Here is a 56,851-nt window from a genome sequence, read left to right on the forward strand (position 1 = left end):
TCCTTTCTCTGCGGTAACGATGTGAGTCACCGAGCCCAGGCCGTCGGCGAGCCTTGTCCAGGTTTTGCCCTCGTCCTCTGACATGTGCAGCTGCCCGCCGGTGGTGCCGTAATAGAGCCGGAGCCCGCCTCCGTCGACAACCTCTCCCTCCAGCGCCCAAACCATGTCGAACAGGCCAACCTCGCCGTTGGCGCCCAGCCTGGACCAGGTCATGCCGCCGTCGTCACTGCGGAAGAACCCCACGTCGGCACCACGGCGCCGACGCAGCTTGGACGGTGAGAGGAAGTAGACGTTGCCGTTGAGCGCGCCCAACACCAACAGGCGCACTGCGGCCCACTTCGGCGGAATACCGTCGGCGGCGGCCAGGAATATCACGTCGGGGTTGGCGGGATGCACGACGATCGCGTCTTCGGTGTAGATGCGCGCTCCGAGCCCGTCGTTCGACTGCACCCAGCTGGACCCACGGTCGGTGCTGCGGTAGACCCCCTTGCCGCCCCGATAGGGCTTGGTGTCCTGGCCTGTGGTCACTATCAGCCGGTCCGGAGCCCCGGGGTGCAGGACAACACGGTGGATGTCGTGACCAAGGCCGTCGACCTGCACCCACGTCTGCCCCTGGTCCTTGGTGACCAGGAGTGACCCGACCTCGATACCGGCGTAGACGACGTCCGCCTCTAGCGGGTGCACGGCAATGGTCCGGACGTGCGCGATTCCGGGACGGATCGGGAAGCTCCACCGTTTCGCTTCCGGTAAGCCAAGCAGATTCCCGCACTCGGTCCACGCCCCGTCGGCCCACCGCAGCAGGTGCGCCGGCTCCGTCCCGGCGTACAGTGCGCCGGGCGTGTGCGGGTCGAACGCCAGCGCGCGCACGTCGCGGTATGCCAGGCCGTCGCCGAGGTCTTTCCAATGGTCCGCGCCCGCCTCCGCCAGGAACACCCCCTGCTTGTATACGGCGGCGGCGACGGCGCTGTCGTGGGTAGCGATGGACATGACCTGCCCCGGCAGCTGGGGCCAGGCCCGGATCCTTCCATCGCCGGAAACGCTGAACACTCCCCGGCTCGTCGCTACGACGGGCACGGCGCGCCTTCCTTGCCCGTTTCGGGGGCGCCGCCGCGCTCAACCTTCGGCAGGAACGGTTCGGGGATCACCAGTTCATGGCTGACGACGATCGCGTCCACGTGGCAGTCGATCGCGCACAGCCGGCAGGAATGACAGTCATTCGGGTAGATGATCTTGGCCCGCCACTTGCTGGTGGCCCACGGATCGTCGCCCTCCACCAGCCGGATGACCCCCGTCGGACAACTGTCGATGCAGACGTTGCATCCGTCGCAGGTCTCCTCGTCGATACTCTCGATCACAGGACCGGCACCTCCTGGCGGTAGGACTCGGGCACGGTGTACGGACTCGGGTGTCGGCCCGGTGGAGCCTGGACCGGCCATGTTTGAATCGGCAGTTCACGCTCGCTGAACTCGAAGTCGAACTCGCCGCCGGCGCCGCGGCGGACGAGCAGCCATTTGAGCCACTCGTCGTTGTCGGCGTACGGGTAATCGACCCTGAACAGCTCGCCGCGGCTCTCCGTTCGCCGCTTCATCGCCTCGCAGGTGATGATTGCCAGCGTCAGGTAGGCGCGGACCTCGTGTGCCTTCTTGAGCTCCTGATAATCCGGCGCGAAGACATAGCGCAACACCCGGTCGCGGATCCGGTAGAGCTCGGTGAGCGTCTCGTCGATTCGTGCCTCCGACTTGAACAGAGCAAACGCCGGGTTTGCCGTCGCCTCGCCGATGGCCTTCCACACGTCGACCGGCCGGACCTGCCGCAGCCGACGCATCGGCGCGAAATACCCCGCCAAGCTCTCCCGCGCCTGCTCCTGCCACACACTGGGCGGCGTGGTGCTGCCGCCAAGCGCGGCAGCGGCGGTGCCCGCGCGGTATCCGGCAACCGCGGAGAAGCTGGAGATGCCGCTGCCGGAGATTCCCGACATCAGATGCGGACACGCCGTGCCATAACCCACCGCGAACAAGCCCGGCACGGTGGTAGCGCCGTCCAGGTCGATCGTGGGACCGCTGGTGCTGCTCGTGCCGAGCACGATGAATGGAGTCACCTCGAGCAGATCAGTTCCGGGGTCGACGTCAAACTCGGTGAACGCCCGCCGCACCGTCGGTGACACCTCGTAGAGCACGTCGAGATCGGCCTGCGCGACATGGCGCAGGTCGAGATAGCAGGGACCGCGGCCCTCCACCATCTCGGTCATGATCGACCGCGCGATGGTGAACAAACCTCCCTTATCTCCCCAAATCGGGTCATAGCGGTCCATGAAGTACTCGCCCGCGGCGTTGCAGAATTTGCCGCCGATACCTTGGATCTTGGCCTGGCCGGGCGTGAAGAACGACCGGTTGAAGTAACTCCAGGCGGCGAACTGGCCGAACTCCATGCCGGCGAATTCGGCGCCCACCCGCCACGCGGCGACGTGCCCCTCCCCGCTGCAATGGTCGGCGAACGCATAGTGCAGCTTCGGATACCAGGGTCCGGTGTTGAGGACAACGGCGCCCGCGGTGAATATGTGGCGCTCACCGGTGACCACGTTGACCCCCACGGCACCACATACCGCGCCGGTGGTCGGCCGTCGCCCGTCGGTGGTTAGCAGATCGATCACATCCACCCGTTCGTACAGGCGCACCCCCGCGGCCTTCATCCGCTCCTTGAGGATCTCCATACAGACGCGCCCATCCACACCCAGCGTCGTACCAAGATTGTGGCCGCGGACCGTGACGTACTTCAGCGACCCGTCCTCATGAGTGGAATAGGGCACACCCCACTCGATCTGCTCGTTAATGCGGTCATACGCCTCGGTGATGTACTGCTCAACCCAGTCCTGATCGGCCAGGTAGTTGCTGCCCACCACGAACTCGCGCATCCACTCGACCATCTCCTCCCCCTCGAGCCGGTGATCGGGCGCGTACTGGCTGTGCACATAAGTCATCGGTCCCGCCCGAGATACCACCGCCTTCTCGACCAAGATCACCGACGAGCCCAACTCCGCGGCCCGCAACGCCGCTCGCGCCCCACCGATCCCGCCACCGACCACCAGGACGTCGCACTCTTGCACTGAAACTTTCGAATCACCGTTCACGCTCAGTTGACTCCTCTTCTCCCGCGTTCACACACTCACCACCGAGCACCCGAAAACCGCTACACACTTCTCCAGTCACGGCGTCACCAACACCTTGATCTGGTCCTCCCGCCCCTCCACCAGCGCAGCCAACCCATCCTCGATAGCGCTGCCCAGCGGCACCCGGGCGGTGATCTGCGGAGCGAGCGCGACTGTTCCGTCTGCCATCAGCGCGAGCACGGCGGGGAAGTCGTCGAACATGTCGTAACCGAAGACGAGCCGCAGCTGCGGCTCCTTGATCAAATGCTGGTTGACATCGAGCGAGGCTGTACCGGCCCACGACGACATCTCCATGAAGCGGCCCTGCTTGCGTAGGCAGTTCAGGCCCGTCGTGAACGCTTCGGCGCTGCCCGCCGCATGAAAGACGACATCCACACCGATGCCCCGGGTCTCCTCGAGGATCCGTGCGGTGGACTCGGGGTCACGCGAATCCAGTGCCACCGTGGCGCCCACGTCGCGGGCAAGGCGTCGGCGAATACCGCTCGGCTCCATGGCGTAGATCCGCGCGGCGCCGGCGGCGCGTGCGCACTGGATCACTGCCAGGCCGAGGGCCCCCGCCCCGAGGACCAGCACCGTCTCGCCGAGGAGCAGCTCCGCCCGGCGCACCGCGTGGAAGGCCACTGCGGTCGGCTCGGTCAGTGCGGCCTCCGCGATGTCTACCCCTTCGGGCACCCGGGTCGCGAGGCGAGACGGCACCGCGACGTAGCGTGCCAGTCCCCCGTTGCGGGTTAAGCCGATCCACTCCGGGCGCTGGCATAAGTGGTAGAGCGCACGGTGGCAGTAATGGCAGCTGTCGCAGAAATCCATCGGGATCACCACGGCGCCCTCGCCAATCCGAGACCGGTCGACACCAGAGCCGACCTCCACGATCCGGCCAGAGACCTCATGTCCGAGGACCACCGGTGGCTGCGAGAAGGTCGGCCCTGCCAGGTACTCGTGGAGATCGGTCCCGCACAGCCCGGTTGCCGCCACCTCGATGATGACTTCGCCGGCCTGCGGCGTCGGGTCCGGGACCGACTCCAGGCCGACGTCCTTGTTGCCTCGAAGGACAATCGCGTCCATCTTCAGATCACCCGGTCCTCTCGTCCGTCCCACGACGTCGGCGGTTCGGTGCCACGCTCACATGGCCTCGAAAGCCGGAAACCGAACGCCCGCGGTCATGCCGCCGTCCACCGGAAGCACGGCACCGGTGATGAACGACGCGTCGGGCGAGGCAAGGAACACGGCCGGGGCGGCGATCTCCTCGGGCTGCGCGAAACGTTGCATCACGCAGATGTCGGTCATCATCGAGGCGTGCTCGGGGTGCTCGGAGAGGAACCGTTCGATCCTCGGGGTGCGGGTGCCCCCGGGTGCGATCGCGTTCACGCGGATGTTGTCGCGCGCGAAGTCGAGGGCCATGTTCTTCGTGAGCAGAATGACCCCGCCCTTACTCGCGCTGTAGGCCGAGCACCTGTTCTCAGCGAGAATCCCTGCCGTCGACGCGACGTTGACGATCGCTCCGCCGCCGGCCGAGCGCAGCACGGGAATGACGGGTTTGGACATCTGAAAGACGCTGCCGAGGTTCGCGTCGAACTGGTCACGCCATTCCTCCTCGCTGATCTCCTCGACATTGCGGGGCAGACTGACGCCGACGACGTTGAACAGTGCGTCGAGGCGGCCGAATTCGGCTAATGCCCGCTCGACGACCCGGTTGGCGACATCACGGCGACAAACGTCGCCGGCCACGCCGCAGACCCGGGCGCCTGACGCGGCCAGTGCGGCCACGGCCGTCTCCAAGCCCGCCGTATCCGTGTCGGCCATTACGCAGCTTCCGCCGTCGCGGCACCAGCGCGTGGCAATCGCCGAACCAATCCCCGCCGCGGCCGCGGTGACGATCGCGACCCGGCCGGATCCAGTCTCCGCAACGCTCACGTGTGACCGATCGTCGAACCGACGCTCGTTGCCGCACCCATACTTGGGACGGTCACCATCAGGCGCGCCCGCGGGGCGCCGGGGGCTGGCTCATGTAGTCCAGCCATCTCGCCCAGAACCGCCGCTGGTTCTGCTCGGCGTAGCCGCTAGGGACGGCCTGACCCGGCCCCGGCCAGTCGGTAATCGGTGTCAGGTCCATGCCCATCTCGTAGTTCAGCAACCCGTCACCGGCGAAGGGACCCTGCACGGCCTCCGTGATGGCCTTCCAGGCCTCAGCGTCGTCTTGCTCGAACACGCCGGCGGGCCCGAAGTTGCGCACGTAGGACGCCTGGGACGCCTCTCGGAGCCACTCGGGTGCATCCCGCTCGACCAGGAACCAGGAAAGGACCTCCATCCGGTCATGAGAGAGCGGCCGCCACAGCCGGAAACTGACGAACGGGGTCGGCGGCGACATGTGGTCAGCCGCAATGGTCACGTTGATGAACGACAGGTTCGGGAAGACCGTCCCGTGGATGAAGGCCGACCGGCGGAAGAGTTCCTTATGCGCTGTGGTGGGATACGAGTCGGCCATCTGGTCCACAACCTCGTCGGGGTATCCCTCGTACTCGGGGAACTCCGCGAGCGTAGGGGGGAAGCCGAGCACACCGACGCCGTGGCCGTTCTGGAGCCCGATCTCGGCCGGTGCGCTCGCGAAGTTCGGATCACCGGGCGCCATGCCCAGCTCGATCATGGAGCGGTGAGCAAAGAGGGTGTGGTAGGAGTCGCCGACAAAATTGTCGGCGCCTGTCTTCCAGTTGGCCCCCATCACCCACCGGTGCGGCGCGCCAATTACCTCCATACCGCCCGCGGTCTTCTTTGCGATGAGGTCGAGGTAGAACGTCATGTCGCCGAGGTAGTCGCCCAGGCTCGGCGCCGCCGGATCGACGCTCCCGAAGATGAACCCCGCATAGGAATCGAGATGGGGGATGTGGCGTAGCCCCCACTTGGCCTTGTCAAAGCCGCCGGGATACGCCTCCTTCATAGCCGGCACGCCGACGAGGTCACCGGTATTGCTGTATACCCAGCCGTGGTAGGGGCACGTGAAGTGCGCGCTGTTGCCCGTCTCCGCTCGGCATACGAGGGTGCCGCGGTGTCGGCAAGAGTTCGACAGCGCCTGGATGCGGCCCGACTCGTCCCGACAGAGAATCACCGAGTCGGCCCCGATGTAGCGCACGACAAAGTCCCCGGAATTGGGCAACTCAGACTCGTGTCCGAGGAAAACCCATGCGCGGGCAAAGATCCGCTGCATCTCGACCGGATGTAGCGCCGGATCGCTGATGACCCGGGCGGGCAACCGCCCAACTGCGAGCGCCTCCGCTACGTCGCGCAGTGCACCCTGAAGGTAGGGATCGGTCGTGTCGGTCGTCTCGATTGTCTCGGCGCTCATGCGGTCAATCCCTTTCTGAAGACGGTGGATCCGGACGCGAGTTGAGGGCGAAGTACGCCAGCCCGGCTCAGAGGAACACCGAAAGGTTGTCGATCGGCAGCGTCGAGTGGTCGAGCAGAACCTCGCGCCGGGCTAGTCGCAGCGAACCGTCCGTCCGACGCAACACGTCGACACGTTCGGCCGACAGCAACTCCCATCGGCCGGAGTCTCCGCGGCTGCGGAAGAACAGCAGGTTCGAGCGCACAACCAATTCGTCTGCGTCCGACCCCGGGGATGTGCGGATGTTGGACACGAAGTGCCGGGTCCGTGACCGAGGAGACTCCGCCCAAGAGAAGTCGGTCTCCGAGCGCAGCACCCGCATTTCCAGGCCCGTGTAATCGTCGTCCCAGTGCGCGATCGCGCTCACCCAACCCGCGGCCTCGGTCCCTTCCCTGGTGGTGCGCACCGGCACCACGTAACGGATGTCGGGGTCGAGGAGGTCCAGCCAGTCCCGGAATTGCCCGCCATCGAGTAATTCCGCCTCTCGGAACATGAATGCCTGGACAGCATCGAGCGTGTCCCGATCGACCGTGACAGTGCCGCTCATCAGATGCCTCTCCTTGAAGGACTCCACCAGTGGACCGGAGTTATTCTGTCCAGCAGATATACCCTCCGCTGTAAGGAACAGTAAATCTCATGCCGCCGTAAGGTCAAGGGAATCGCCGATTTGAGGGCTCGTCGCGCACTTCGGGCGGCGCCTGGGCCCCCCGGTGGCCACGCCCGCGCGGAACTGACGCGCGGTAAGTCATTGCATGGCCGACCAACCCAGGCAGTGCACTTTGATCAAAGCCGCGTGCCTGAGTCCATTTCGCCAAAGATCCTGGCTAACGCCTGCAACGTTCTCGTGTGGTCGGGCCGGAGTAGCAAAAGCGTTCCTGGCCAACGCCTTAGGGCGTATCGCGGTGCGCAGGCATCACTGCGCGCACTTCACAAACCAGCCGACAAACTGTTCAGCGCGGCACGGCTGGACGGGAACCCATGAAGACAGTGCGCAACCTGTATCGCTTCGAGCTGTTGATCATCGACAAACACGCCAGCCACACGCATCGACGGTCATCACCTGCAAATATTGCCGGCAAAAGGGCCGTGTTTGATGTAGGTCGGTGGCGACAGTTGAGGAGTATCCGCCCACAACGTCCAGATGCATCGGCGCCAAGGAGTGGCGCCAGCCGCCTGACCTAGCGCAAGCGACTCAGTGATGAGCAATCACGTTGTCGTGGAGATGATTACGTTCGAACAGTGAGGTCCGCTGCACGATCAGGTGCCAGTTTCGGTCACGCGGCCCGCCTGGCCCGTGTGGTCATGATTGCTTCGAAATTCGGTCGGGGTCAACCGAGCAACCCATGGAGCCGACCATCTCGTGGTGGCCCAGGGATGCCCGAATCTCCTTGATCTGAACCGACATCCACGATCGTGTGCAGAATGCAGTCGGCCACCTCACCGCGGCGAGCCACCACATGATTCAGCGCGGAGGTCGCCAGTCGCGATTTCATCCGCGAATCCATTCAATACCGACGATGCGGTTGAAGAACACGTCCTTGATCGCGCACAGGTACAGCTTGCCCTCCCCCGCTGGGGTTCGGTGATGTCGGCCAACCACAACGTGTTTGGCGCAGCCGCGGTGAAGTCACTGTCAACTATCGTCCAGCTGCATCCCCCCGAAACCTGGCCCGCACAGGCTGGTCACGGCAGTCGATCTCGTGGCCGGGCTCAGGCCAGCGGCGGCCCGGGCGGGCCAGTGCGGCGGCTTATGGTCTGCAGTTCGGTATAGGCGTGCAGGCTGGCCGGGGAGAATTCGCGGCCCAACCCGCTCGCCTTCGCCCCACCGAACGGCGCGCGGGGGTCAAGGGAGGTGAAGGTGTGGCTGTTGATGAACACCGAGCCAGTGTCGAGCCGACGGCCGAGCAGGAAAGCGCGCTCTTCGTCCGAGGTCCAGATCGAGGCGGCCAGCCCATACTGCGACTGGTTCACAACTCTGATGACCTCGTCGAGCTCGTCATAGCGCAGCACCGGCACCACTGGGCCGAACTGCTCCTCTTCGACGATCGCCAGCCGGGGGTCGGCCTCGGTGATCACGCTGGGCATCATGAAGTGGCCATGCTCCCAGGCCGCCGTGTCCAGCCGCTGCCCGAGTGTGGTGACGGTCGCACCGCTCGCCCGTGCCTCTTCGACGATCTTCTCGACCATGCCTTTCTGCTCGGCGTTGTTGAGCGGACCCATGGTCGAGCGGGGATCGTCACCGGGTCCGACGACGATCTCGTCCACCGCCGCGTGGAACGCTTCGACGAAGCGGTCGTGGATGCGGGCCGGCACGTAGATCCGTTTGAGGCCGAAGCACACCTGGCCGGTGGTCCCGAAGGCGCCCTTCGCGATCTGCCGCATGGTTTCCGGCGAGAGGTCCACGTCGTCGAGGACGATCGCGGGGTCGTTCCCGCCAAGCTCCAGCGTCACCCGCTTGATGTCATGTGCGGCCGCGGCCATGACCTTGCGGCCAGTGGTGATGCCACCGGTGAAACCGATCTTGCGGATCAGCGGATGGCCGACCAGCGCCTCGCCGACCGCGTCGCCGCCGGTGACCATGTTGAGAACACCAGGCGGGAAGTGCTGTTGGAGGGCTCGGATGACCTCGCTGAGTACCAGGGGGGAGTTCTCCGAAGGCTTCAGGACGACAGTGTTGCCGGCGGCGAGCGCCGGAGCGATCTTCATGAACGACAAGACCACCGGGAAGTTCCAAGGCGTGACGGCGGCCACCGGCCCGATCGGGCGGCGCCGGATGAGCGTCGTGCCGCCGGTGTCCCGGATCTCTTGGTCCGCCAGCGTCTCGGCAGCGATGCCGGCGGTGTAGCCACAGATTCCCGAAGCGAACTCAAGGTCGATGTGCGACTCTTCGAGGATCTTGCCGTTCTCCCGGCTCAGGAGGGCTGCGCTTTCCTCCATCATGTTGTGGATCACGCCCGCGGCTGCAACCAGCGCGCCCTGACGTTCCTCCAGCGGCCGCGACGACCACTCCGGGAATGCCGTTGCGGCCGCCTCCACCGCCGCGTTGACTTGACTGGAGGTGGCGTCTGGGACCGACCCGAGCACCACTCGGGTGTCCGCCGGACTGACGACTTCGATCGTCCGGTCCGATGTCTCCTCGCGTCCGTCGATGATGAGTTTGGCGTTGATCACGCAGTCCTACCTTTCTCGGGGGTTTAGTAGCCGACGACCATGGGTTTCGAATCGTCCAGGAACGTCGGTATGGCTGTCGTGGGGTCGCCGAGTTGGATGGTGGCGGGAGGCTGGCCGCGTGGCGCCCGGCGACCACTCGCCCGTCAATTGTGAAATGCGATCGGATCGCTGTGTGAGGACATGTCGGCGTGGTCGTCTGCTCGGCTGATGGGATTTAGGACGACGCCGAATGTGGTTGTAGGTCAACAGCGATGGGTCGGTGTCGTCGCCGCCGCACTTTGTCGCCACCGTGCGCAGCCAGGACCACGAATCCTCGAACAAGTTCGAGGGCATTCCGTTCGACCGCGGCGGCGCGTTCGTCAAATCACACTCCTTGCATGCTCCAAAAGTGACAGTGGGCCATTCTGGCTAGCAGATGTGCCCTCCGCTATAAGGAACAGTAAATCGGTCCCCTGTCGTGGTCAAGCAATCTCGGTGAAACCACATGCGCGCATCAGCGGTGTGTCGAAGCGATGATCTTTTTCACGGCGAAAAAGGAGCATGAGATGGGGTTGTCGTGCGCATGGCCCACGGCTGTAACCGGTCGACGCCGCGAAGCGCCGGCAATTCGCAGGCGTTTCGGTGGTGATCAGATCAGGATGTTGGGTGCGCCGATCCCGAGCTGGCGATGCCATCCGCCGCGGCGGCCTCACGCGACAGGTGGTAGCGCTCTGCCAACCCTATCCAGTGCTGGCCGTACCGTTGCGCGGACTCGACGACGGTCTCCGGTATGTGGACGAAGGGCGGACGGGCCGCCCCGGCGTGCCCATAGCCCGCAGTGTCGATCGCTATTTTCCACCAGGCGGACTGCATAGCCTGGAACTCCTCCATGGTCAGGCCCAGTGTCCGAAAAGGGGCCTGCATCTGGTCGGCGATGGCTGCGGCTTCTGTCCAGTCGCCGCGCTGGCATGCGTCGCGCAGGGACAGCGCGGGCCAAGGGCCCATGCAGACGTCGATGCTCCAGGCGCCGGCAGCGCCGAACATCATCGCCGGGTACATCAACTGGTCCAAGACGAGGACCGACATCTTGTCCTCGACCGCCTTGATAGCGCCGATGACATTGAAAATATCCATCGACGTCTGCTTCAACGCGACAACGTTGCGAATCTGTGCCAACTCCCGAAAAGCGCCGGGTGGCAGCGTGATACGAAACGCGTGCGGATTCTGGTAGATCATGATCGCAAGCTCTGGTACCGCCTCGGCAAGATCCTTGTAGTACTGGACCGCGTTCTCCGGTGTCTGCGGCAGATACATGGGCGGTCCGCTCATGATCCCGTCTGCTCCGAGGTCGGCGATAAGCCGGGCGCGCCGGATCGAGTCGCGCGTGTTGAGCGTGCTGGCGCCGACGAACACGGGCACCCGTCGGTCCACTGTCTCCACCACCGTAGTGATGAGGGTCCGATACTCCTCGTCGTTGAGGGTATGCGACTCGCCGGCACTTCCTGTCGTGACGATGCCGTCCGCGCCGTCACGCACCAACCGGTCGACCAGGGACGACAGCGCGTCAGTGTCGATCGTGTTGACCGCGTTGACATCCGCTGCGTCCGGGGTCGAGCAGGCCGGTACAAACGCCCACAGCCCCCTCATATCGTTGGGAGAGAGCGCGGTAATCCGACTTGTCACGACAGTGTCCTATCTATGTTAAGGCGCCAAAAGGTGGATCCGTTGGACTTGCTTTTTCGTGGCGAAGGCTTCGCCACGGCTGACTATCTCGAGTGCTCTCGAGTTGTCGGCGCATACTCAGGACCCGTACTCGATGTCCAAACTGCTCTCGAGCTCTGAAAGCCGATCCTGGGCTTTTCCGATCGACATCATCTTCATCATGTTTCCGGTCGCCTTCATCTGGCCCGTCATGGCCGCGGTTTGGCCGTTGAGTGCACCCCGGGAAAGCTCGATGTTCGTTTCATAGGTGAGTTCGGCCTCCACGTCCGGCGTCCGCGGAGGGGCCCCGATGCCGACGGTGAGCGACCCGTCATCGAAATGCATGTAGTAGCTCTCACTCGACGGGCTCCCCGACACGGACACCCGCAGCACCACGTCATGTCCCTTCGCGGCTGTGCGGAACTTCTCGTCGGAATTGGCTGCGGCGGTCACCGCATCGGCCCACTCATCGGTCAGGAACTGAATCGCCATGCCGTCCTCATTTGTCGTTGTTGATTCGTTGGCGCATCTCGTCCGGCGCGCTCACGCTGTCGCGGCCTCGAGTGCCCCCGGCGGCGTCTGGGCCACCATCTGGTGGCCCCACACGCTCGGCGCCTCATACTGGGCGACCGTCCAGGTCTCGTCGTCGACGGTGGCCCCACCCCAGCCGTATTCGAGGTCGAACCCGCTCGGAGTGCGCACGTAAAACGAGACCATCCGGTCGTTCACGTGGCGCCCGAGGGTCATGCTCAGCGGGATGTTGCGCGACATACACAGGTCATAGGCAATGCCCACGTCATCGAATTCGGCCACCTCGACCATCACGTGGTGCAGTCCCCGGACGCCCGGCATCGGGGTCAGCGCGATGCTGTGGTGACGAGGGTTGCAGTGGTAGAACCACAGGTCGATGAAGGTGTAGATTTCGTCGCTCTTTTTGAACCCGAGTACATCTCGTAGGAACCTGTCGGCCTGCGCTAGGTCAGGTGTCGCCAGCACGACATGACCCAGACCCTGTGATCCGGTGAGGAATCTCGACATCGGCCGGCCTGGGTGAAATGACTTGGGCACGATCCGCTGTCCGTAGAACAGTTCATGTCGTAGCCCCGAAGGATCCGAAAGCGCAAGGAAGCCTAGGACTCCGCGGGCGGCGCGCTCCTCATCGCTTCCGACTTCGAAGGGGATCCCTCGCACGCGCAGGGCTTCACCGGCGGCCTCGAGCGCGTCCTCGCTGCCCACATCCCAACCCGCGTACAGCATGCGGTTGCGGTCTCCTTGATGCACGGCGATACGGTGGTCGGCGTCGTCCATTCTCAGCCGCACTGATCCGTCGTCGCGTTCGCTGGCTTGCATTCCGAGTACCTCGGGGCCGAATTCCAGCCATTCCTTCGCGTCGGGTGACGCAACGCCCAGATAGCCCAGCGATTTTACAAACATGTGCTGCTTCTCCCTGCAAATCAGACGGCCGCGATGGTCTCGGACGTTTCGGCGTAGCGCTGTTGCAATGCGGCCCATCTCTTGCCGGCCTCGCGGGCTCCGTCCAGATAGGACTCCGGCACTTCGGTGTAGGGCGGCCGGGTGGGCCCGGTGCGCATGAAGCCCGCCGCCCGGAACTGGGCGTTGTCAATCTGGATGCTGTATTTGAGGAATTCCGAGAAGTTCCCGCCCGGGTAAAGCGTCTCGAGAGCCGCCTCGAATTCGTCGGTCAGGGCCTGGCACTCGTCCCAGCGCTGGGCCCTGATCAGGTCTCGTAGGCGCGTCACGGGTGCTGGGCCGCAGGCCACGTTGCCGGACCAGCAGGCGGTGACCTCCTCTGGGAACAGCCGGGCGAAGTAGTACCAATCGGTCTCGAGCGGCAGCAGCCGCATGCGACCGCCCACCGCGCGGAGATCGGACATGAAGGCGGCGCCGCTGAGCAGCCCGAGATGCTTGGCGGCGACGAGCTGCGGTATTGCGCTGAGCGCCTTGTAGGCGGCCGATCCGATTTTCCCTTTGAAGGCACCCGGGTTGTCATAGGCCACCAGTGCCAAGTGCGGTAATGCCTCGGCCACGTCGCGGTAGAAGCGCACAATGCCTGCGTCATCGAGAGGGAGCCACATCGGACGCCCCACGAACAGGCCGTCGGCGCCGAGCTCGCCGAGTCGGTGACCCCTGGCGATCGTGTCGCGGGTGTTCAGCGTCGTTGCTCCGGCGAAGACGGGGATACGCCCTGCGACGGCCTCGACGACAGTGGCGACGAACCCTTGCAGCTCATCCCAGGTGAGCGAGGCGCATTCGCCGAATGTGCCAGTAGTCATAAGCACATCGACCCCGCCACGGACCATCGCATCGGCGAGCTTCGCCGCCTCATCGAGGTCTACCGAGTTTGCGGTGTCGACGCGGTCGGCCGTCGGAGTGGATGGCGTGGGAATGATGCCGACGACCCCCGTTACGTCATCGACGGTCAATTTTGTGGTCGTCACGTTTGCGCCCTTTCTTGCGTGGCGTTCAGCGAGCGCGGAGGTTCGCGGGGATCGAAGGAACTGGTTGCGTACCGACAGAGAGCTCGGGCTCTTCGTAGTAGAGATCCAGGGCTTTCAAAGTAGGGATGTCGTTTACCGAGAACAGGACCGCGTCGTGGGCCGACTGGTTGATGAAGTGGTGGGTGCTCCAGTTGGGCACTACGAAGCTGTCGTGCGGCCCCCAGTCGAGGTCTACCCCGTCAACGACCGTCGTCCCTTCGCCGCGTACAACGAAGTACACAGCGCTCGAGGTGTGGCGATGGGCTTCGGTCCGCTGGCCCGGCCGCAGCAGCTGGACCCAGCAGTCGAGTGTCGGCATCGTTGATCCGCCGGTGACCGGGTTCGCGTACCGCAGGACCACACCGTCGTAGGGACTGCCCGCAAGACCCGCCATGCGCTGAAGCTGCCGCTCAACGTCACGCCAGGGGTAGCGGAACGGGAAGTTGGCGGTCTTGACCTGCTCCCACGCCGGCCGCAGCAGCCCACCGCGATCGGCGAGGTGCTCCCCCGGGTTCTCGCGCTGAGGCTGCCGCTTCTCCCCAAAAGACTCGTAGAAGGGCACATTCAGCCCGAGCACCAGCCCGATATCCAGGACGTCGAGCCACACGACGTCGTCAGAGGTCGCGTTCTCGTGGTCGTGCCATGCCCAGCGGGGAGTCAGGACCAGGTCGTAGTCGTCCATCTGACACGGCTCGCCGTCCACCACCGTGACCAGACCGGGGCCGCCCTGAATGGCGAACCGCAATGCCGCCATGGTGTGACGGTGCGCGTAGGCGATCTCGCCCGGCCTGAGCATCTGCATGCCCATGTTCATTGTTTGAGTCGTTCCCCGGGCAGCCGGGTTGATGAAGGAGAGATTGCGTCGCGCAGTCAAACTCTCGGGCATCACGTCACACGACTTCACAAGCTTCGCGTGGACATCCTGCCACCGCCATAGGAATGGGACACCAGCGGGTTTGGGGCCGCCGACGACGCCTTCCAGCATCTCGTCATAGACCCATTGCCCCCGAAGATTGACCGCCTCGAGCTCGACGTCGAACTCCTGAAGTGTTGGAATCCCGGCGGTCGACATGGGCTACCCCTTTTCTGTCATCCAGAACAGCACTCTGGCAAAAAGAGATTAACGGCAACGGACGGATCTCGTCAATAGCGCTGACCGGTGCGCGAGGGCACTGTTCCTGCTGCGACTCAATTTCTGGCCTTCGTGTCTGAGAACGGCAGTGGAGACCCGCGGTAGCCGCCCCCGTCCCACAAAGCAGAGAGGTCATCTGTTCGGCGGAGATCCCGGCATCCGGGAAGCCCAGGCGCGCAGCCTCGCTTGGCGTCCAGCCCCTTTTTCAACATGAGGCTCGTCATCGTGGCGGGGTGCCCACGATATTCGTTGGGTTCGTCAAGGCCTCGAGCTTTGTCTGCAAGCTCTCGAGATTGCTTCCGGCCCGCAGTGCGCGCCTGCACTCGATCAGTGCGCGTGGCCAGTTGACGATCGCCGCGCCACTCAACTGTTGGTCGCCTTCGGTGTAGAGCGCTGCAAAGCGGTTGTCGTTCAGCGGGTCTCCGACAATGACATGGTCTCCGAGACCAGTGGTCCGGCCGGCGACCTGGATCTTCCAGTCGTACTGGTCGCTCCACACGTACTCAACCGGCTCGTAGGAGCGTAGATCTCGGGGATGCGTGATGTTGTGCGCGACGCAGGCGGCTTGGTCGACCGCGTTGGTCCAGTGTTCTATGCGCACCGCCCCGCCCCGGCCCCGGTGAAACCAACGCGACACGTCGCCGACTGCGTAGACGTTTTCAGTGGTGACGGCACGACAGTATTCGTCGCAGACTAGGCCGTCATCGATGACGAGTCCCGACGACGTCAGCCAGCCGTCATTGGGGACCGCCCCGATTCCGACCACCACCGTGGCGGCTTCCAGAACCGTGCCGTCTGTGAGGCGTACACGAAGATCTCCGGACTCGCCGTCGACGGCTTCGACGCCCGCGCCGAACCGCGTGCGCACGCCGTGGCGTCGGTGCAGATCCACGAACCGTCCACCGATCTCGGTGTTCAGCACCCGGCTCATCGGCACCGGCAGCGGGTCGACAACCGTGACTTCCAGACCGAGCGACCGCGCGGTCGACGTGACCTCCGCCCCGATGAATCCGCCCCCGATGACGACGAGATGGCCACCGGCGAGGAGATCGGCTCGTAACCGCAGACAGTCCTCTAGGGTGCGAAGCACATGGATGCCCGGTCCCTGACCCCATGGGGACGGCCGCGCGCTGGCGCCCGTAGCCACCACAAGCTGGTCGAAATGCAGCGGCTCATGGTCGGCGAGTTCCACCTGCCCGGCTGCCAAGTCCACTCGGATCGCACGGTGGCCGAGCCGAAGTTGGATGTGGTCGCGATCGGCATCTTCCTCGGTGAGTAGCGTCACGGCCGCAGCGTCGCTGGCGCCAGCGAGCAACGCCTTGGACAAGGGTGGCTTGTCGTAGGGCAGTACTGTCTCTTCGCCTACCAGAACGATGTCGCCGTCGAATCCTTCCGAGCGCAGCGATTGGGCCGTGCGGACTCCGCCAACAGAACTGCCGACGATGACAACCCGTGAGGTCATTCGTCAGCGACGTGCAGGGCGGCGACGGGACAGCTGCGTGCTGCCTCCTCGACTCGGACCCTGTCCTCCGTGGGGACCACCGTCTTTCGCGCCACGACGAGTCCTCGATCGTCGATGTCGAAGTAGTCCTCGGCGGCGATGACACAGTTCGCGTACCCCTGGCATGCTGTCCGGTCAGCCTTGATGACTCCGCCCATCTGTTCCTCTTCTCTTGTGTTCGCAGTGATTAGGCGCTGGTCGGCCGGGTGGCCCCGAGGCCGAAGCCGCCGTCGGGATGGATTGTCTCGCCGGTGATTCCGCGGGAGCGCTGCGAAGCGAGGAAGACGTAGCTCCAGGCGTGGTCGTCACCGGATAGGGCCACGCCCAGCGGTGTGCGCGCGGCGAGATCACGGGCCCGGTTCGGTGCCGCGTCCAGACGGCGGGTGCCGAGGTCAAGGCTGTCGAGTCCGCGCAGGTCGGTGTTCAACGTGCCTCCGGGCGCCACGCCGTTGACCCGGATCCTCGGCGCGAGTTCGTGAGCCAGCGCAGTGAGCAGGCCGCGCACCGCGAACTTCGAGGACACATACAGCATCCCGCCCCGTCCTGGATAAAACGACGACGTCGACTCGGTGAGCACGATCGAGGCGCCGTCCTCGGCCATGAGGGCCGGCACTGCGGCCTTGACCGAGTGAATATGGCTTAGGACGTTGATACGGAACATCTCGTCGAACGCTTCGTCGATCCGTTCGACGGGGATGTCCTGAACGCCGCGGTAGAAATCGAAGATCCCAACGCAGTTGACAAGGGTGTCGAGTCCGCCGAAAACGTCGACGGCGACCCGCACGGCTTCGTCGTTGGCATCGCGGGTGGTCGCGTCGCCCTCAATCACCGGAGTGTCGGGAAGCTGCTGGCGCAGCGCCGCGCATTTGTCGCTGTCGTGGTCGAGCGCGGCCACTTGGGCACCCTCGGCCAGAAACGCGTCGACGGTGGCCCGTCCGATACCCGAACCTGCCCCGACGATCAACGCGCGTTTGCCCGCCAGCCAGCCCGTCATGCATCGTCCCCCAGGATCAACGGCGCGTGTGCGTTTCCCACCATCGCCGCCAAGGTGGCAGGATTCTGCCAAGTCAGCGCCTCAGCCTCGAGGGCATCAAGCGACACCCACCGCCCCGATTTCGGTGACTGAATCAACAGACGTGCCCCATTGCGGGTGTCGACCCGACGCACGACGACCTCGGCGAATTCGTTGGCGATGCTGAGTGCGTGACCGGTCGCCCCGGGCATCCGGTCAGGCGGTAGTGCGTGCGCACCCTCGCCGGATCGGTTCGGGGTCATAAAAACACCGCCAGGTTCTGCATCCGCAGCACTGATTCATCGACGAAGATCGTCCGGCGGGCGAGTTTGAGGGCGTCCCCGTCGCGGCGTAGGAGATCTTCTCGCCCGCAGGAGACAAGTGTGGATTCGTTGACGTCGCCGCGACTGCGGAACAGCAGCTCAGCGCTGTCGACGATCAGGTGGTTGGCATCGTCGGCGAGAAACGTGCGCACATTGGTGATGAAGTGACGCAGCCGCGACGGGGGGTCCTCAGTCCAGGCATGCTCGGTCGCGAACCGGGCTACCCGGCGACTCAGGGAGTATTTGTTCTCGTCAAAATGCGCCATTCCCGGTGAGGTATCGAATCCGGCCCCCGCCGCGGTGGTGACCCGCACCGGCATCAGGTAATGAACGTCCTCGGTCAGCAGATCCAGCCAGGCCTCGTAATCTTGGGCGTCGAGAAGGTAAGCCTCGTTTACGAGGAACCGGTGCGCCTCAAGGTGACGAGCATCGTCGAACCATAGGGCGTCCCCGATTCGTTGATCGCGCGCAGCGTGCGCACCAAGCACCGGTGGCGGAATGTGCCGACCAGCGCCCTCGCGGCCGTCGACGCTCACAGTGTCACCGACGTCGGATCGGGCTCGGAGGCGCTACCGGCGCAGCGTTGGCCGTTGGTCTGCGTTATCGGCTCAATCCCGTGCGGGTTGTCGGTGAGCACCGTAGCGGGGTCGACGTGCAGTGGCGGCTTTTCCAGATAGTCGGCCCACAATCTCAGCAATTGCCGCTGATTATTTTCGTTGTAGCCGAGCTGGGCGTACCCCGGCCCGTGGAACTGAGCACTGGTGAGTTTGTCGACCACCGGCGTGTCATCTGCGAGCAGTCCCATCCGACTGTTCAGCCGCAGCCGGCGAGCCATCGACCCCCCAGCAGTGTTGGTCATCGAAACCCAGTTCTCAACATCGTCTTGTTCGAACATCCCCGTGGACCCAAAACACATCAGATAAGCCTTGTAGGAGTTCGCCTTGAACTCTGCCGGCGCATCAGAATCCACTGCAAACCACGACAGCACCTCGGTCTCCTTCTCACTGATCGGCTGCCACAGCCGAAGAGAAATGAAGGGCAAGACGTCATCGCCGTCCTCGACCTTGGGCCAGTTGTGCACGAAGCTGAGATTCGGAAAACACGTCGCCGCCGAGATCATGAAGCCGTCGGCACCTACCACCTGTTGCTGCCGCGCAGTCCAGGTCGCTCGTGCGCGATCGATCATCTCAGGCGGGTAACCGACGTAGTCCATCCGGTCCTCGAAGCTTCCTTCGGGCAGCTTGTAGGTGGTGCCCCCGCCTTTGTCCGCCCAGTATGTGGCGCCGTCTTTTCGCTTGTGGGCCTTGGGCTCCCGGAACAGACCGATCTCCACGACCGACGTGTGCGTCTGGGGGGTGTGATACATGTCCCCGGCAAAATTCTCCGCGGCGATCTTCCAGTTGGCCTTCACTCGCCAGCGCTGCGGGCCCCGCACCTCGAGGCCGTTGGGGCCCTGCTTGGTATAGAAATCGAGATAGAACTTGAAATCACCCAGATACTCCTCGAGCGACTCCGCATCCGGATCCATGGACAGGAAGATCAGCCCGTTATAGCTGGACACGCTCGGCGCAGGCAGCAGAGTTTGGCCCGACTTGTTGAACCCTGCGTCGCCCCCGTATGCCTCCTGGTGAAATGGCAGCCCGAGGATCCGGCCGTCGTTCCGATAAGTCCAACCGTGATACGGGCACCTGAAGTTCGACGCGTTGCCCATCTCCGCCCGACAGATCTGCATTCCCCGATGCAGGCACATATTGAACATCACGCGGACTTCGCCCGCCGAATCACGAGCAACGATGAATGAATCCTGCAGTACTCGCCGAACGACGTAATCCCCCGGCTGCGGAATCTCGGACTCGTGCGCCACGAACAACCACGCGCGGCTGAACAGCCGCTGCTTCTCGAGCTCAAAGATCTCGCTGTCGTTGTACACGTACGCAGGAATCATGCCCCGGCGCACATCCGCCAAGACTTCACTGTGATCCATCAAACGCCTACTCCCGTCGTTCGGCGAGGAGACCCGACCCGACCCACCCGAACCACGGGCCTTCACTGATAGGTGGAAGTCAACTCTGTACAGCAGAGATTATGGGGTTTTCTGCGCAGTGCAGTCAACCCTCACGGGCGCGTCGGCGCAGGCGCGGTTTCTCCACCGGCCGGACCGCCACGAGCGCGAAGGACGCCGACGACGGGTGAGGTGTGCTATGGAAAGTACTCGTGGCCCGAGAAATACGCAGCAAGTTCGACGTGGAGTTCACGAGCGCGTTTCGCATGATCGAGACCGTTAAGCCGATGACCCAACCGCCCGCGAGCCCGCTATCAAGGGGAGGCGTCCTGGGTGGCCAGGTAGCCTTCGCCGAACGCGAATGCACCCGAGGCTGAGCGGAACGATCCGGGCGGCGCTGACGATACTTGACTCCAGGTACCCGGGCTTCCGATCGCGCAAGAGTCACCAATTGCGCGGCAGGCCTCACTCGTTCCTCAGGGGAGGTACCCTTTCTGTCATGCAGAGACCGGCGCAAACGCGACAAATGGATCAACTCGGTACCGCTAAACCGCCTCAGTATCCGATCGAGTCTGTCGACAACGCTCTTCGCCTACTTCTACTCCTGGGTGAACGATCAGAGGTCCGTCTTACCGAGGCAAGCGTCTATCTAGACGTGGCATCGTCGACTGCGCATCGGCTGTTATCGATGCTTCAGTATCGCGGTTTCGTCCGCCAGGATCCGATCAGCAAGGCTTATCTGCCCGGACCGGCCTTGACCGGGGTGGCGTTCGCTGTTTTCGCCAGAATGGATATACCGCGCATCGCAGCTCCGATTCTGCGCCAGCTCAGCGATGCGCTGCAGGAAACAGTGCATATCGGGATGCTGGATGGCACGTCGGTCCGCTTCATCGCGGCGCTCGAGAGCCCGTCCGCCGTGCGGGTGGTATCGCGCCTGGGTAGGACCATGCCTGCACACTGCACGTCGACCGGTAAGGCCATGCTTGCCAACTTCTCCGATGAAGAGCTTCACAAACTGTACCCTGACCCAAATTTGGAACAACTCACCCAGAATTCAGTGAGCACCCTCACCCAGTTGTGCGCCGAGTTGGTAGAGGTCAGAAAGAGCGGTTTCGCGACCAGTAGGGAGGAAAGCGAAGAAGGTGTCGCATCCGTTGCTGTCGCCATACCTGCAAGAGGTCCCGACGTGAGGCTGGCACTAAATGCATCAGCGCCGAGCTATCGGTTACGGCCATCACATGTCCGCAAAGTAGCTGGCATCATCGGCGAAGCTGCCGCAGAGCTTGCTACTAAGCTGATCTAACTACATTGGCAAAGGAGATGTTCTGTGCCGAGTACCCCCGACCTGCCGGCGTTCGTTTCGACGATCGATGACTACCTGCGCTTAGAACAGCGCCACTCGCCGGCCGAGCAAATGTTCGCAACCGTCCTCACAGACGACTTCGAAATCGGCTTTCGCGGCGGCCACCAATGGAAGGGACTCAATGGTCTGCGGTTGTATCTCACGCAGCGGGACGGGATTTTCGACGAACGCCTCGAACTGCGTCAAGTACTTTCCTACGTTCCGGTGCAGGAGGATGTCATCGAGCTGACGACACGACTCGAGTTCTTCTTCCGTCGCTGGAGAGCTCCTTCGCCGGTCAGCGAAGAATTCACCGGTGCGGCCTTTCACACGTGGCTGATCCGCATTGTCGACCATGAGACCCGCGTGGCCCGGGTGGTTATCGATGGATTTGCAAATCTCAACGACAACGCCAGGGCGGCGTTTGCTATCCCAGATGAAGGGTTCGACGAATAACGCATGTGACCGCATCGTGATCACTTTGCGCTTTACTCGCACAACCCGTGGGCCGACAACACGGGTGCAGATCAGGCCGCCTGCTTCGCCGGGAGGCGCCGCGGCCACGAAAGTTGCAGGGCGGCTGGACATTAGCGCCGTGGATGGGTTGACCGGCCGCCGTGTGTTTGACCGCCGTCGTCAAGCGCCCTTCGAAGCGATTCCCTTGACAATTTCTCCACTGCTTACGTGTCGGCGACGCCGAAAGCCTCGGCGAAGCTAACGTTGCCCCTGCTTTCCCTCTGGGTTGCGTCCACGGCAGCCAAGAGGCGGGAGTTCTCGATGACGATCATCTCGACGTCCAGTTGGTCGTCGGCATAGTGGCGATGCCACACCCACGGCGGCGTATAAACGAAGTCGCCTGCGCTCCACGTCACGCGTTGATCGCCGATCTCCGACCAGCCCGAGCCATGTTGCACGAAGTGAATTGACTCGTGTACGTGTCGATGAAGGTCACTGCCCGCACCGGCGGGGATCTTCTGCAGAAAAAACTCAATGGAGCGGGCGGGTATCCGCAGAAGCAATCCAATTTCTGATGGGCTTCCGGTCTGGATCCAGTGTGCCTCGGTGGAGCTCACGACGAGGTGCTCTTCGGATACGTGCTGGTGGTCGCGATCTCCTGCGCGCGCCATGCTTTCGGCGAAATCGTCAAGCTCGTCACGGGATAGGGTCATCGATCCACTCCTCTGGGAATTTCGTCGCTGAGCGAGCATGGAGTCACTTTTCGGCGACCGAAGCGCCAGGGTCACACGACAGAGCTATGTGCAAGCGCTTCTCGAGCGCGGCGATACTGATGGCGAAGGTCTCGAGTACGCGCACGCGTCCGTCTCCGGCGTTGTCGATGTCGAAGATCGCGTACTCGGTATACAGCCGGCTGACGCATCGAAGCCCGGTCAGCGGGTAACTGCACTCCGGAACCAACTTCGCGGTCCCGTCCTTGCCGAACAGCGTCATCATCACGAATACGCGCTTCGCGCCGATGGCGAGATCCATCGCACCCCCGACCGCGGGAATGGCGTCCGGTGCTCCGGTGTGCCAGTTGGCGAGGTCTCCACGCTCGCTGACCTGAAACGCCCCGAGCACACACACGTCGAGATGGCCGCCGCGCATCATGGCGAAGGAGTCGGCGTGGTGGAAGTAGGACGCCCCAGGGGTTTCGGTGACCGGAACCTTGCCTGCATTGGTGAGATCCGGGTCAATGGCGTCTCCCGTCGCGGCGCCTCCCATGCCGAGCATGCCGTTCTCGGTGTGCAGCACCACCTCGGCGGCGGGGTCGAGGTAGTCGGCGACCATCGTGGGCTGGCCGATGCCGAGATTGACGTACGACCCAGGTGCGATGTCGCGGGCGATCATCGCGGCGATCTCCCGGCGGTCCAACGGGCCACGGTCGAGATGCTCGACACGACGCCGTGTCCTTGCATCGAGCGTTCCCGTCACGAGGCGACCTCGGTGCGGGCGGCGGGAATCGAGGACAGGTCGAGGATGCGGTCGACGAAGATACCCGGCGTCACGACCGTCTCGGGGTCGATGCCTCCGGTCTCGACGACGCGGGAGACCTCAACGACGGTCAGCGTGGCGGCGGTCGCCATCACCGGACCGAAGTTGCGAGCAGTCTTGCGGTACAACAGGTTTCCGGCCCGGTCGGCCAGGTGTGCTGCGATGAGTGCGACGTCGCCGCGGATCGGATACTCCAGCACGTAGTCGCGGCCGTCGATCGTGCGGATCTCCTTGCCCGAGGCGAGCGGGGTGCCGACACCGGTCGGGCAGAAGAACGCGCCAATGCCCGCGCCTGCCGCTCTGATCCGCTCGGCCAGGTTGCCCTGCGGGACCACTTCGAGGTCGACCATGCCGTCCCGGTAGAGCCTGTCGAACACGTACGAATCGGCCTGTCGGGGGAAGGAACAAATGACCTTCGCGACCCGACCGGCAGCCAGCAGCGCGGCCAGACCGGTGTCGCCGTTGCCCGCGTTGTTGCTGACGATGGTGAGCTCGGCGGCGCCCTGTTCGATGATCGCATCGATGAGTGTGGTGGGCATGCCCGCCATGCCGAATCCGCCGACGAGAATTGTTGCGCCGTCGGCGATTCCGGCGACGGCTTCATGGGCGGTGGCGCAGACGGCGGTGCGGCTCATGACGACGCCCGCTCGTCCTCGTCGAATTCCGGCAATACCTCGGCGGCGATGCGAAACGCGGAGTTGGCGTCGGGGACGCCACAGTAGATGGCAGTCTGCATCAGCAGCTCCTTGATCTCGTCGTTGCTCAAACCGTTCCGGCGGGCCGCTCGCAGGTGCATCGCCAGTTCCTCGCGGTGCCCGCGCGCGACCAGGGCCGTCAGGGTGATCATCGAGCGGCTGCGGAGGTCTAGACCTGGGCGGGTCCAGATGGTTCCCCAGGCGTACTGGGTGATCAGGTGCTGGAAATCGGCGGTCATGTCGGTGGTACCGGCGATTGCCCGGTCGACGTGCCCGTCGCCGAGCACCTGGCGCCGTATCGCCATTCCCACGCGACACACGTCCTCGACGGTCCTAGTCGCAGGCTGCGGAATACCCACCTGCTCTGCGATGAGGCCGGCGACCCGGTCCGGGGCTTCGACGGGTGCCAGGTGCCCGACACCGTCGAGCACTACGAGGTCACCGTCCTGGACACCGGAGGCGATGCGCCGCAATGACTCCGGCGGCGTGGGCACGTCGGCGCTGCCTGCCACGGCCAGGACGGGAGTGACGATCTCGCGCAATCGGTCGGAAATGTCGAATGCCGCGAGAGCCTCGCACGCCTGCGCATAGGACTCCGGATCGGTGTGACTGAGGGCGTCCAGCAGCGCCGCGCCGACACCTGGTTGCCGGTCGACGAAGCCGGGCGCGAACCACCGCTGGGCCGCGCCCGAGAGCAGGGTTTCGACGCCCTCGGCGCGGACGGTGGCGGCGCGCTCCAGCCAGCCAGCTGGGGTGCCGATCGACGCACCGGTGCCCAGCAAGGTCGCCGAGTCCACCCGTTGCGGCGCATCGAGCATCAGCTGTAGACCGACACAGCCACCGAGCGAAACACCGGCGTAGTGAAAGGTTTCGGCGCGCATGTCGTCGGCGAGTGCCAGCACGGCGGCCGCTAGTTCGGCGATCGTGAAGGGCTCGCCAGGACCGCCTCGACCGTGACCGGGTAGGTCCCACCCGACGACGCGGGCGTGCGCACTCAGCCATCCAGCCGCAGCGCTCCACAGCGTGGCTGCCGAGGTACCCAGTGAGGGCCCCAGCACGAGGACAGGCGCACCGCGGGGACCGCCGAAGTCGATTGTGGCCAAGGCCGGAATGGTCATGACGCAGACTTGATGAAGCGACGGGCCCGACTCAAGGTCGAATCGATCAGCCGATCGGCGGCACCGGTGTAGTCGGGCCGTGCTGGGCTACCGGTCAACTCGGCCATGGCCCGTTGTTCGGTGAGCAGCCCGCCCGCGTCGGCCAGGTTCGCGGCCGCCCGCGCCGCGTCCACCTGCAACCCGGAGAGCAGTTCGGAGGCCTGGACGGCCGCCACGACGGTGCGGCGGGCGAGCGTGCGCAGTGTGGCCCATTCGGCGTGCCACGCGCCGTCGGAGCGCTCGTCGACACTCGCTCCTGCGGCCAGGTGCAGGGTGGCGCCTAACGTGCCCGCGGTGAGCGCGGTGCGCCGGATCAACACAGAACGGACGGGATTGTTCTTGTGCGGCATCGTCGATGAGCCGCCACCACTGCCCTCGGCCAGCTCGCCGATCTCGGGCCGGCTACCGGTCGCGACGTCGGCGGCGATGTGCCCCCAGGCGTCGCAGCAGCTCACCAACGCATCCCCGATGCGGGTGATCGCCGAGCGGGTGGTGTGCCAGGGCGGAGCCGGCGCCAGCCGCAGAGCGCCGGCGAGCGCGTCGCTCAACGCGATGGCGCCGTCCACCGAACCGGTCAATTCCGTAGCCGCCGCCAGCGTTCCCACCGCGCCACCGACCTGCACCGGCAGGGAGGGCAGCAGCCCAGTCAGCGGTTCGGCGGCGTCCAGTATGCCGGTAAGCCAACGTGCCATCTTGACGCCGAAGGTGCTCGGTAGGGCGGCCTGGGTCAGGGTACGCGCGAGTGTTGGTGTGCTCCGGTGCCTCTCAGCGAGCTCGGACAGCGCCCGGACTTGGACGGTGAACTCGTCGCCGATGCGTATGAGGACATCACGGGCGCAGATGACGAGCGCTGTGTCGACGACGTCCTGACTGGTTAGCCCGCGGTGTAACCAACGCGCTGTCGCCGCCGTCGACCGCTCACGCAACAACGTGACCAGCGCGCTGACGGGGCTGCCGTCGGTGGCGGCGCGGCGGGCGATCGACTCGGTGTCGGCGTCGGCGATGAGGTCTGCCAAGCTGGCACGCGCCTCCTGCGGTGCGATACCGGCGTCGACGAGGATGTCCAGCCACGCCCGTTCCACGGCCACCATGGCCCCGAGGAATGCGGGGCCGCTCATCAGGGCGCCTGCGAGGTCGTCGCCCGGCCAGAAGAGGTCAGTCATCGCTGGTGTCCCGCGTAGCGCAGGAAGACCGTCTCGGGTTTGCCTGGCGCGTCCTGCAATTGGATGTCGAAGCGTAGTCCGGCGCCCTCGCGGGTGGCGATGAGAGTGTCGCGGCGCTCGGGCGGCAGGGACGCCAGCAGTGGATCGCCTGCCAGCTGGCCCCCCGGCACGTAGGCGCGTGTGAACAGCCGGTTGAGCAGCCCGCGGGCGAACACGGTGATCAGAAAGAACGGTGCCGCACCGGGATCGCAGGGACCTGGGATGACGGTGGAAAAGCTGTACCGTCCGCCAGCGTCGGTGCCGGCGCGGCCCCATCCGGTGAAGGTCCAGCCATCCCGGTGTAGCGAGCCGGTGGACGTGGGGATGGTGCCGTCGGCGTTGGCCTGCCAGATCTCAAGCAGGGCGTCGGGAACAGGCTGGCCGTCACCATCGAGGACCAAGCCGGCAAGCTGGACGGCACCCGGTGAGCCGGCCGGAACCAGCTGTTCGCACCGGTCGAACGGGAGTGCGTAACCGAAAAAGGGTCCGACGGTCTGCCCCGGGGTGGCGGTGAGCAGGGTATTCATCGGTGTTCGCTTCCGCGGTGGGGATCCTCGGCCGGAGTGCGCGTCGCGCCGGTGAGGATGATGTCCCACCGGTAACCGGTGGCCCATTCGTGGGTGGTGACGTCGTGGTCGTAGTTGGCAATCAGTCGGTCTCGGGCCTTTCGGTCGGTGATCGACTGATAGATCGGGTCCAGCGCGAACAACGGGTCGCCGGGGAAGTACATCTGGGTGATCAGCCGTTGCGTGAATTCCGTTCCGAACACCGAGAAGTGGATGTGGGCTGGGCGCCAAGCGTTGCGGTGGTTCCTCCACGGATACGGCCCTGGCTTGATCGTGGTGAAGCGGTAGCTTCCGTCGTCATCGGTCAGGCAGCGGCCGACGCCGGTGAAGTTGGGGTCGATCGCGGACGGGTGTTGATCACGCTTGTGGATGTAGCGACCGCCGGCGTTGGCCTGCCAGATCTCGACGAGTTGACGTCGCACCGGCCGTCCGTCGCCGTCGACCACCCGGCCGGTCACCACTATCCGTTCGCCGATGGGTTCGCCTGAGTGCTGGATGGTGAGGTCCGATTCAAGCGGATGCACGTCGCGTTCGGAAAAGCAGGGCGTCCACAGCTCGACGCCCTCCGGGTCAGCGTGGTGTAGGTCCTTCGTGGGATGACGCAGCAGGCTGCTGCGGTAGGGCGGGTAGCCGAGCCGTGGCTGCGTCTCCTCGATGCCAGCGCGCTGGTACTCGGACTCGATCGCCTCGATCTCCGCGCTGATCGCCTGCTGCCTCGGCAACCCGCCGTCGGGATCGCGGTCGATCACTGCTGTCATAGCCTTGACGCTATTGGCTCCTCGGCGACTGACCTACGCTAGATTACCACTGAGCGGAAAGGATCCGTGAGTGGCGGGAAATACCTCAACGCCCGGCACCAGCGTCGCTTCCCGTTTGCTGCGCATGGTCGCCGCCTTCGATGAGCGGCACCGGACACTGACGCTGTCCGAACTGGCGGGTAGGGCCAGCCTGCCGATGGCCACGGCCCACCGGCTGGCTGCCGAACTGGTTGCGGGCGGGGCGTTGCAGCGCCGCACGGACGGTCGTTTCGAGGTCGGCCGACTGATGTGGAGCGCTGGGCTGCTCGCCCCGGTCGGAGGCGGATTACGGCAGGTCGCAGAGCCGTTCTTGCACGATGTCTACGCGGCAACGCTCGCCACCGTGCACCTCGCGGTACGCGACGGCAACGAAGTATTGTACCTCGAGCGGATGATGGGTAGGGCATCCGTGCCGATAGTTAGCACCGTCGGCAGCAGGTTGCCGATGCACTGCACCGGCGTCGGCAAGGTGCTGTTGGCGCACGCGCCACGCGAAGTCCAGGATCAGGTGTTTGCCAATCTGACTCCGATTACTCCCTACACAATCACCCAGCCTGCGGTGCTGTCCCGACAGTTGGAGGGGGTGCGGCGCGAGGGGTTGGCTACCACCGTGGAAGAGATGTCGCTAGGCGCCTGTTCACTGGCCGTGCCGATCGTCCGGCAGTCCGACGACGCTGTGGTGGCCGCGATCGCCGTCGTAGTTCCGTCCTTGAAGCGAGGTCGCCAGCGACTGCTCGGCGCCCTGCAGGTGGCTGCCCGCGGCATCGTCCGGCTGCTGTGACCCACGGGCCGCCGCAGCAGCGATCGCTGTGCTGTCGGGCGGCTTCTGACAAAACGCGACACCGTCGCTAGCCGTCGAAAAAGTGGTGACTGCCATGACATCTGGCGCGAATCGGAGTCCGCGCCGCGGTGGAGGGATAGACGCGACCGATCCCCCAGTTGAAGCTGGGAAAGCATCAGCAAAGGGTCCGCCGTTCAACGATCAGCGGCGGAATCCATCCTGCCCACCTCGCACTCTCACCTCGCGAATCGTCACTTAAGGAGCCCGAAGAGTATGACCATCACGACACAGGTCGGACCGGATTTCAGGGCATGGGCCACCGAGTATCTCCGGAACTTCTACATGTGTCCCGTCACGCCACTCACCGCGGATTTCGAGCTCGACGAAGAAGGTCTGCGGCGCAACATCGACGCGTTTGTGGAGATGGGCTGTACTGGACTTGTCGTAGGCGGGTTCTTCGCTGAGGGCTGGAACATGACACTGGCCGAATGGCGGCGTTACCACGAGGTAGTCGCGGATTCGGCCGCGGGCCGCCTTCCCCTGTTTACGATCATCCTGGAGTCGTCGGCATACCAGGCAATCGAAAAGATGCGCTTCGTGGAGTCGCTCGGCTTCACCGGTGCCGAGATCATGAACCCGTCGGTGCAGCTCAAGACCGACGACGACGTCGTTTCGTACTTCGACTTCGTGGCCCCCGCCACCGGGCTGGCACTGGTGCTCTACCGCACGCCGGTCTCTGGTTTCGTATACAGCCATGACGCCGTCAACCGGATCGCCGAGCACCCGAACGTCGTCGGCATCAAGAACGGCACGCTGAGCTGGACCGACAGCATCGCGTTGCGGCGCAAATTCGGAGACCGGCTAGTGATCAGCGAGCCGAACGAGCGCTATTGGGCGCACGACGCTGCTCTGTTCGGCGGACGCGTCCTCTACGGCGAGCTCTCCCTCATCCTTTACGGGAAGTGGCGACCGGACCTGCACCGTTACACCGACCTGGCGTTGGAAGGTGATCTGGCAGCGGCAATGCCCGTGTCGGCAAAGCTGGACGGGATCCGCGAGGCCTACGACGAGGTGCTGATCCGCCGCATCGCGGCCACCGGCTCGTATGTCGCGGCCATGCCCTATCTAAAGGCGTGGTTCGAGCTGCTGGGGCTGTGTGCAGGTCCGGTGCGGCCGCCCGTCAAAGCCCGGCTGTCGGCTCCGGAACGGGAATTGCTGCAACAGCAGCTTGTGGCCGCAGGGGCCATTTGATGCGCGTCGTGATCCTCGGCGCCGGCGGCCTCGGTACGGTCCTGGGCGGTTATTTGGCCAACGCGGGGGTAGACGTAACCCTCGTCGGCAGGCGAGCGCACGCGGAAGCCATCGCGCGCAACGGCCTGCATATCACAGGCCGTCGGGGCGAGCTGCTGATCAGGGATAACGTGCAGGCGGTGGACGAGGCAGGCAAGGTTACGGGACCCGTCGATTACCTCGTCCTGGCGGTGAAGGGCAAAGACACCGCGCAGGCGCTAGCGGATGCCGCTCCGTTGCGTGATGTCATAGGCACCGTCTTGTCGGTGCAGAACAGCGTGGAGAAGGACGCGACGCTCGCGAACTGGCTTGGTCGCGACCGGGTGATCGGAGCGTCCACTATCGAAGGCGGCACGTTGGTCGCGCCTGGCGTCGTGCGCAACCACCTTTCAGCCACGGTGACCGCTTACTTCGGCGAACTGGACGGATCGTCCAGCGCGCGCGTCGACACGCTGACGGCTGCCTTCAACGCTGCGGGCCTTCCTGCGGCGGCCGTGGGCAACATCGAGCAGGTCGAATGGGAAAAGCTGGCCCAGATCGCGCTGGCCGCAGCGTGGTCGGTCACGGCGCTGGGCGCGATCCGCGGCGCCTCGGTCTTCGAGGGCATGGAGGTGCCTGAGGGAGCGACGTACTTCGTCGCGCTGGCGAAAGACCTTCTGGCGGTCTATCGGGCAAAGGGATACGAGCCGATGAACTTCTACGCGCCTCTGTCGCGGCTGAAGGAACTCGACGCGCTCCCGACGGCCGAGGCGATCGATTTCGTCATCGGGCAGGGCAAAGCAATGCGCACACAGGGAATGTCGGGCCACCCCTCGATGTATGAGGATGTTTTGCGAGGACGTAAGACCGAGGTCGACTTTATGCTGGCGCCGTACCTCGCCGCCGCTGAAGAATTGGCCATTGACGTGCCGACGCTGCGGGTGGCCTACCAGATCATCAAAACCATCGACCGATTCCTGGCCTAGATTCCCACACATCGTGGGCGAACTGCCCGTCCGCGCGTCGGTTCGGTGACGTCGTTGGAAGCAATCTTCAGCTCGCACGCAACGTATGTTGCGGAGTGACCCCGAACTTACGCCGATATGCCGTACCGAAGCGGCCAAGATGCCCAAAGCCCCACTTCATCGCTATGTGAGCGACAGTAACGGCATCCGGAGCGGACGCCGCGAGTTCTGCGTGCGCACGATTGAGCCGAACTTCGCGCAGATACGTCAGCGGGGGAAGTCCGACGTGCCGCCTGAAGCCCTCTTGGAGAGCGCGGACGCTGATACCAACGTCGCGAGCAAGATCGGTTGTCGTCCAACTTCTTTCGGGGTGTCCCTCGATCAAGTCGAGTGCGGTTCTGACCACTTTGGGCGGAGGCGCCGCCTGTTGCTCCACATCGAGCGTCATCGACTGGTACTGAGGTTGGGCGAGAAGAAACCCGTGCATGAGCAACTGTTCGAAGTGTCGCCCGATCATCGGGCGTTGCACGACGCTCTCTGAGTGAGTGAACTCCCGACACAAGACCGATAGCACGGAGAGCCAGGTGCGACTGCTGTCGGCCGTGAGGCTCATGGCGTGCGTAAAGTTCAGCGGCCTGGCTAAGGGTCGCCCGAGCAGGCCCTCGAGTTCGAGTTCGAGATCCACACGGCTGAACTTCACGCACAGCTGGGCACAATCAGCGGCCCACACAATGCCGGCAGGGCAGCCCGGGAGAAACACCGCGGCCTGTGTGGGTGTGGCTAGAGCTGTCTGTGTGCCGCACCACGACTCGGCGTGTCCGGTGAGAGGAACGTTGATGTGGTAATCATCCAGCGCAGTCGAATTGTCGAGTCGGACATCTGCGCTGTACCCGAGATAGCCGACGGTCACAGCACCGATTCGTGCGGCGCTGAGCCTTGCGTTTAGTCGTTGGCCGCGTCCGGAGAACCGGAGACGGTGGGGCGTAAAAATCCGCGAAGCGATGTTCTCGGCCGCGCTCAACTGTTGGGTGCGCACGGTCTCCTGCCGGCTGAAGTATGCGTCCGCGCCCCTCAACCCTGCCGCCATGTGGTAATCCACCTCGCTTTTCCGCTCCGCAAAACCTAGCTTCCTGCAGATCTTCCGCTCCCCCGGGCACGGAGGCCGACGGTGTCACTGGCGCGCAGTGTGGTGCGTCACAGCACCGTGCATGGACCATACTGTCCCGTACCGTTTCCGTCCAGCAGAGAGTAGTTCTTAATGGTGACTCTCGTCGCTTAACGACACTATGACGAACTGCTCATCGCGGCTGGAGTTCGGCAGAAGCACGAGACTCTCCGAACGTATGCCTCAAGATGTCCGCCTTGATCCGGTCGATGCCGACGCAGGCGAGGACACGGCGGGAGTGCCGCGATCCTCGATGCGGCCTACCGGGAAAGCATCGCGTCGCGAAAGCCTGCAGCCAGTGCCGTTGATCGCGGATCGCCTGGTGTATACCCAGCGTCGGGCAACGGCTCAGGTGTCGGCGATTTCGATGCTGTGTGTGCAGGTGTCGAACATCCGCCGGGCGGCAGGGACGTCAGCTCACCGTCAGCTCACGGAGCACGCGGCGTCCACAGCATCGCTGAGTTGCGCGGTTCCATCGGCGAGAACTCCGGTGTTGACGATGACCCGTTCGCCGATCAGTCGGCGACCCAGATGCACATCTTTCGTCGCATTGACCCCGAGCACCCCCACCAGCGCGGTGCCGTGCAAGTAGTAGGCGGTGAACGTATCCGAGGCGAGGCTGCCCCGCGTAATGAGCCGGTCCGCACGCTGCGGAAATCCGGCGACCTGGATGTTCAACCCGAATTGGTCAGACCAGAACCACGGCACGTCGGCGAATACTTCGTTGCGTCCCACCATGGCTCGCGCAGCCGCAATCCCCATTTGCTGGGCATTCTGCCAGTGCTCGACTCGGGTTCGACCGCCAAAGATGGGCTCCGGGCGGTTCACGACATCGCCTGCCGCATACACGTGCGGTGCCGAGGTCGCGCAGTGCTCATCGACCTCGACACCGTCCGAGACCTGCAATCCGGCCGCCGCGGCTAGCTCGACGTTCGGGTCGGCGCCGACTCCGATCACAGCCACGTCGACATGCCATACCCGGCCGTCGCCGGCGGTGATCCGAACCCCGTCTGCTTCAGTGCACACCTCGGCGATCGGCACGTCTGTCGTGACTACGACTCCCTGGTCGGTGTAAAACTCGGCGAACATCACGCCCACCGTGTGACCGAGTGTGCGGTAAAAGGGTGCCGATGCCGCTTCGAACATCGTTACCTGGCAACCTAGTTCGCGAGCGCTCGAGGCGAGTTCAGCGCCGATGAATCCGCCACCGACGACGGCGACCGAAGCGCCTGCGACCAAATGCGACCTGATGGCAAGGGCATCGTCGAGAGTGCGTAGCGGGAGAACCTTGTCCGATTCCACACACAGCCGACCTGGCCACCGTACCCGTGCGCCGGTAGCCAATAGGGCGAGATCGAAAGCGACCACACCTCCGGAAGCCAGCCGAACAGACCGGTTTCGGACGTCGAGCGCGTCGACCCGCGCGCCGAGCATCATGTCGATCTGGCGGTCGGCATACCACGACGGCAACCTCAGCGAAAAGTCATCGACGGTGACTGCCCCGGTGAGCATCCCCTTGGACAGCGGGGGGCGGTCGTACGGGAAGTGAGCTTCTGCGGAGAACAGATAGATTTTTCCGTCGAAACCCTCCTCGCGCAAAGTCTCGGCAGCGTGCACGGCCGCTAGGCCGCCGCCGATCAGAACGACTGTGCGCTGTGTCATTGCTGCGGTCCGGCGGCGCGAATGGTGATCGCTGCCGACGGGCATTCCTGCGCGGCAGCGCGGGCGGCCTGCTCTTGATCAGCCGGAATGTCGCTTACGACTGATTCTGCCTTTCCAGCCGAATTGATCGCGAAGACACCTGGCGCGACGTCCAGGCATAAGCGGTAGCCGCAGCACCGGCGTGGATCGACTTCTGCATGAATCACTTGTGCCCAGACCTCGCGTATCGCATGGGTTCGAGTTGAGCTGTTCTCAAAACAGACGTCCTTTCGACGAGCCGTGAAGTCCAGGGCCGCCACGGTGGCCAATCTGGCCCCTCAATGGCCCGGACCGAAAGGGTCCTGAAGCAACCGAGAAAAGCTCTCCTTGGTTTGCCATGACAGACTCTCGAGTTCTAGTGGATCGAGCTGGATCCGGAAACCGAGGCGGGGACTGGCAATCTCCAACCGCTCTCCGTTGCGGGTGTACACCTTGTCGACGGTGACTACGGCGAACTCGTTCGCGATAGTCGTTGTCATCTTGGGCTCGCGGGTCACGTCTGAACCTTTCTGGGGGATAAGCGATACAGGCTCAATGCCACCGCTAGAAAAAGAAGGCCAGGTTGTGCGTGCCGAGGACGGCGTGGTCGAGCACCACCCGTCGGCTCGCCAGTCGCAGGCCCGTCTCACCCCGCCGGATGACGTCTTGGCGCTTCGCGGAGATGAGATCGTACTTAGGGCTGTCCCCCCTGTTGCGGAACACGAGCACGTTGGATCGGACATCGTATTCGTCCGGCTCGGACGCGGGGCGCACCCGCACATTCGACACGTTGTGTCGGATCCGCGAGGGCGGATCTTCGGCCCACGCATATTCGGTGTCCAACCGCAGAACTCGCAACTGCAATCCTGCGTAGTCGTCATCCCAATGCGTCATTGTCGACGAATTCCCTTCGCCATTGGCGCGTTCTCTGCTGAGGCGTACCGGGATGACGTAGCGGATGTCTTCGGTGCACAATCCCAGCCACTCGTGAAACCGGCCCTCGTCGAGCAATTCCGACTCTTCGAATAAGAAGTCCTCCACCTCGCTGCGGAGGAGTACCTGCTGTTCGAGAGTTGCTACCATGGCACACCATCCTTGGTGATTCGATTGACTTTTGTTGCGGGATAACGTATTTCACTATTCCTCATGAGGCTGCCTCCGCGCCGCCGGCCAGAGACTGCATCCGGGGTTGAGGTTGTGAGCCATGTGCGCTCGCGCCGTCGCCTGAGTCGGCGATCAACTCCAGCAGGCGGCCCCAGAACTCACGTTGGTTGCGCTCGGCGTACCCGCTGGCCAGGGGTCGACCGGGCCCCTTCCACGTGTCGTCTCTGCCCAGGACGCCCAGGCCCATTTCGAAGTTGAGCATCTGGCTGCCGGCGAGAATGCCCTGAGTTCCCGCAGTGATCGAGCGCCAGGTCTCGGCGTCATCCTGTTCGAACACGCCGGAAATGCCGAAGGTTCGGACGTAGGTCTCGTACGACTGTTGTTTGAAGTCTTCGGGCGCGTCCTTTTCGACGAGAAACCACGACCATACTTCCATCGTGTCGTGCGTCAATGGACGCCACAGCCGAAACGTCAGCATCGGCACCGGCATTGACTGCTGGTCCTTACCGATGAGGACGTTGAGGAAAGAAAGGTTGGGAAAGACCGTTCCGTGGATGAAGGCGGTCCCCTGCAGAATATCTGCCTGGTCCTGGTCGCCGTAAGCCTCGGCGAGCCCGTCGACGACCTCTCGCGGATAGTTCATAAAGGGCGGCATCGGTTGACCCGGTGGCACACCGAGGACGCCAAGCCCGTGACCGTTGGAGAGGCTGATATGGGCGGGCTGCGACGCGAATTTCGGATCGGGCGGCGCCAGACCCAGTTCCACCGCCGAACGGTGCGTCATCAACGTGTGGTAGGCGTCCCCGACAAAGTTGTCCGCGCCGAGCTTCCAGTTGGAGTCGATAATCCAACGCTGCGGCTCACCACGCACCTCCAGACCACCCTGGGTTTTCTTGCTGATCAGGTCGAGATACCAGGTCATATCGCCCAAGTAGTCGGCCAAAGGTGCTGCGTTCTCGTCCAGGCAACCAAAGATCAGGCCGCCGTAGTTCTCCAGGCGCGGAACCTGGGTCAAACTCCACTCGTTCTTGTCCATCTCGACCCCGTAGACCTCTTCTTGTGCGGGCACGCCCGCGAGGGCTCCGGTATTCCGGTAGGTCCATCCGTGATAGGGGCAGCGGAAATGCGAGGTGTTACCCATCTCCGTGCGGCACAGCAGTGTTCCGCGGTGCCGACATGAATTCGCCATCGCCCGCACTTCGCCATCCTCGCCGCGGACGACGATGATCGAACCGCCGCCCAGGTATCTCACCACGTAATCCCCGGCCTGAGGTACCTCCGTTTCGTGGGCCAGGAACTGCCAGCACCGGCCGAACACCCGGTCGGCTTCGAGCGCGTGGAGTTCAGCATTGGCGACCAGTCCGGCAGGCATTCGGCCCCTGGCAAGTCCTTCTTGACCCGCTGCAATCAGTTGCTGAATGTCGCTCTTGTCTCCGACAACGGACATTTGATCTCCTCTTGTGTTTTCGGCTGCGCCGCATTGCTTTTGGGCTGTGGTACATAAAAGTGGGGTGTGTGTCGCCAAACCCGCTCCTTCGGGTCGGGTGACGCGAAGTCTGAATAATCCAGGGATGTCACCAACATCTGTGTAGGTCTTTCATGCTGTCGGTAAGTCGGTCCGGGCGACGTTGGCGGCAAGTCCCAGTCCTCCGGCCGGCTGATTCATTCCGCGCACGCCCAAACCACCGTCACTGTTGATGACGACGCCGGTCACCGCGCGTGAGTTGTCCGCCGACGCGAGCAGCACGTACAGGCCGGCATGATCGGCAGGCTGCTGGGCGTACTGCAGAGGATTCGTCGTGCTCATCATGTCGGCGATGCCGGGCACCGACGACAACACGGTTTCGCCCTGACCCAGGTCTTCGATGCCACGCAATCCTGTTATCGTGCCGCCGGGCGCGACTCCGTTCACCCGGATCTTCGGCGCCAACTCGTATGCCAGTTCACGCACCACGCCAACGACGGCGTGCTTAGACGCGGTGTATAGCGGGCCGCCACCGGAGGTATAGAAACCAGAGTTGGATACGGTGAAGATGATGCTCGGCGCATCGCTCTTGAGGAGTTCAGGAACCGCGGCCCTGGCGCCAAGGAGGTAGCCCTTGACGTTTACCGAGAAGATCTCGTCGAAAGCACCGCCGAGGTCGTCTCCGTCGAAACTCATCAGGGACGCAAAGTAATCGAAGATCCCGGCATTGCCGACGAACACATCGAGCTTTCCGAACGCATCAACCGTCTCGTGTACCGCCCTGACATTGTCGGCGTACGAGGTCACGTCACCTGTTACCGCTCTCAGTTTGCGGTCGGCGTAGCCGAGGCCGGCCAGGTCGCCTACCGAGCGATCCAACACACCCACTTGTGCGCCCTCGGACAAAAACCGCTCCACCACAGCCAAGCCGATTCCGGCCGCCCCACCGGTCACCAGTGCAACCCGCCCTGTCAACCAGCTCACACTCTCGCCCCTTCTGTGATGCACATCGCTGCATTCACATCACTAGGTTCCTTGGCGAGGAATGACAGGTCTATCCGCGCAGCGCTTCCAGAACTCCGATTCACGCGGATCTCACGACGCTAGCCAGATCTTTTCGCGTAGGGAGTCACTGCGGCGTCGGCGTCAGCTTGAAACGTAGCCAGCCGCAAGACCGATCGCTCTCTAACCACACGCAGCCAGCGGACCGCTGATATGAAGACTGAGACTCCTCGGTTGCTGACGGTCATGAACCGCTGGTCGAGATCTCTGACCTCCTCGTCACTTCCCCCATAGAGCTACATGAAGACGGCCTTGTCAACGGCGGCTGAAAATCAACCCCTTTACGACGGGTGAGTTCGACACGGGTCGGTTTTCAGACGACGCCGACTCCTTGGTCGCCTGGCTGTCGCACCGGCTGGTTGAAGCTGTGAGGCAGCCTGTCTAGTCACTGCTAGGGCCACTTACCCCTGCTGAACGAGTGCGCAGAATTCCGCATCGAGGACCGCTCAGCGCGGATGGATTGAGATTGCAGCGGCAACGCTTCAGCATCAACAACGGACATACGCTCTGCGTTTCAACGGGTTTCGGAGTGCAGTAGCCGCCCTTGGGTTCAGGTCGGCTGGCCGTAGACGGCGACGACGACGCTCCGGTCGAGACTGTTCTCCGACCAGACGCCGATCTGAGTGTTGGCGCAGTTGGACATGACCGCCATGTCGGCGGGGTCGTAGTACCACTGGTTCAAGATTTCGATGCCGCTGATTGCGAGCGCCGGGTTGATCGCTACGGTTTCGGCGACGGAGCCGCGAAAGCCGGCGGCCTTGGCTCGGTCAGCGACGGTGGACCCGTTGGATCCGACGTCGCCGTCGTTTGTCCGGTTGTTGAGCAGGTCGTCGGTGTGCCACTGGGCGGCCCGTTGCAATTGTGGGTTGATCACAAGGTCGTTCGTGCAACCGGCCTGATGCTGGACGGTGTAGACGTTGGCAGCGACGCTGTCGTTCAGGCGACGATTGTCGGCATGGGCCTGTGGCGCCATCAGGGGCGCGGCAACCACGGCGATGACCGGGAACACCGCGACAGGAAGGCGTCTCGCGGCCATCATGGCACTGCGCCGGGAACGTAGTCTGCCGCCGATTGTCTGAGCTGCCAGATCCGGGCGGGGCAGAGTTCGTTGGCTCCCTGGGTGATCAGGTACGAAGCCTGGTATTCGTCGGAGGTCTGGAAGTCAGCCTTGACTTCACGCACGATATCCGCGTATGAGCTACCTGCGGTTATCTTGTCGCACAGTCGGTGGCCGTAGGACAGCGCGGCGTCGGCGTTGGGAAAGTTGTACTCGGGACGCACCGTGACGTTCAACAAGTAAGCCACCGCGTCGGCGTGCGACGGCGGGGCGGTGAGCAGCGTAGCCGCGCCGAGCAAGGCGCCGGTCGTCACCGCCATCAGCGGGGCGCGCGACATTTTCCTGGCATCGGTTTCTCCCCCAGCGGGTAACGGATTGCCGCAAGAGCCGTGCCACAAGGCTTGTCCGGCGGACTGAACACTACGGCGGAATCGTTTCGGATCGAATGCCGATATTAGCCAGCGGTCTCCGATCTTGTCGAGAGATCGCTCTAGATACACCGTTGAAGAGCGCTGCTGCTGACGGTGCCAGCGCTGGATTCCTAAGCGAACTCGCCGACAGCGTCGGTGCGTGCGCGACCCGCGCCGGGGCACGTTCGCGATCTCGACAGCGCCGCATGCGGTTGCCTAGCAGTGGGCACGCGGCGGTAAGGGCGTTTCCAGACCTTGATGGAGGGCGCTACAACAGCCGTTTCGCGGGGGCGTGTGTGGCGCTGTTCGCGCCGGCTCGCTCGGCGACGCCGATGCAGCCGGTTGTTTCCTTACCCCGACCTGTGTGGCCGACTCGCCGTCGAGGCTCGCCGTATCGGTTATCAAGTCATCTGACGGGCGCTCAATCAGGGCACCGGACAGTTTCCGGGATTCTGAGGGGGCGCGAGTACCGCGATGGGTGGCGCAAGTTGACGACGGCCCGCGACGGCGTCGAAGCCTCGGCCCAAGGACACCAAGGGCGCCGGAGGCGCACAGCGCGAGCGGGTCCTGATGATGGCCGCAGCACTTCCCTGGGATGCAGCGAACCGTGGAGGATTGGCCACGGCCCAGAGTCGAAGTCGCGCTCGATATCTGGGCAGTAACGGACAGAGTGGACCGCAGTCCCAGACCTTCGCCAACCGCCTCCTCAACCAACCGGGTGACGTCGACGGCAAACCGATGATCTACACCGACGCCTGCCAAGTCTCCACCCTGTTCGTCAGGTTGGATGGACACAGGAGCAGCACCAGCCCGCCGACCATCTTATTGGCCGCCGCATCGATCATTCCTCATGGGCGAAGCGATGCGGTTGGCCCCGCGATGGGGACCGGGACGACTACTAGGATCGCGAAATCGGCTGAGAGCGCGCCGTGTCGACTCCGATATGGGACGTCGAAGGTATGCCCACAAGCTCGGCATCCTCCGTTTCCTCACTCAGCGCAGCGTGATCGACAGTGTCGACATTTTGGCGGCACACGTGGTGTTGAGCTATGCCAGTCTTCGGCCCCGAGATCTGCAATCTTTCGCCGACTTGACGGCGCGGTTCGATCGAGCTGCTGGCGTCGATGCCATACGTGGTGAACCTCCGGCCGATGCCGGCGAAAGCCGTTGATACCGAACCGTTTCAGGGCAATCTACGATTCGTGCCGGCCGACCGCATCTCTCGCTACCGCTGCTGCATGCTTTCGGACAGCTTTGTCGGGGAATCGAATTCGCGTACCTGATCCGGCGACCGGCGGTTTGAGGCCGCCATGACGACTCTTCTTGACTTCTTGCGCGTGAGTAGCTTCTCATGGAATAAATAGCCAAGATCCACGCGCCGGCGACGATGATCGGATCCGTCCACATGTGCTTTGCGTCGACCCGCTTCCGGCCAAACCGCGAAGACTCCGCGGCGCCGCTCGAACCCGGAAGGACCGCTGTTGACACAGACAATGCGACGTTGGGAGATCGACGATGTCGGCCGGAACTGCCTCCAACTCAGAGAGGTTCCGGTGCACTAGCGGAGTCTATTGCTTCAACGCGAGCTGACAGTACTTCTCGGGCCTTAGTGTTCGATGGCGCTCCGACGTCCAGTTCCCGCTATGGCGTGAGCTCGTCGGCCGCCGCGAGGATCCGGCCGACCGTCGTGTGGTGCACCTTGTGCGCGCGTCCGATCGTGCTCGGCGGCATGCCGGCTTCTCGCTGCGCGAGGATGGTCGCGACCAACCCACTGTCTTGCTTGTGATGCCCTGCCGTACGAGGGTTTCCGCGATCGGCGTCCACCGCGCCACCACTGCCGGGTCTCCCGCGGCGATCACCGCGGCGCCAGCGGTACCCCTCGGCGGCGCGATGGCCAGGCGCTCCTCACCGGCGCCGTCGCTTACACGCGCACCGTCATGGGGCGTTCTCTCGGCCTTTGGCCGTTGGGTGCGGTCATTCGACCCGGTGGCAGCGGTCCCAGCACGATGGGATTCGCCGGCCGTCCGCCTGTTGAGCGATAGTAGGCACAGTGTTGCCTGCGCTATCGCGACGTCGATGGCGCACGGCCATAACCAGACGATGGTTGGCAGCAGTCCCAGTGTCACGGCCAGGGGACGGCGCGGGCGCCGTCGTCGAGGCGTTGCGCGGCAACCCGCTTCGTGGCCGGGTCGACGTGGGCGACGCGCCAGCGGTTGCCGTTGCGCACCGAGGGCAGCGATTCGAGGTTGGGGCTGGATGCGTGGAATTCGATGGTGGGGTCGTTGCGGCGGCTGAGGATCAGCTCCCCCACCCCGATCTGCTGCCCACCCATCGCGCTGACGGTTTCCGCGCCGCGGTCGACGTGTTGACGGTGGATGCGTTGGTTGAGCGCGGCGGCCATCTCGGCGGTGTCACACACCAGCAGACTGTCCCGCCCTGCTGTGGTGTCGTTTTGGTAGGCGTGTACGGATGCTCTCGACTGGCCACGGACCCAAGAACGACGATGCCGACGCCGTCAGCGTTGCGGTCGTCGCGCGCACAGCGTCCAGGTTGAGCTCCGCGGTCGCCGACGCGACCATCACTGCGCTCCCCGCGATCGTCGAGCACCGCGACGACCTGGTCAAGACCCGCACTCAAATCGTCATGCCCAGCGGGCCGTACAGCACTTCTTGGCACAGGCTCTCCCACGACGTGCCCGCACCGACGGCCACCGCCTCGGCACCAGCGGTCAACCCGAAATTGGTGTACTCATACGACGTCCGGAACTCGCCCAGCGGCAACTGACGCAGGTGTTCGAGCACGTGGGCGCGGTCGTAACCCAGGTCCTCCAGCAGATCGCCCGCCTGATCAGGCAGCCCCGAGCGGTGCGCGAACATGTCACCGACCGTCACCATCCTCGTCACGGTGGGGTCGGCGAGCGCGAACCACGGAAGCTTCTCCACCACCGGGGTGTTCCACGAGACCGCAGCCGCCCCCACCTGGTGGGCGACGACGGTCGAACTCAGCGACTTCGACAGCGACGCCAGCTGAAACACCGGATCCGGATCGACCCTGTTGCCCGGTGCATCCCCATTGCAAACATCCTTCACGCCGAAACCCCTGGCGTACACCGTCTTTCCACCGTGCACCACGGCGACCGCCATGCCGGGAACCCCCGAGGCCTTCAAGAGCTCGTCGGCGATGCCGTGGAGCATGCCGACGGCGTCCTCGACGGCGTTGGCCGGCAGGCCCATCGCCGGATCCAGGGGTGGCACCACCTCGGCGGTGCTCGACGTCGTCGGCGGACCGGCGGACGTCGCGTCGCATCCTCCGATAAACGCCGCCACGGCGACCAACCCGACCAGCTTGAACATCGACGAACGGTGCACACCAGGAGGTTAAACGGTCAGACCCGCCACCACGGGTCCAGCGCAAACCCCGGATGCGGCCGAACCCACACAGCTGCACACCGCTGCGACGGACGTGGTGACCACCGCGGGCTGCGGACCCCGGTGGACCCGAGTGGTCGATACTTCACGAGCGGTCTTCCTTCGTTGGCGGTGCGATGGAGAGTGCGGGCAGGAGGACGTCGTCGACCAGCGCGGTGAGGAACGCCAACTCGAAGGGTTTGCGTTGGGTGAGTGACCGGTAGGCCGCCATTTACGGGATGACCTGCGCCAGGGTGTCAATGGCTGCGGTGTCGGCGATCTGGTGACGGTCGGCGGCGCGGCGCATCAGCAGACGCAGCGCAGCCGACCAGGGCTCGACGATGACGTCGTTGGCGGCTTCCGCGATCACACCACAGCGCAGACAATCGATACCGGGCTCGGACCCATGATTCATCCCTGGAGGAGCTAGTCATGGATAACGACTGTTATCCATGACCATCTGACAATCTGAGTCGGTGCCTGGATCCGTTCCGTCGAAGCCGCCCGCAGTCGTCCTTCCTGGGTGGTTCGCCGACTTCCTCGCTGATCGTGCCATCCGCAAGCCCTCGCCCCACACCTCCAAAGCCTATCGCCAGGATTTCGAGGCGATCGCCGTGTTGATGGCGGGGTCCGCCGACGCCGTCTCGGACCTCTGCATCCACGAATTGACAAAGGACAGAATGCGTTCGGCGTTCGCTGCCTACGCCGAGACCCATTCGGCGGCGTCGATCCGACGCTGCTGGTCGACGTGGAACACCCTGTGCACGTTCCTCTTCACCGCCGAGTTGCTCGACGCCAACCCCATGCCGCTCATCGGCCGCCCCAAGGTGCCGAAGTCCCTACCCAAGAGCTACCCCGCCAGCGCCGTCACTGATTTGGTTGCAGCGATCGACGCCGATCACGGTTCTACCCGTGCCAGTGACTGGTCCGAGCGTGACCGCGCCATCGTCTTCACCTCATTACTGGCCGGGCTCAGAGCCGACGAGCTACTGAACGCCAACGTCGGCGACATTCGCCGCACCGACGACGGCGCCGTACTGCACGTCCGAGGCAAGGGCAACAAGGACCGTCGACTCCCCATTGGCCCAGAGCTGCTCGACGTTCTCGACGACTACCTTCGGACGTGGGCCAACCGATTTCCCCAGACCCGCCGACGAACATCCAGCACCAAGGCGCCCAGCAGCTTCTCCCCGACCGCTCCCCTCTTCGTCGGTGCCGACGGGGACCGCATCACCCGCGGAACGCTGCAATACCGGATTCTGCGGGCCTTCAAGAAGGCCGGCATCAACGGTGAACGAGCCTCCGGCGCACTGGTTCACGGCTTGCGCCACACCTTCGCCACCGAACTCGCCAACGCCAACGTCAGCGTCTACACCCTGATGAAGCTCATGGGCCACGAATCCATGGTCACGTCACAACGCTACGTCGATGGCGCTGGCACCGAGACCCGCTCCGCCGCTGAACTCAACCCCCTCTACGGGCTCCTTAGCGACGAGAAGCCACCCCTGTGACATGCCTTTCGACCGCCCACGCAGAACTGAGTGCCAGATAACATATCTTATGTCAAGTTAGGTCGGCGTCGACCGCTCCCCGTGACGCTGAGTGTTCGGTCTCAATGAAGCTGTCATCTTTCGCTCGGGGAACACCGCCAGGGTGGACACTATGACGTGGCTCTTTCCTCAACAGTGTTCAAAGTCGAACTTGGCGTCTCCGACGTCGATCACGGCTACTACGCCGATCACACACTGACCGTGGCGCGCCATCCCAGTGAGACCGATGAACGGATGGTGGTGCGGTTGTTGGCGTTTGGGCTGCGCGCACACCGGCTCAGCGACGTCGACGGTGAGTTGGCGTTCGGGGCGGGCCTGTCCACCCCCGGCGTACCGGACCTGCGGCTCGCGGACTACACCGGCCGGATCCTGGAGTGGATCAACGTGGGTCAGCCCGATGAACGCGCCTTGGGCAAGGCGGCCGGCCAAGCAGACCATGTGCTGCTGTTCCCGTTCGCCGTCGGCGTGGCCACCTGGTGGCGCACCGTGGGACCCAAAGTGGCGGGGTTGCCGAACCTGTCGGTGGTGCAGATTCCGCACGCACCGGTGCAGCAACTGGCCCAGACTGTCGATCGACGGGTCTCGGCGCAGGTGATGGTGATGGAAGGTCAGGTGACGATGACCGTAGGCGCCGTCGACGTCACCTTCACGCCCGTGCCATTGGAGTGAACTTCTGCGGCAGGTCGCTTAGCCCTCTCTCGGCGAGACCGAACGTGGACTTTGGGGCGCCGGACGAGGTCAGTGCGCGCCTCGGATGGCAGGCGCGGCCTTTTCCACCGGCAGCACATCGGTTGGCGTCGTCTCCGTGACCGTCCCGCCCATGTTCATGCCTGGGACGCTCGGCGGCGCGAACGTCTTGTTGTGATTGCCACCCGCAACGATGACACTGCCGCCGCCGGGAACGGTGGGTCCCCCGACGCTCGTATCGTCGTGGATCACGGTGTAGGACGCAGCGGCCAGGACAGCGCCCATGCCCACGATCATCCCCAACACCTTCAATCGCGAATGGCGATCCCGATTCGAGATCGCCTCGTCAACTGCCATGTCGTGCAAATGTGCGGCCGGGTGTGGATCGTTCGACATCATCGTCGGATACCTCTGCTCTTGGTGTTCGGTGGCGAAACCGGCCGGGACGCCGGCTCAAAACCACTAAGCCACAGCGTTATTTGAGCGCCCAAATCTGTGACTGCGGTACCCACCAAGTCGACAGCTGCGGTTCAGCTTCTCGCAAGGAAGCACCCCTACCCTTCACGCCGTGGCGCAGCCCGACAGGCGCACTATGTTGCGCGCCATTGCAATTGGTGTCCTTGCCGCTGCCGCGACGAGTCGAGCAACGGCGCGGGCCGACATCACTCATCCAGCCAACGCACAGGTTCCCGCGCCGAGCGTCTTGACCCGCCTGCCCGGTGAGGGCAACCAGTTGGCCCTGACCGTCGACGACGGCACCAACTCGGCGGTAGTGGCCGCCTACGCCCAGTTCTGCCGGGACAGCGGGGTGCGACTGACGTTCTTTCCCAACGGTGTGAACAAGTCGTGGTCGGTCAACGCGCCGCTCCTCGCGCCGATGGTGGAATCGGGGCAAATCCAGGTGGGCAATCACACGTGGAGCCATCCCAACCTCACCCGCATCGGGCTCGACGCGGTGGCCGATCAGGTCCGACGAAATGCCGATTTCCTCCGCAACACCTTCGGCACCGACGGCACCCCATACTTTCGCCCGCCGTACGGAGCCCACACCCCCGACACCGACCGCGTTGCCGCGGACCTGGGCTACACCACGATCACGCTCTGGAGCGGCACGATCGGCGACTCGAGACCGGTCGATGAGCGCCAACTCGTGGGCTTCGCCCAACAGTCATTCCAGCCGCAGCAGATCATCCTGAGCCACGCCAATCTGCCGCCGGTCATGCACACCTACCCGCAGCTGCTCGACATCATCACCAGCCGGGGCCTGCAGACCGTCACACTCAACGATGTGTTCAGCTGAGAGGCGAACTGAGCCCCAGGTGTGAGTCCCCTCGGCAGTCCCGGACCACTGTCCGTAGACTCCGGCGAATGTTGCGCATCGTGTGGACCCTGGTTACCGGTGTCGCACCCCTAGTCCTCGTATCCTGCACCGGCCCCGAGTCCGCGGCGCCGTCACCGAGGCCGGTGGCCGCGTCGAGCACAGTCGCGCAGGAGACCTCCGTCGCGCCAACATCAGGGCAGCCATGCCACCTGGTAGCCGTGCGCGATCTCATCGAGTGGCACAAATCCAGCCACCCGCCTAGTTCCGACGGCTCGACAGGGCCACCCGCCTCCGCCGTGAAATTCGGCAACGTCAACCTCGTGGGCTGCAAGAGCACGCTCGACGGGTGGGTGGAAGAGCACTCAGACAGCGAAGCCGTTACCCAGGCAGGGTTTCGCGACTGCTTTGAAATCGCTTGGGCTGACGACAATCCCGGTTACGACATCCACGCCTCGCCGGCACCGCGCCTGAAAAACGTTCTCCTACAGGCGGGCAACGACTGCTAACTACTCTACAGTCGGCCGCGCAGTCGGTCGCGGTACGAGCGCCCGTCGGGGTCATAAATCAACCGGTAGAGGGGTTCTGCCCAGACGCGGGTTGGCCAGCCCAGACGCTCTGGCTTGTGCGGCCGCAACCGGCCCGGCGGCCTGGTCCCCTGGCAGCCCGACGCGTACCACGCGTCCAGCGCTTCCGCCGTGCTGGTGATGTCACGTATCGCTGTGACCGGATCGACCAGATTTCCGTCCTCGCTGCCGTCGGCCGGTCGGTCCAGATGTTCCCGTAACAGTCGCAGCCTCAAGTCGCGAGCGAAGATCCCATCGGAATCGAGGACTGCGCATGACAATTCGCTGTCGTGGGTCCATGACCGTCGATTGAGGTTGTCGCTGCCGACGCATGCCCAGATGTCGTCGATCACGCAGACTTTCGCGTGCACATACACCGGTGTGCCACGGTGATTCTCGACGTCGAAGATGTGGACACGTTCCGGACTTGCGGCCTGGCATGTCGCAATGGCCTGCCAGCGACCGACCAAGTTCGGGGGCAATTGCAGTCGACCGTCGACGTCGGGATGACGCGGAATCACGGCCACGAGATGGAGGTCGGGGTTGTCTTGCAGTGCTTTGGCGAACAACTTGGCCACCCGTACCGACCACAGGTACTGATCCTCGACGTAGATGATTCGTCGGGCGCGGGGCACCACTTTGTTGTACGCACGCGCGATGCTGCGCTCTCCGTTGGGCGCGAAGTCGTACTGGAAATGCGCGTCTGGGTAGGTACGCAGCACCTGCACTGCATGAGGTCCGCACGCCGGCGGATCCGGTGGTTGCTCGGGTAGGCGGCCAGGCGAGAGATCCGCACCGCGCACTTTGTCCATCACCCAGGCGACCGGCGACAACATGTCCAGCGGTGCTGGATCATTCCAGCGTTCTCGGAAAGCTGTGTCGAGGGCGCCCACAGCGGGGCCGCGGATCTGCAGCTGCACGTCATGCCACGGCGGACGGTCCCCGTAAGACTTGGCCATTTGCACCGCCTGCGGGTCACCGTCGTGCGACTCGTCATCGCGGCGAGAATGGCACAGGTCGATGCCGCCGGCGAACGCGATATCTCGATGCGGCTCGTCCGGATGGCGAATCACGACCAGCTTCTGGTGATGCGATCCGCCCACCCGTACGCGCTGATCCAACAGCACCTCGCCGCCCGCCTCTTCAATGGCCTCGCCCAGGTGCTGATTCTCCTCCTCGCTGTACTGAAACTTGTCCAGGTGAGACCGCCACACCAGCCCCTTCACCACCACTCCCCGTTGTGCGGCGTGACAGAACAACTCACGGATGGTGGGTCCGTCATCGCGCAACAGTTCGTCGGGATCGCCGCGCCAGTCGGTGAAGAAGACGTAGTCCCCCGCCCGTAGGACCTCTGCTTCGGCGGCGAGCCGCTCAAAGTAATTGGCACCGTGTATCAGCGGCTCGGCACGGTTGCCTTCCGACCACGCTGGTATGCGCGCGGCGGGGTTCCCTCGCTCATCGTCGGTCAGGAACCAGTCGGCCAGATTCACCACGACCTTGTGGTGCCCGTTCGGCGTCAGGACTACACCGCAGCCGCTAGCGCCAGACCGGGCGTTGGGTATGCGGCGAACGCGCCGTCCCCGTCACTGCGGGCGCCCAACGGTTGCAATGTCGCATACGGGGAACCCCTGTCAGCATCGGCGCCGACAATCCACGAGTCGCTGATCGCCACTGTGCGCCGGGTGCGCCACACCTCCGACGAAGAAATGAGTCACACATGACAGCCTCAGACCCAAGGGAACGTCCCGACATGACAACTACGCACGCCAACGCCGACTTGGAGGTCGACCACGCCGCCCTGGACGAGCCGCGCGCCAAGTGGCGGGCCGCACAGGAAGCGGCGGCGCAGGCCGAGAGTCATTTGTCCCTCGTGTTGGAACGGCTCGAGCACAATGCCGAACGACGCAGCTCCGACGAGGCTGCGCTGCAAGCCGCGGTCGACCAGCAGGCCGAACTCAAGCGTGCGATCAAGACGTCGGCCGAACAGCGTGAACCGCTGCGCAGGGCACGAAGCAAGGCTCAACGCGGAGTGGAAGAGGCACGCAAGAGGGCCCAGGCTGCTGAGGCCGAGTACGACCAGGCCCTACTCGTCGAGGTGCTGGCCGCACAGAAAAGCAAGGATCTGTCTGCGTCCGACGGCCAGACACCGGCAGCCCATCACGAAACCGATGCCGTGGCAACGCCCATCGCGCAGTCCACCGCTCGAACAACGGCAGCAGCCGTGACGGCTCGTAACGCAGGCGCCTAACCCGCTATCCCCCATGCCAGCGAAGCGCTGGCTCCAGGTCGACGAATGAGCCCAGGCGAGGTGTCTCGCCTGGGCTCATTCGGTGGTGGAGCGCGTGACAAGTCGCATCTGCCGCGAAGTCATGTCGCCGAAACTGGTACCAGCATTTGCGAATTGTTCGCCAAGGATTCGCGGCTATCTGGCAAGCGATCCGGCAATGCGAGCCTGTGGATCGTCCGCAGCGTCGAAAGATACTGGTGTGAAAGCGAACCCGTGTTGTACGGGAGGCCGTACTTGGCAACGAGCGGACGTACCCGGTCGGCGATCTCGGCCAAGCGACTGCTCGGCAAGTCGGGGAACAGGTGGTGCTCGATCTGGTAACAGAGATTTCCGCTCGAGAATGCCAGCAACCGGTCGGCCTTGAAGTTCGCCGAGCCCAACATCTGCCGCAAATACCACTCGGGCCGGGATTCATGCTCGAGGACGTCGCGGGTGAACTTCTGCGTTCCATCCGGGAAGTGCCCACAAAAGATCACCATGTACGCCCATAGGTTGCGAAGCAGGTTGGCGACCACATTTGCCCCGAGGGTTCGACGCCACCGGGACCCGCTGAGCGCCGGCACCATCACGTAGTCTTTGAGCGATTGACGTATTACTTTGCCCGCCAGCGCCTTTGTTTGGGCCTTGGTCTCTGTTCGATCGCGATCCAGATCGACCCCGTGCAGGGCGATACCCCATTCGAACAACAGGGCCAGAAAGAGATTTTGGAGTGGCTGCAACAGGTACCGTGGTTTCCACGGCTGATCGCGGGTTACTCGCATGACTCCGAATCCAAGGTCCCCGTCCTCGCCGAGCACGTTGGTAAAGACATGGTGTCGATAGTTATGCGAGGTCCTCCACTGGGCGGAGAGCGCGACCATATCCCACTCCCACGCGGTCGAGTGAATCTCCGGATCGTTCATCCAATCCCATTGGCCATGAGACACATTGTGGCCGATTTCCATATTCTCAACGCTCTTGGCATACGCCAGCGCAGCGGTCCCCAGGACCCAGCCGAGGTTCGATCGGCTTCCCGCGATCAGCAGCCGCGCGCCGAGCGCGAGCACTCGTTGGAACATGATGGTGCGCCGAATGTAAGCAGCATCCTGTGCGCCGAGCGACTCCTCGATGTCGCGGCGGATCGCGTCGAGCTCGTCACCCAGTTCGCGGATATCGTTGGGGCTCAAGTGCGTATAACAAGCAATATCGGTAACGGCCATTAGTGGGGTGTCCTTGGTCATGTGAACTACCGCAGGCGAGGTTCTGCGCCCCTGAGATATCTAGAGAAGTAGGGCAGACAACTGTGCCTGGGCAGTTGCACCCGCGCCGGGCGGGTGCAACTCACCTGATCGCGTGATCGCCGGTCAGAGTGCGCGGACGCGACTTGCCTGCAGGCCCTTCGCGCCTTGAGTGACCTCGAACTCGACCTGCTGATTCTCCTCGAGGCTGCGGAAACCGCCGCCGTCGATCTCGGAATAGTGGACGAACACGTCCGGACCCTCGGCCCGCGTGATGAATCCAAAGCCCTTTTCGGCATTGAACCACTTCACAGTTCCCTGTGTCATTTTCTTTCTCCTTGTCAGGATTCCCGCCCGCACTGTGCGAGCCGGCGGCCGATCGGTATAGACGGCTGCTTCCGAGTTGTCCTGCAACAAGAAAAGACGCCCGCACCAAGTTCTGCGCGAGCGTGCGTAAAACACGAACACTGAAAAACTTTCGACCTCACTGTTTACAACGTCCTGTGGCCATATTGGTTCCCGGGCTGGCGGCAATTGCCCGATTGTCGCCAACGCCTCGATCGGCGCCGTCGGATCAGCCATCCGCGTCTGTACCAAATCTTGTGTGGCCCAACTGATCTGAACATTCAGGTCGTGCAGGCGACGAGGTGCCCGGATGTCCCAGCTGTAATTGCTGATGGCATCGGACCTCACTCATCGCAGCGCGAACCGCGAAATCGACGGAGCTCGGCCCTTACCCGGATCGAACCGGTGCCGCCCCATCCCCTAGTTCTCCGTGGCAGGATCGATGTCGTGACCGAACTCATCGAGGTACAACGAACCATCCCCGCGCCGGCCGCGGACATCTTCGCGGTGCTGTGCGATCCGCAAGGTCACGTCGCGATCGACGCCACCGGCATGCTGCAGGACGCCGACGGGCAGCCGGTTCGTGCCGTCGGCGACACCTTTGTTGTGCACATGGACCGCGAATCGCTCAATGATTATCCGTTGGGCAAGTACGACGTCACCGTGTCGATCACGCAGTTTGAACAGGACCGGCTGATCGCCTGGACGATCTTCGGTCAACTCAAGCCGGACATCGGGCATGTTTACGGCTACCGATTGGAACCCACGGACGGCGGTACGGCCGTCACGTCGTTCTACGACTGGTCCGAGATCGATCCGCATTGGCGTGACGCCAAGATCTTTCCCATCGTCGGCGAACCGGCATTGCGCGCGACGTTGGGCATTCTCGACCGGGCGGTGCGACGAGGTTATCCCCTGTCGTCAACGCAATAGTCCGCCCCGCTTCTCAGGGATCTACGACGGCTCTGGTGCAGGTTCAATGGTGACCAGCTCGGTCAAACCGCTGACTGTGAAGACGTCCATCAGATGTGGGTGAGCAAGGATCGCGATGCGGTCAGCGTTGCTGAACAAGGTGGTTATCGCGGTGCTGTCCAAGTACTTCACGGCGCTGAGATCGACGGTGAGCCTCGCATCACCGCCTGCGGACTCGGTGATCGCGGCGGTAAGGCCTTCGTTGAACGCGGCAACATTGCTCATATCGATCTCTCCCACCGCGGTCAAGACGAATGTCCCGTCGCTACGGCATGCGCTATCGAGGGTGAGCGGTGTGGCCATCAGATGATCCTCACGGATAGGTGAATTGCTGTTCCCCAGGCGTCGTGAGTGATGGCGACATCATCCATGAGCTCTCGCATGAAGGCGATGCCCCGGCCGCGGTTGGAGTGGCCTGCGGGTTGCGCGGGCTTCCATGAGCCCTTGTCGACGACGTCCAACTGGACCTGGTCGGCCTTGGCTGTTGCGGTCAGGCGGATTGTTCCTCCAGGGCCGTCCCGGTAACCGTGCTCAATCCCGTTGGCAACGGCTTCACCGGTGGCGATGAGCACGTTCATGGCTTGGCGAGGCTTCATTCCCGCCCGGGATAGCCAGTCGCGCAGGACAATACGAGTCCCGGCCAGACGATCGGCCTCGGCTGGAAACTCCAGCTCCAAGGCGGCCGGCTGGCGGTAAAGGAGGAACACGACGTCGTCCTGATAACCATCGCTCGGCGCGAGACTGGACATGACATGGTCCGCGAGATCGTCCAGGACCAAAGCTTGCCCGTCGCGAATGAGGCCCGCAGCGCGGGAAATGCCATCCTCGAGTGGGCTGCTGCGGCGTTCGACCAGCCCGTCGGTGTAGAGCGCGAGGCTGGCACGGGCAGGCAGAGTGATGCGCGCTTCAGGGCGGGGCCAATCGTGTCGGATTCCCAATGCGATGGTGTGGCCACCGTCCAGCATTTGAGTGGTGCCGTCGGGGGCCACCACGATCGGCGGCGGATGTCCGGCACTGGAGTAGACCAACTCGCCGGTATCAGGGTTGAGCACCGCACACACCGCCGTGGTGCACTGGGCGCCGGGTAGTCGAGCCGCGAAGCGATCCAGCCCCGCCAACGCGACTGCCGGGCTGGGATTCTCGAACAGCAGCGCTCGGCAGGCGCTGCGGATCTGCCCCATCACTGTGGCCGCGGGCAAGCCGTGGCCGACACAGTCGCCGACCACCAACGCGATGCGCCCGTCATCGAGGGAGACGATGTCGTACCAGTCGCCACCCACCTGGAGCGGACGGCTCGCAGCCTGGTAACGCACCGCGAAACCGCTTGGTAAGTCGGAGGGTCCGAGGATCGCATGTTGCAGCGCTAATGCGGTTTCACGCTGCTGATCGACCCGGTGCACCCGCTGCAGCCCCTGCCCGAGACGGCCGGCGAGCACGGTCAACAAAGTCTGGTCCTCGAGGGTGAACTGCCGCTGCTCACTGAGCTCGATCCAGACCACGAGCACCCCATCCGGATGTTGCAGCGCGATGCCCGCGGCTCCGGACTGCACAGCATTCGGCGTCAAGAAATCTCCGTCACGCAATGACACGAGGATCTGTTGGGTGTCAGCCGGTAGATCACCCCAACGCACTGACCCGCCGGCCGCCGCGACGTGCGGCTCGCCATACGCGGTTTCCGATGGCGACCCGTATGTCGGAAAGGTGACCGTCAGAACTCGGCGGGCACGCCACAGTCGACGCAGTTCCTCGGCCGCGGCGAGCAAGGCGCCGCCGACGGTGTCGGCCCGGGCGAGCTCCTGATTGAGAGCGTGTTCACGACCCGCAGCCAGCGCCAGTGCAATGGCGGCGTGACGAGCGAAATCGCTGACCAGATCCAAGTAGGCATCGTCGAAAGCGGGTTGATGAGGGCGACGCGCGACAGCGATCACTCCGAGCACCACATCATCGGCGATCAGGGGCATGACGATCGCCGAGCGATCACCAACGTCGGTGAACCCCTCAATCGGATACTGGAATGAATCCGTAATGAGCGGCTCACCACGACGCGCAACACTGCCCGTGGTGGAGCCGTCCATCGGGACCTGCCGGCCAATCACTTCCGAGGAGTACCGACCCGCTGTCGCGGCCACGACGAGGGCGTCGACCTCGTCGCCGACCAGATCGGGCTCGGCCGGGACCAGCAAGATCGCCTGCTCGGCGTCGGCCAACTCAAGCGCCCGGTTGACGATGAGCTGCAACGGCCTTGTCTGCGGATCACCGGATAGGAGCGCAGCAGTGATCTCGCGGCTGGCCGTCATCCATTTCGCCGATTCACGCGCCCGCTCGAAAAGTCTCGCGTTGTCGATCGCGGCGGCCGCTGCGGTGGCCAATGCCCGCACTGCAGTCTCTTGGAAGGGGGCGAACACCCGGTCGGGCCGGTCGTCGATCAGATAGAGCGTGCCGAAATCATTGTCGCGCACGGTGATCGGCAGACCCAACAGCGTTCGCATCCACGGGGCATGTGCGTGCAGTTGAGCAGTCGCTGGCGAAGCCTGTACATCAGCAATCCGAAGGCCCGTACCCACCGGCAGATCGGCCAGCCGGCGCGCTGTGTCCGCGTCGATCCCCTCACGGACGGACGAGATCAAAATTCCGTCCGCCGCGCGGATACCGAGCGCCCCGTACTTCGCATCGGTGAGCTCCATCGCGGCGGTGACGATCCGCCGCAGTGTCACATCGAGATCCAGATCAGAGCCAATCTCTACGATGAGCCGAACCAGTTGTTCCATGCGGTCGCGAGCCGCCACCAGCTCGTCGAGTTCTGCATGCACCCTACCCACCAGCTCGCGCCAGCTTTGTCCGGTGAATGCAGGGCCTTCCCCATCGTCGACCACGAGTTCGAACCTATCCGCCCGGCGGCAGCGAAATACGTCGCTCGGCCGAACCGGGAATTCTGGGGTGCGACACAATTTCGGCCATCACCACATGGTTGCCGCTTGTCGGGCGATTAAACGCCGTTAATATCCGGCCCTCGGGCGGCTCCTGAGTGGCATGGGGCATCCCGGTGTCCCTGGCGGACCTGGCGTTGATTCCAGAATTGAGTAGTGAACTACCCAATCCCGCGCGTGGTGGGTCCTTGATCGTGGACGAGGACGGGCACGGCGGACCGGGAGGACACTATGACCACACTCGACTGGGGTATCGCGCACCGTGCAAACGGCACGCCACCGCCCGACATCCCCTTGAGTGACATCGACCTGGGCTCCCTCGATTTCTGGCGATGGGACGACGACCGCCGTGACGGCGCATTCGCCACGCTGCGCCGGGAAGCGCCCGTGGCGTTCTTCGAGGCCGCGACGGTAGCCGGATTCGAGTCGGGTCCCGGGCACTGGGCGCTGACGTCGTACGACCATGTGCACCATGCGAGCCGACACCCCGAAGTGTTCAGCTCGGTCCCCACCAGCGTGTCGTTGAGCGAAATCGACCCCGCGGTTGCGGAGTTCAGCGGGTCGATGATCAACCTCGATGACCCGCGCCACCACCGCCTTCGATCGATAGTCAATCGGGCGTTCACCCCCAAGATGGTGGCCCGCATCGATGAGAGCGTGCGACAGCGGGCGCGGCAGCTGGTGAGCGACATGGTGACCAACCACCCCGACGGAGAGGCGGACTTCGTCGAATACCTGTCGGGTCCGTTTCCGCTGCAGATCATCTGCGACATGATGGGCATCCCCGAAGCGGACCAGCAGAAGGTCTTCCACTGGACATCGGTCGCCCTGGGAATCGGTGACGAAGAAGTGTCCTCCGACCACGACGAGGTGATTCAGGTGATACTGGATCTCGCTGCTTACGGCGTCGAGTTGGCCGAGTCCCGCCGCGCGGCTCCCGCTGACGATCTGACCTCCAGCCTGGTTTCGGCGGAGGTCGACGGCGAGCAGCTGTCGTCTGCGGAGATCGCTTCGTTCTTCATGCTGTTGTCCGCGGCCGGTAACGAGACCACCCGCAACGCCATCAGCCACGGCATGGTCGCATTGAGCCGGTATCCCGACGCGCGGGCGACGTGGTGGGCCGATTTCGACGCCGTCGCGCCCACCGCCGTCGAGGAGATCGTCCGGTGGGCCAGTCCGGTGATCTTCATGCGACGCAATCTGAGACAGGACGTCGAACTCGGCGGCGTACGCATGAAGGCCGGCGACAAGGTTTCGATGTGGTACAACTCGGCCAACCGCGACGAAGCCACGTTTGACAATCCATGGTTGTTCGACGTCACCCGAAATCCCAACCCCCACTTCGGTTACGGCGGTGGTGGAGCGCACTTCTGCCTGGGCGCCAACCTGGCGCGGCGCGAGATCCGGGTGCTGTTCGAAGAGTTGCACCGCCAAATCCCCGATATCGCCGCTGTCGACGAACCGGCCATCTTGTCGTCGGCGTTCCTTCACGGCATCAAGCGACTACCTGTCCGCTGGACGCCGCCGGGTTAACCGCATGCGGGGGTATCCCCTGCCGACATCGTGCCGCCACGGGCGGGTAACGATCCGAACTCATCTTGAGTCGATACCGGACTCGATCAGCGTGGTTCCACCGTTAACAGCAGTCACATCGTTAACATCGCGCGGGTGCATGATTTGCCCGATGCCAGCCGTGCGGTCAATCGGCGCGACGCGCTGCGCTATGCCGGTGCGTTGGCCGGCCTTGGTGCCGCTTCGCTGTGTTGGGGCACTCCCGAGGCGGCCGCCGCGGCTCCCACACTGATCGACTTCGCCGCCAAACAGATCCCTGCCGAGCACATCCGCGCTGCGGGCCACGCGGGTGTCGTTAACTACGTCTCGACATCGCGTCCGGGCTCCTCTTTCGGCGCCAAGCCGATAACTCTGCCCTACGCCCAGTCCCTGACCGCCGCGGGCCTGGTGATCGTCAGCAACTATCAGTACGGAAAGCCGGGCGGTACGGCGCCGTCGGACTTCCTGCGCGGCTACGCCGGCGGCATCGCGGACGCGCGCGCCGCCTGGCAGCTGCACACCGCCGCGGGCGGTGGCCAGAGCGCGCCGGTCTTCTTCACCATCGACGAGGACATCAGTCGTGACACTTGGAATCGCGTTGCACTGCAATGGTTTCGCGGCATCAACTCCGTGCTCGGAGTGCAGCGCACCGGGGTCTACGGCGGCATCGACGTGTGTCAGTGGGCCTTGGCGGATGGCGTGATCGGACGGTCGAGCACGCCCGGCCGTGTCTGGGCCTGGCAGACCAAGGCCTGGTCGGGCAACCGAGTCCATCCCGCTGCCGTCCTCTATCAGCGCATCGTGAGCACGGCGTCGAACCCCGGTCCGCTGGTCGGCGGCCTCGAAGTCGATGTGAACGACGCCCTGGCCTCCGATGTCGGCCAGTGGAACCTGCACCGCTGACTTTGCGCTGGCACCCAGTCGAGGAATTGCCCGACCGCGTCGGCCTTCATCGTCGCGATCGGCGAAGGACCAAGGTAGAACTGACGATTCACCTCGCGCGGACAAACTGAAAGCGGATCCTCCGGCCGCGGATCTCCGGCGAGGTCAGGCGGCCTCTTGGCCTGTCGGGATCGCGCACGACGCACAGTCGGGGCTGTCGATGTCGAGTTGCCCGCAGGTCGGGCAGATGAACGGAATCATGAGGTTTCCTTCGTCTCGCGGTCCGACGCCGGCTTACTTCGACGTTGGCGCGTTTTTACCCCGCGCCGTCGTGCTCGAAACGTTATCGGCGAGACCGGCTACCCCAGGGTGTTCCGGAATCGGCGCATCCCGGCGATCCAGCGCCCATAGTCGGCGCCCTTCTGCCGGTACATGGTCAGCACCTCGGGATGCGGCAGCACCAGGAACGTGCCATCGGCGATGGCCTGGACGACGAGGGCGGCCACGGCGTCCGGGTCGATCACGGCGCCCGCACTGGTGACGGAGGCACCCGCCAGTCGGATCTCGTCATC

At 64.1% G+C, this 56,851-nt stretch carries 57 protein-coding genes and 3 pseudogenes (2 of these 60 only partly in view); 13 read left to right on the plus strand and 47 right to left on the minus strand.

All coding sequences use genetic code 11. The features are described 5' to 3' along the window. The 20 genes and pseudogenes from AB431_RS15605 to AB431_RS15695 all read right to left on the minus strand — a co-directional run. Nucleotides 1-987, minus strand: the 5' portion of a protein-coding gene (locus tag AB431_RS15605; protein ID WP_235435685.1) for a hypothetical protein. The gene continues 12 nt to the left of window position 1, outside the view; 987 of the gene's 999 nt are visible here — the first part of the coding sequence; it begins with the start codon at nucleotides 985-987; its stop codon lies off the left edge, out of view. A gap of 74 nt (nucleotides 988-1,061) precedes the next feature. Beyond that, entirely contained in the window at nucleotides 1,062-1,355 is a 294-nt protein-coding gene (locus tag AB431_RS15610; protein WP_047330700.1) for a ferredoxin family protein, read from the minus strand. After that, a complete protein-coding gene (locus tag AB431_RS15615; protein ID WP_047330701.1) occupies nucleotides 1,352-3,127 on the minus strand; it encodes an FAD-dependent oxidoreductase in 1,776 nt (591 codons plus the stop codon). The genes AB431_RS15610 and AB431_RS15615 overlap by 4 nt, the downstream gene beginning before the upstream one ends. Nucleotides 3,128-3,202: 75 nt before the next feature. Then, the gene (locus AB431_RS15620; protein WP_047330702.1) at nucleotides 3,203-4,228 is read right to left on the minus strand and encodes a 2,3-butanediol dehydrogenase; all 1,026 of its coding nucleotides are present in this window, start codon (nucleotides 4,226-4,228) and stop codon (nucleotides 3,203-3,205) included. Nucleotides 4,229-4,285: 57 nt separating this feature from the next. Continuing rightward, the gene (locus AB431_RS15625; RefSeq protein ID WP_047330703.1) at nucleotides 4,286-5,077 is read right to left on the minus strand and encodes an SDR family NAD(P)-dependent oxidoreductase; all 792 of its coding nucleotides are present in this window, start codon (nucleotides 5,075-5,077) and stop codon (nucleotides 4,286-4,288) included. Nucleotides 5,078-5,135: 58 nt separating this feature from the next. Then, entirely contained in the window at nucleotides 5,136-6,503 is a 1,368-nt protein-coding gene (locus AB431_RS15630; protein WP_047330704.1) for a Rieske 2Fe-2S domain-containing protein, read from the minus strand. 67 nt (nucleotides 6,504-6,570) lie between these two features. Beyond that, nucleotides 6,571-7,089 carry an aromatic-ring-hydroxylating dioxygenase subunit beta gene (locus AB431_RS15635; RefSeq protein ID WP_047333460.1) on the minus strand — a complete coding sequence of 173 codons (519 nt, stop codon included), beginning with the start codon at nucleotides 7,087-7,089 and terminating at the stop codon, nucleotides 6,571-6,573. Between the two features lie 792 nt (nucleotides 7,090-7,881). Then, nucleotides 7,882-8,183: pseudogene (locus AB431_RS31245) on the minus strand (DDE-type integrase/transposase/recombinase); the annotation flags it as partial. A 69-nt stretch (nucleotides 8,184-8,252) separates the two neighbouring features. Then, nucleotides 8,253-9,713, minus strand: a complete 1,461-nt coding sequence (locus AB431_RS15640; protein ID WP_047330705.1) for an aldehyde dehydrogenase family protein — start codon at nucleotides 9,711-9,713, stop codon at nucleotides 8,253-8,255. Nucleotides 9,714-10,346: 633 nt separating this feature from the next. Further along, nucleotides 10,347-11,339, minus strand: coding sequence for a dihydrodipicolinate synthase family protein (locus AB431_RS15645; RefSeq protein WP_235435686.1), 993 nt, complete (start codon nucleotides 11,337-11,339; stop codon nucleotides 10,347-10,349). A 153-nt stretch (nucleotides 11,340-11,492) separates the two neighbouring features. Further along, nucleotides 11,493-11,885, minus strand: a complete 393-nt coding sequence (locus AB431_RS15650) for an SCP2 sterol-binding domain-containing protein (protein WP_047330707.1) — start codon at nucleotides 11,883-11,885, stop codon at nucleotides 11,493-11,495. 51 nt (nucleotides 11,886-11,936) lie between these two features. Further along, on the minus strand, nucleotides 11,937-12,827 hold the full coding sequence (locus AB431_RS15655; protein WP_047330708.1) for a VOC family protein: 891 nt from the start codon (nucleotides 12,825-12,827) through the stop codon (nucleotides 11,937-11,939). Nucleotides 12,828-12,847: 20 nt separating this feature from the next. Next, nucleotides 12,848-13,852: a dihydrodipicolinate synthase family protein gene (locus tag AB431_RS15660; RefSeq protein WP_047330709.1), complete on the minus strand. Its 1,005-nt coding sequence runs from the start codon at nucleotides 13,850-13,852 to the stop codon at nucleotides 12,848-12,850. A 25-nt stretch (nucleotides 13,853-13,877) separates the two neighbouring features. After that, nucleotides 13,878-14,963, minus strand: coding sequence for a cupin domain-containing protein (locus tag AB431_RS15665; protein ID WP_047330710.1), 1,086 nt, complete (start codon nucleotides 14,961-14,963; stop codon nucleotides 13,878-13,880). A gap of 280 nt (nucleotides 14,964-15,243) precedes the next feature. Then, on the minus strand, nucleotides 15,244-16,485 hold the full coding sequence (locus tag AB431_RS15670) for an NAD(P)/FAD-dependent oxidoreductase (RefSeq protein WP_047330711.1): 1,242 nt from the start codon (nucleotides 16,483-16,485) through the stop codon (nucleotides 15,244-15,246). Continuing rightward, on the minus strand, nucleotides 16,482-16,682 hold the full coding sequence (locus AB431_RS15675) for a ferredoxin (protein ID WP_047330712.1): 201 nt from the start codon (nucleotides 16,680-16,682) through the stop codon (nucleotides 16,482-16,484). Before AB431_RS15675 ends, AB431_RS15670 begins: the two co-directional genes overlap by 4 nt. A gap of 29 nt (nucleotides 16,683-16,711) precedes the next feature. Continuing rightward, nucleotides 16,712-17,518, minus strand: a complete 807-nt coding sequence (gene hcaB / locus AB431_RS15680) for a 3-(cis-5,6-dihydroxycyclohexa-1,3-dien-1-yl)propanoate dehydrogenase (RefSeq protein WP_047330713.1) — start codon at nucleotides 17,516-17,518, stop codon at nucleotides 16,712-16,714. After that, nucleotides 17,515-17,799 carry a hypothetical protein gene (locus tag AB431_RS15685; protein WP_047330714.1) on the minus strand — a complete coding sequence of 95 codons (285 nt, stop codon included), beginning with the start codon at nucleotides 17,797-17,799 and terminating at the stop codon, nucleotides 17,515-17,517. Before AB431_RS15685 ends, hcaB (AB431_RS15680) begins: the two co-directional genes overlap by 4 nt. After that, entirely contained in the window at nucleotides 17,796-18,347 is a 552-nt protein-coding gene (locus AB431_RS15690; RefSeq protein ID WP_235435938.1) for a 3-phenylpropionate/cinnamic acid dioxygenase subunit beta, read from the minus strand. Before AB431_RS15690 ends, AB431_RS15685 begins: the two co-directional genes overlap by 4 nt. A gap of 44 nt (nucleotides 18,348-18,391) precedes the next feature. Then, on the minus strand, nucleotides 18,392-19,846 hold the full coding sequence (locus AB431_RS15695) for an aromatic ring-hydroxylating dioxygenase subunit alpha (protein ID WP_047330716.1): 1,455 nt from the start codon (nucleotides 19,844-19,846) through the stop codon (nucleotides 18,392-18,394). Nucleotides 19,847-20,360: 514 nt separating this feature from the next. On the opposite strand from AB431_RS15695, the gene AB431_RS15700 reads away from it, so the two are divergent. Both AB431_RS15700 and AB431_RS15705 read left to right on the plus strand, forming a co-directional pair. Beyond that, on the plus strand, nucleotides 20,361-21,164 hold the full coding sequence (locus AB431_RS15700; RefSeq protein ID WP_047333461.1) for an IclR family transcriptional regulator: 804 nt from the start codon (nucleotides 20,361-20,363) through the stop codon (nucleotides 21,162-21,164). 24 nt (nucleotides 21,165-21,188) lie between these two features. Continuing rightward, nucleotides 21,189-21,659: a hypothetical protein gene (locus tag AB431_RS15705; RefSeq protein ID WP_047330717.1), complete on the plus strand. Its 471-nt coding sequence runs from the start codon at nucleotides 21,189-21,191 to the stop codon at nucleotides 21,657-21,659. Nucleotides 21,660-21,883: 224 nt separating this feature from the next. On the opposite strand, the gene AB431_RS15710 is transcribed toward AB431_RS15705, so the two are convergent. The 7 genes from AB431_RS15710 to pcaH are packed head-to-tail and all read right to left on the minus strand — an operon-like array spanning nucleotide 21,884 to nucleotide 27,573. Beyond that, nucleotides 21,884-22,372: a cupin domain-containing protein gene (locus AB431_RS15710; protein WP_047330718.1), complete on the minus strand. Its 489-nt coding sequence runs from the start codon at nucleotides 22,370-22,372 to the stop codon at nucleotides 21,884-21,886. A gap of 43 nt (nucleotides 22,373-22,415) precedes the next feature. Beyond that, nucleotides 22,416-23,135, minus strand: a complete 720-nt coding sequence (locus AB431_RS15715; protein WP_047330719.1) for a 3-oxoacid CoA-transferase subunit B — start codon at nucleotides 23,133-23,135, stop codon at nucleotides 22,416-22,418. Then, the gene (locus AB431_RS15720) at nucleotides 23,132-23,830 is read right to left on the minus strand and encodes a 3-oxoacid CoA-transferase subunit A (RefSeq protein WP_047330720.1); all 699 of its coding nucleotides are present in this window, start codon (nucleotides 23,828-23,830) and stop codon (nucleotides 23,132-23,134) included. The genes AB431_RS15715 and AB431_RS15720 overlap by 4 nt, the downstream gene beginning before the upstream one ends. Further along, on the minus strand, nucleotides 23,827-25,008 hold the full coding sequence (pcaC, locus tag AB431_RS15725; RefSeq protein WP_047330721.1) for a 4-carboxymuconolactone decarboxylase: 1,182 nt from the start codon (nucleotides 25,006-25,008) through the stop codon (nucleotides 23,827-23,829). The genes AB431_RS15720 and pcaC overlap by 4 nt, the downstream gene beginning before the upstream one ends. After that, nucleotides 25,005-26,210, minus strand: coding sequence for a lyase family protein (locus AB431_RS15730; protein ID WP_047330722.1), 1,206 nt, complete (start codon nucleotides 26,208-26,210; stop codon nucleotides 25,005-25,007). Before AB431_RS15730 ends, pcaC begins: the two co-directional genes overlap by 4 nt. Then, on the minus strand, nucleotides 26,207-26,776 hold the full coding sequence (pcaG, locus tag AB431_RS15735) for a protocatechuate 3,4-dioxygenase subunit alpha (RefSeq protein ID WP_047330723.1): 570 nt from the start codon (nucleotides 26,774-26,776) through the stop codon (nucleotides 26,207-26,209). The genes AB431_RS15730 and pcaG overlap by 4 nt, the downstream gene beginning before the upstream one ends. Next, nucleotides 26,773-27,573, minus strand: coding sequence for a protocatechuate 3,4-dioxygenase subunit beta (gene pcaH, locus AB431_RS15740; RefSeq protein ID WP_047330724.1), 801 nt, complete (start codon nucleotides 27,571-27,573; stop codon nucleotides 26,773-26,775). The genes pcaG and pcaH overlap by 4 nt, the downstream gene beginning before the upstream one ends. 70 nt (nucleotides 27,574-27,643) lie before the next feature. Here pcaH and AB431_RS15745 point away from each other — a divergent pair, with 70 nt between their 5' ends. From AB431_RS15745 to AB431_RS15755, 3 genes are all read left to right on the plus strand, one after another. Then, nucleotides 27,644-28,393 (plus strand): IclR family transcriptional regulator, encoded by a 750-nt coding sequence (locus AB431_RS15745; RefSeq protein ID WP_047330725.1) that lies wholly within the window; start codon nucleotides 27,644-27,646, stop codon nucleotides 28,391-28,393. Nucleotides 28,394-28,666: 273 nt separating this feature from the next. Next, complete coding sequence (locus AB431_RS15750) at nucleotides 28,667-29,644, plus strand: dihydrodipicolinate synthase family protein (protein WP_047330726.1); 978 nt, start codon at nucleotides 28,667-28,669, stop codon at nucleotides 29,642-29,644. Further along, nucleotides 29,644-30,648, plus strand: coding sequence for a ketopantoate reductase family protein (locus AB431_RS15755; protein ID WP_047330727.1), 1,005 nt, complete (start codon nucleotides 29,644-29,646; stop codon nucleotides 30,646-30,648). The genes AB431_RS15750 and AB431_RS15755 overlap by 1 nt, the downstream gene beginning before the upstream one ends. Before the next feature lie 67 nt (nucleotides 30,649-30,715). On the opposite strand, the gene AB431_RS15760 is transcribed toward AB431_RS15755, so the two are convergent. The 13 genes and pseudogenes from AB431_RS15760 to AB431_RS30440 form a co-directional block, all read right to left on the minus strand. Then, on the minus strand, nucleotides 30,716-31,663 hold the full coding sequence (locus AB431_RS15760) for an AraC family transcriptional regulator (RefSeq protein WP_047333462.1): 948 nt from the start codon (nucleotides 31,661-31,663) through the stop codon (nucleotides 30,716-30,718). A 552-nt stretch (nucleotides 31,664-32,215) separates the two neighbouring features. Further along, nucleotides 32,216-33,454, minus strand: a complete 1,239-nt coding sequence (locus AB431_RS15765) for an NAD(P)/FAD-dependent oxidoreductase (RefSeq protein ID WP_047333463.1) — start codon at nucleotides 33,452-33,454, stop codon at nucleotides 32,216-32,218. Continuing rightward, nucleotides 33,451-33,753, minus strand: coding sequence for a ferredoxin (locus tag AB431_RS29995; protein ID WP_235435687.1), 303 nt, complete (start codon nucleotides 33,751-33,753; stop codon nucleotides 33,451-33,453). The genes AB431_RS15765 and AB431_RS29995 overlap by 4 nt, the downstream gene beginning before the upstream one ends. An 18-nt stretch (nucleotides 33,754-33,771) precedes the next feature. Next, nucleotides 33,772-33,990 (minus strand): dihydrodiol dehydrogenase, encoded by a 219-nt coding sequence (locus AB431_RS15770; RefSeq protein WP_235435688.1) that lies wholly within the window; start codon nucleotides 33,988-33,990, stop codon nucleotides 33,772-33,774. Nucleotides 33,991-34,036: 46 nt separating this feature from the next. After that, entirely contained in the window at nucleotides 34,037-34,555 is a 519-nt protein-coding gene (locus AB431_RS15775) for an aromatic-ring-hydroxylating dioxygenase subunit beta (protein WP_047330728.1), read from the minus strand. A gap of 61 nt (nucleotides 34,556-34,616) precedes the next feature. Continuing rightward, complete coding sequence (locus AB431_RS15780; protein ID WP_047330729.1) at nucleotides 34,617-36,023, minus strand: Rieske 2Fe-2S domain-containing protein; 1,407 nt, start codon at nucleotides 36,021-36,023, stop codon at nucleotides 34,617-34,619. Nucleotides 36,024-36,173: 150 nt separating this feature from the next. Continuing rightward, nucleotides 36,174-37,025, minus strand: a complete 852-nt coding sequence (hcaB, locus tag AB431_RS15785; RefSeq protein WP_047330730.1) for a 3-(cis-5,6-dihydroxycyclohexa-1,3-dien-1-yl)propanoate dehydrogenase — start codon at nucleotides 37,023-37,025, stop codon at nucleotides 36,174-36,176. 634 nt (nucleotides 37,026-37,659) lie between these two features. Then, nucleotides 37,660-38,139 (minus strand): annotated as a pseudogene (locus tag AB431_RS15790) (CAP domain-containing protein); the annotation flags it as partial. Next, nucleotides 38,139-38,498 (minus strand): DUF732 domain-containing protein, encoded by a 360-nt coding sequence (locus AB431_RS15795; RefSeq protein ID WP_047330732.1) that lies wholly within the window; start codon nucleotides 38,496-38,498, stop codon nucleotides 38,139-38,141. The pseudogene AB431_RS15790 and the gene AB431_RS15795, both read right to left, overlap by 1 nt. Nucleotides 38,499-40,692: 2,194 nt before the next feature. Further along, nucleotides 40,693-40,989, minus strand: coding sequence for a hypothetical protein (locus AB431_RS15810; protein WP_047330735.1), 297 nt, complete (start codon nucleotides 40,987-40,989; stop codon nucleotides 40,693-40,695). A gap of 223 nt (nucleotides 40,990-41,212) precedes the next feature. Continuing rightward, a pseudogene (locus AB431_RS15815) lies at nucleotides 41,213-41,923 on the minus strand (serine hydrolase domain-containing protein); the annotation flags it as partial. A gap of 160 nt (nucleotides 41,924-42,083) precedes the next feature. Continuing rightward, nucleotides 42,084-42,209 (minus strand): hypothetical protein, encoded by a 126-nt coding sequence (locus AB431_RS31445; protein WP_255353495.1) that lies wholly within the window; start codon nucleotides 42,207-42,209, stop codon nucleotides 42,084-42,086. Further along, nucleotides 42,210-42,392 (minus strand): hypothetical protein, encoded by a 183-nt coding sequence (locus AB431_RS30440; RefSeq protein ID WP_137144054.1) that lies wholly within the window; start codon nucleotides 42,390-42,392, stop codon nucleotides 42,210-42,212. A 61-nt stretch (nucleotides 42,393-42,453) separates the two neighbouring features. Here AB431_RS30440 and AB431_RS15825 point away from each other — a divergent pair, with 61 nt between their 5' ends. After that, nucleotides 42,454-43,488, plus strand: a complete 1,035-nt coding sequence (locus tag AB431_RS15825) for a tyrosine-type recombinase/integrase (RefSeq protein WP_047330736.1) — start codon at nucleotides 42,454-42,456, stop codon at nucleotides 43,486-43,488. A gap of 156 nt (nucleotides 43,489-43,644) precedes the next feature. Further along, nucleotides 43,645-44,196, plus strand: a complete 552-nt coding sequence (locus AB431_RS15830) for a YaeQ family protein (RefSeq protein WP_047330737.1) — start codon at nucleotides 43,645-43,647, stop codon at nucleotides 44,194-44,196. Nucleotides 44,197-44,265: 69 nt separating this feature from the next. On the opposite strand, the gene AB431_RS15835 is transcribed toward AB431_RS15830, so the two are convergent. After that, complete coding sequence (locus AB431_RS15835) at nucleotides 44,266-44,571, minus strand: hypothetical protein (protein WP_144418270.1); 306 nt, start codon at nucleotides 44,569-44,571, stop codon at nucleotides 44,266-44,268. Nucleotides 44,572-44,782: 211 nt separating this feature from the next. On the opposite strand from AB431_RS15835, the gene AB431_RS15840 reads away from it, so the two are divergent. Further along, a complete protein-coding gene (locus AB431_RS15840) occupies nucleotides 44,783-45,514 on the plus strand; it encodes a polysaccharide deacetylase family protein (RefSeq protein ID WP_082135693.1) in 732 nt (243 codons plus the stop codon). 68 nt (nucleotides 45,515-45,582) lie between these two features. Next, nucleotides 45,583-46,041, plus strand: coding sequence for a hypothetical protein (locus AB431_RS30445; RefSeq protein WP_144418271.1), 459 nt, complete (start codon nucleotides 45,583-45,585; stop codon nucleotides 46,039-46,041). Nucleotides 46,042-46,046: 5 nt separating this feature from the next. On the opposite strand, the gene AB431_RS15850 is transcribed toward AB431_RS30445, so the two are convergent. Then, nucleotides 46,047-47,591, minus strand: a complete 1,545-nt coding sequence (locus AB431_RS15850) for a phospholipase D-like domain-containing protein (RefSeq protein WP_082135694.1) — start codon at nucleotides 47,589-47,591, stop codon at nucleotides 46,047-46,049. 257 nt (nucleotides 47,592-47,848) lie between these two features. Between AB431_RS15850 and AB431_RS15855 the strand changes: the two genes are divergently transcribed. Continuing rightward, nucleotides 47,849-48,346: a hypothetical protein gene (locus AB431_RS15855; RefSeq protein WP_047330741.1), complete on the plus strand. Its 498-nt coding sequence runs from the start codon at nucleotides 47,849-47,851 to the stop codon at nucleotides 48,344-48,346. A gap of 119 nt (nucleotides 48,347-48,465) precedes the next feature. Here AB431_RS15855 and AB431_RS15860 read toward each other — a convergent pair whose 3' ends face one another. Then, nucleotides 48,466-49,584, minus strand: coding sequence for a fatty acid desaturase (locus tag AB431_RS15860; RefSeq protein ID WP_047333467.1), 1,119 nt, complete (start codon nucleotides 49,582-49,584; stop codon nucleotides 48,466-48,468). Between the two features lie 144 nt (nucleotides 49,585-49,728). Next, nucleotides 49,729-49,929, minus strand: coding sequence for a cold-shock protein (locus AB431_RS15865; protein ID WP_047330742.1), 201 nt, complete (start codon nucleotides 49,927-49,929; stop codon nucleotides 49,729-49,731). A 465-nt stretch (nucleotides 49,930-50,394) separates the two neighbouring features. Here AB431_RS15865 and AB431_RS15870 point away from each other — a divergent pair, with 465 nt between their 5' ends. Beyond that, nucleotides 50,395-50,880, plus strand: coding sequence for an SRPBCC family protein (locus tag AB431_RS15870; protein WP_047330743.1), 486 nt, complete (start codon nucleotides 50,395-50,397; stop codon nucleotides 50,878-50,880). 21 nt (nucleotides 50,881-50,901) lie between these two features. Here the strand turns inward: AB431_RS15870 and AB431_RS15875 are convergent, their stop codons facing one another. Then, complete coding sequence (locus tag AB431_RS15875) at nucleotides 50,902-51,222, minus strand: STAS domain-containing protein (RefSeq protein WP_047330744.1); 321 nt, start codon at nucleotides 51,220-51,222, stop codon at nucleotides 50,902-50,904. Further along, nucleotides 51,222-53,792 (minus strand): SpoIIE family protein phosphatase, encoded by a 2,571-nt coding sequence (locus tag AB431_RS15880; protein WP_047330745.1) that lies wholly within the window; start codon nucleotides 53,790-53,792, stop codon nucleotides 51,222-51,224. Before AB431_RS15880 ends, AB431_RS15875 begins: the two co-directional genes overlap by 1 nt. A gap of 285 nt (nucleotides 53,793-54,077) precedes the next feature. Between AB431_RS15880 and AB431_RS15885 the strand changes: the two genes are divergently transcribed. Both AB431_RS15885 and AB431_RS15890 read left to right on the plus strand, forming a co-directional pair. Beyond that, entirely contained in the window at nucleotides 54,078-55,379 is a 1,302-nt protein-coding gene (locus tag AB431_RS15885) for a cytochrome P450 (protein WP_047330746.1), read from the plus strand. A 135-nt stretch (nucleotides 55,380-55,514) separates the two neighbouring features. After that, nucleotides 55,515-56,300 (plus strand): DUF1906 domain-containing protein, encoded by a 786-nt coding sequence (locus AB431_RS15890; protein WP_047330747.1) that lies wholly within the window; start codon nucleotides 55,515-55,517, stop codon nucleotides 56,298-56,300. 338 nt (nucleotides 56,301-56,638) lie between these two features. On the opposite strand, the gene AB431_RS15895 is transcribed toward AB431_RS15890, so the two are convergent. Beyond that, nucleotides 56,639-56,851, minus strand: the end of a protein-coding gene (locus AB431_RS15895) for an SDR family oxidoreductase (RefSeq protein WP_047330748.1). Its footprint extends 579 nt past the window's final position; only the last 213 of its 792 coding nucleotides appear in the window; the start codon falls outside the window, past its right edge — the gene reads right to left on this strand; its stop codon occupies nucleotides 56,639-56,641.

Source organism: Mycobacterium sp. EPa45 (assembly GCF_001021385.1).
GTDB lineage: Bacteria > Actinomycetota > Actinomycetes > Mycobacteriales > Mycobacteriaceae > Mycobacterium.

Excerpts from the sequence above, each read along its gene's own strand:
- AB431_RS15620 (WP_047330702.1), bottom strand. The coding sequence starts at position 4,228 with ATGGACGCGATTGTCCTTCGAGGCAACAAGGACGTCGGCCTGGAGTCG.
- AB431_RS15630 (WP_047330704.1), bottom strand. The coding sequence starts at position 6,503 with ATGAGCGCCGAGACAATCGAGACGACCGACACGACCGATCCCTACCTT.
- AB431_RS15635 (WP_047333460.1), bottom strand. The coding sequence starts at position 7,089 with ATGAGCGGCACTGTCACGGTCGATCGGGACACGCTCGATGCTGTCCAG.
- AB431_RS15645 (WP_235435686.1), bottom strand. The coding sequence starts at position 11,339 with ATGAGGGGGCTGTGGGCGTTTGTACCGGCCTGCTCGACCCCGGACGCA.
- AB431_RS15650 (WP_047330707.1), bottom strand. The coding sequence starts at position 11,885 with ATGGCGATTCAGTTCCTGACCGATGAGTGGGCCGATGCGGTGACCGCC.
- AB431_RS15655 (WP_047330708.1), bottom strand. The coding sequence starts at position 12,827 with ATGTTTGTAAAATCGCTGGGCTATCTGGGCGTTGCGTCACCCGACGCG.
- AB431_RS15665 (WP_047330710.1), bottom strand. The coding sequence starts at position 14,963 with ATGTCGACCGCCGGGATTCCAACACTTCAGGAGTTCGACGTCGAGCTC.
- AB431_RS15670 (WP_047330711.1), bottom strand. The coding sequence starts at position 16,485 with ATGACCTCACGGGTTGTCATCGTCGGCAGTTCTGTTGGCGGAGTCCGC.
- AB431_RS15675 (WP_047330712.1), bottom strand. The coding sequence starts at position 16,682 with ATGGGCGGAGTCATCAAGGCTGACCGGACAGCATGCCAGGGGTACGCG.
- hcaB (WP_047330713.1), bottom strand. The coding sequence starts at position 17,518 with ATGACGGGCTGGCTGGCGGGCAAACGCGCGTTGATCGTCGGGGCAGGT.
- AB431_RS15685 (WP_047330714.1), bottom strand. The coding sequence starts at position 17,799 with ATGACCCCGAACCGATCCGGCGAGGGTGCGCACGCACTACCGCCTGAC.
- AB431_RS15700 (WP_047333461.1), top strand. The coding sequence starts at position 20,361 with ATGCAGAGACCGGCGCAAACGCGACAAATGGATCAACTCGGTACCGCT.
- AB431_RS15710 (WP_047330718.1), bottom strand. The coding sequence starts at position 22,372 with ATGACCCTATCCCGTGACGAGCTTGACGATTTCGCCGAAAGCATGGCG.
- AB431_RS15720 (WP_047330720.1), bottom strand. The coding sequence starts at position 23,830 with ATGAGCCGCACCGCCGTCTGCGCCACCGCCCATGAAGCCGTCGCCGGA.
- pcaC (WP_047330721.1), bottom strand. The coding sequence starts at position 25,008 with ATGACCATTCCGGCCTTGGCCACAATCGACTTCGGCGGTCCCCGCGGT.
- AB431_RS15730 (WP_047330722.1), bottom strand. The coding sequence starts at position 26,210 with ATGACTGACCTCTTCTGGCCGGGCGACGACCTCGCAGGCGCCCTGATG.
- pcaG (WP_047330723.1), bottom strand. The coding sequence starts at position 26,776 with ATGAATACCCTGCTCACCGCCACCCCGGGGCAGACCGTCGGACCCTTT.
- pcaH (WP_047330724.1), bottom strand. The coding sequence starts at position 27,573 with ATGACAGCAGTGATCGACCGCGATCCCGACGGCGGGTTGCCGAGGCAG.
- AB431_RS15750 (WP_047330726.1), top strand. The coding sequence starts at position 28,667 with ATGACCATCACGACACAGGTCGGACCGGATTTCAGGGCATGGGCCACC.
- AB431_RS15755 (WP_047330727.1), top strand. The coding sequence starts at position 29,644 with ATGCGCGTCGTGATCCTCGGCGCCGGCGGCCTCGGTACGGTCCTGGGC.
- AB431_RS15765 (WP_047333463.1), bottom strand. The coding sequence starts at position 33,454 with ATGACACAGCGCACAGTCGTTCTGATCGGCGGCGGCCTAGCGGCCGTG.
- AB431_RS15775 (WP_047330728.1), bottom strand. The coding sequence starts at position 34,555 with ATGGTAGCAACTCTCGAACAGCAGGTACTCCTCCGCAGCGAGGTGGAG.
- AB431_RS15780 (WP_047330729.1), bottom strand. The coding sequence starts at position 36,023 with ATGTCCGTTGTCGGAGACAAGAGCGACATTCAGCAACTGATTGCAGCG.
- AB431_RS15795 (WP_047330732.1), bottom strand. The coding sequence starts at position 38,498 with ATGTCGCGCGCCCCGCTGATGGCGGTGACGACCGGCGCCTTGCTCGGC.
- AB431_RS31445 (WP_255353495.1), bottom strand. The coding sequence starts at position 42,209 with ATGGCGGCCTACCGGTCACTCACCCAACGCAAACCCTTCGAGTTGGCG.
- AB431_RS30440 (WP_137144054.1), bottom strand. The coding sequence starts at position 42,392 with ATGAATCATGGGTCCGAGCCCGGTATCGATTGTCTGCGCTGTGGTGTG.
- AB431_RS15835 (WP_144418270.1), bottom strand. The coding sequence starts at position 44,571 with ATGGCAGTTGACGAGGCGATCTCGAATCGGGATCGCCATTCGCGATTG.
- AB431_RS30445 (WP_144418271.1), top strand. The coding sequence starts at position 45,583 with ATGTTGCGCATCGTGTGGACCCTGGTTACCGGTGTCGCACCCCTAGTC.
- AB431_RS15855 (WP_047330741.1), top strand. The coding sequence starts at position 47,849 with ATGACAACTACGCACGCCAACGCCGACTTGGAGGTCGACCACGCCGCC.
- AB431_RS15860 (WP_047333467.1), bottom strand. The coding sequence starts at position 49,584 with ATGGCCGTTACCGATATTGCTTGTTATACGCACTTGAGCCCCAACGAT.
- AB431_RS15865 (WP_047330742.1), bottom strand. The coding sequence starts at position 49,929 with ATGACACAGGGAACTGTGAAGTGGTTCAATGCCGAAAAGGGCTTTGGA.
- AB431_RS15875 (WP_047330744.1), bottom strand. The coding sequence starts at position 51,222 with ATGGCCACACCGCTCACCCTCGATAGCGCATGCCGTAGCGACGGGACA.
- AB431_RS15885 (WP_047330746.1), top strand. The coding sequence starts at position 54,078 with ATGACCACACTCGACTGGGGTATCGCGCACCGTGCAAACGGCACGCCA.